We start from the raw sequence: 52,230 nt of genomic DNA, 5'->3' as shown, positions 1-52,230 counted from the left end.
CCCCCCCACTCCCACACCGCCTGCCCGCGTGGGTCGGCGGGGGGGGGGGGGTCCGCCGGGCCCCGTACACGGTGGGGGGGGGCGGGCCCCGTCCGTAGTACTCAGAGCGTGCTGCTCAGAGCGTGCTGCCGTTGGCTCCGGTACCGGTCGGCTTGGTGCGGGGGGTGGTGGACGTCGAAGTGGAGCTCGACGTGCCGGAACCCGACTTGCTGCCGGCCGTGGCCGGCGTACCGGCGAACGTGTCGTCGGCCGGGGTGAGCGATTCCTTGCCGTTGGAGTTCAACTTCTCGCCCAGCTTGGAGTTGCCGAGCTTGTCCTTGCCCTCGTGGTAGAGGCGGTTCGCCTGGGCCTGCGCGACCCCGGCCGCCTCCTGGACGGTCGGGTGGTCGAGCACCTTGCGGCCCCGGACCACCAGCTCCTCGTACTTTTCCCGGCCGGCACGGGCGCCCAGGACGAACCCTGCAGCCAGCCCGCCAAGGAACATGATCTTTCCGCGCATGGCGGCTCCTTTCGTACCTGACGCGCCGTCGTCCCGCTCCCGGAAGCCGGGTGGCGGGACCTACCGATTCGCGCCTGCGTCCTGTCGTCGGCAGCTAACTACCCATCCTGCTCTCCGCTCATACCTCCTTGTGCCAGGATGACGATTTGTCTGGTAAACGGCCACCGGCCGGCTCGGTGATGGCCGATGAACCCCCTGGACCAACACCCCCCGACGTCCTGTACTCTTGTGCCCGGCGCGCGGTGCGGAGCGATCCGTTCCGGGCGTTGTTGCGGTCCCCCGTAGCTCAATTGGCAGAGCAGCCGGCTGTTAACCGGCAGGTTTTTGGTTCGAGTCCAAACGGGGGAGCTCCACTTCTCACCAGGACGCCCACCGGCCCGATCCGGTGGGCGTCAGTCGTTCCGCCCGCCAGAGCGCGCCGACCGGGGTCGCGCCGGTTCTTCGCACGGCGGCACCAGGCCAACCGGTCTACGCTGGTACCCGATGTCCACTGACACCGACGTGGTGATCGTGGGCGGCGGTCTCGCCGGCCTCGCCGCGGCTCGCCGCCTGCACCGCGCCGGGGTGCCCTGGCAGTTGGTCGAGGCCACCGACCGGCTCGGTGGTCGGGTCGCCACCGATGCCGTCGACGGATTCCTGCTCGATCGTGGCTTCCAGGTCCTCAACACCGCCTACCCCCGGGTGGGTGCGCTGCTCGACGTGGACGCTCTCGACCTCGGCTACTTCGTCTCGGGAGTGCTGGTACGCAAGGGCGGTCAGCTGCTGCGGCTGGTCAACCCGTTGCGCGAGCCCGCCGGTGGTCCGGGCACCGCTCTGGCCCCCGTCGGTTCCCTGCCCGACCGGCTGCGCTTCGCCGCTCTCGCCGCGAGCTACGCCACGCTGTCCCCCGAACGTCTGCTCGCCCGGCCAGAGACCACCGCCGAGGCGGCCCTGCGTCGCGCGGGCCTCTCCCACGCGATCATCGAGGACCTGCTCCGTCCGTTCCTCTCCGGCGTGCTGCTCGACCGGGAACTGGCCACCTCCAGCCACGTCCTGGCGATGGTGCTGCGCTCGTTCGCCCGGGGCCGGGTCGGCCTGCCCGCCGAGGGCATGGCGGCGCTGCCCCGGGCCGTCGCCGCGCCGCTGCCGACCGGGCTGCTGGAGCTGAACACCGCCGTCGCCGAGGTGGCGCCGGGTCGCGTCCGGACCACCGCCGGCGAGCTGCGCTGCCGGGCCGTCATCGTCGCCGCCGACCCGCCCGCCGCCACCCGGCTGCTGGACCTGCCCCCGGTGCGCATGCACGCGTACACCACCTTCTACCACGCGGCCACCGAGCCACCGTTGGACGAGCCGATCCTGCTCCTCGACGGCGACCGCCGCGAGATGATCGCCAACACGGTCGTGGTCAGCCACGCCGTGCCCGGCTACGCGCCCACCGGCCGGCACCTGATCGCCACCTCCGTGGTCGGGCCGTCGGTACCGACCGAGCCGGCCGTGCGGCTGGAACTGACCCGGCTGTACGGGCGGCCCACCGCCGACTGGGCGCACCTGACCACGGTCACGATCCCCGCCGCGCTGCCCGCCGCGCCGCCGCCACAGGGCCGGCTACGTAAGCCGGTGGGGCTGGGAAACGGACTGTTCGTCGCCGGTGACCACCGCGACAGCCCGTCCATCCAGGGGGCACTCGCCAGCGGCTGGCGCACCGCCGGAGCCGCCCTGCGGCACCTGCGCCAGCACTGACAATTCGGGGTCACCGACCCGAAGATGATCACCTATGATCCTCGCCATGCCCGCACCCCTCCCGCCGCCGGTCTTCGACGCCGCGGCGGCGTACCCCCAGGTGGCCGCCGCCCGTGGCGCGCTGGCCGCCGGTGACTGGCCGGCGCTGAGCGCCCTCGTCGACGCCCAGGGCGCCCACGGTCGGACGGTCCTCGTCGGCGAGGTCGGTGACACACCGGACGCCGAGCCGCTGCTGCGGAAGGCACTCGCCGAGCGACCGGACGACCCGTTGGCCGCGGCCATGCTGGGGGCACACCTGATACACGCCGGATGGCGGATCCGGACGGCCAGCCGGGCACAGGACGTCAGCCGGGAACAGTTCGCCCAGTTCTTCGATCATCTGCGTCGGGCCGAGCAGATCCTCATCGAGGCCACCGCCCGCCACCCGCAGGACGCGGCAGCCTGGACCCAGCGGGTCACCAGCGCCCGCGGCCTGCAACTCGGCCAGGCCGAGGCCCGGCGCCGCTACGACCGGCTCGCCGCCGCGCACCCGCACCACCTGCCGGCACAGGGTTCCCTGTTGCAGCAGTTCTGTCCCAAGTGGAGCGGCACCTGGGACAGGACACACGCCTTCGCCCGGGAGTGCGCCGACGCCGCACCGGCCGGCGCGCCCAACGCCGTCCTCATCGTCGAGGCGCACCTGGAACAGGCTCTCGACCACGGCAACCTGTCCGCCGCCGGTGAGTTCCTCCGCGGCCAGCGGGTACGCGCCGAGATCCACGAAGCGGCCCAGCGCTCCGTCTGGCACCGCGATTTCCGCCACGGCTGGGGCTGGGTCCAGGTACGCAGCACCTTCGCCCTCGCCTTCTGCCTCATGCAGGAGTGGACACCGGCGGCGCAGCAGTTCGCCGCCCTCGGACACCTCGGTGACGAGTCGATGTTCGGCTACTTCGGCGACGCGGTGCGGCAGTTCCAGCGGTTCCGCGACAAGGCGTACGCGAAGGGCGGACGGCCGTGATCCAACACCTGGAAACCGACGGGGTGCCGACGCTGCTCGCCCCCACCGGCGGGTCGATGCGCGCCGGTCTGACCTTCCGGGTCGGCACCGCCGACGAGACGCTGGCCCGCCACGGCATCACCCACCTGCTCGAACACCTCGTCCTCGCGCCGCTGGGCAGCGCCGACTACCACTTCAACGGCGCCACCGGACCGGTCTTCACCACCTTCCACATGCAGGGCTCGGCGGCGGACATCGCCACCTTCCTGACCTCCGTCTGTGCCAACCTCACCGAACTGCCCACCGCCCGGCTGGAGGTGGAGAAGGACATCCTGCGCACCGAGTGGAGCAGCCGGGGAGGTTCGGCGATCGACGACATCCCGTTGTGGCGTCACGGTGCCCGCGACCACGGGCTCAGCAGCTACCCGGAATGGGGGCTGAGCGGGCTCACCGCCGAGGAACTGCGCCAGTGGGCCGCACGCTGGTTCACCCGGGAGAACGCGGTGCTCTGGATCGCCGGTGACCGGGTGCCCGAAGGGCTGCGGCTGGACCTGCCCACCGGCACCCGGCAGCCGGTACCGGCCGCCTCGTCGGCGCTGCCGACCACTCCGGCGTACTTCGTGCACGGCTCGCGGGCGGTGGTACTCGACGCCGTGGTGCGGCGTCGGGCCGCCGCCACCGTCTTCGCCGAGGTGCTGGAGCGCGAGCTGTTCCGGGCACTGCGCCAGGACGCCGGGCTCTCCTACACCATCAACACGGGGTACGAACCGCGCGGCGACGGGCACGCCCACCTGCGCGCCCTCGCCGACGCCCTCGCCGAGAAGCAGGACGCGGTCGTCGGCGGATTCATCGACGTGCTGGCCAAGCTGCGGGTCGGACGGATCGAGCAGAGCGACCTGGACGCCGCGGTGGCCAAGCGGGTCGACATGTACGCCACCGCGGAGTTCGACGCCGCGCGGCTGCCCGCGTACGCCTTCAACCTGCTCACCGGCGAACCGAACCACACGATCGACGAGCACCTCGCCGAACTCAAGGCGGTCACCGTCACGGACCTGCACGAGGTCGCCCAGGAGGCGCACGCTTCCGCACTGCTGATGGTGCCGGACGGAACCCGCGCCGACTGGGCGGGCTTCACCGCCGCGCCCACCTCGTCGGAGTCGGCCGTGTCAGGCACCACCTACCACGCCCGCGACGACGACGGTCGCCTGCTCGTCGGCACCGAGGGGGTCAGCCACGTCGGTGCCGGCGGCACCCTCACCGTCCGGTACGCCGACTGCGCCGCGATGCTCGCCTGGCCCGACGGCGCCCGGCAACTCATCGGCCACGACGCGATCGTGCTGCACATCGAGCCGACCCTGTTCGACACGCATCCGGCGGCGATGAACGTCATCGACAGCGGGGTGCCGGTCGACCGGCAGATCACCATGCCGCCCCGCGACCCGGAGAACATCCCGCAACCGCGTGCCCTCCGCGAGGCCCGTGAGTACCTGGCCCGGCCGAAGCGGGCCGGGTGGGAGATCCTGCTGATGGTGCTCAGCGGCCTCGCCACGCTTGTCGTGGGTGGGTTCACCCTGCTGCTCACCATCGGCATGTTCATCAGCCCCACCGCCGAGGAGGACGTCGCCGTACTGTGGGGTGCGGTCGTGATCGGCTGGCTGCTCACTGTTATCCTCGCGTTGCCCATCGTGCTGCTGAGGCGAAGGGGACGCCGGTGAGAGAAGGCCGTCGACGCTGAATCCCTTCCGAGCGGTCCGGTCCGTTCGGACCGCACCGCGATGTCGGGACGGTGCGTTGGCCGGTGATCGACCGGGCGGGATAAGATCCGCCCCGGTACCGGGGCGGTAGCTCAGCCGGTTAGAGCAGGGGACTCATAATCCCTCGGTCGCGGGTTCGAGTCCCGCCCGCCCCACCAGCCGTTTCCCCTGTTCAACGGCCAGCTTGGGGTCACGGAACAGGGGGTCAGGGTTCAGCCGGCGTCGACAGCCTTTGCGACGTTCGGATCGGGGTGCTTTGCTCAGCCGGTGAGATCTGATTTCGAGGACTGGGCGCGCCGGACGTTTTCAGGGTGGAACGCGGTCACCATTGCATCCACCATCCTCGGTCTTCTCCTGTTCGGCTTGGGGCTCATGCTCGGGACCAGGTAGGACTGCCGGTGACTGACGATTCATCAACATCAGGCCGTTCCCATCGCGAGCCAGATCATGAAGGATCAGCCTCAGAGCGCCGAGACGTGGAGAGATCGCCATGAACCCCGACGAAGCTGAGAAGGCCGCGAGAATGAGGTTCCTTCTCGCCGGCACCGCCTTTTTCCGCGCAGGGCAGGTGGCTGCGTGGGTCGGAGTGGTCTACGCCCTGGTGGCGTTGTTGCAGCGGGTCAGCGGCTAGTGCGGTGTCCATTAACGTTGGCCGGGTTGGTCGTGGTCGGGGAAATGTCGTACGGGTGGTGTTGACTGCGGTTCGTGCCTCGTCGTCGGGATCGTGTCGTGCCGGCAGTGGTGTATCGCACCGCTCGGATGGGGCTGCGGGTGACGGCGGGGCAGCGGCGGCGTTGTATTGGTCTGCTGCGTTCGGCGGGTGATGTGTGGGCCTGTGTTCTGGAGGTCAACGCCTGGCGTCGCCGCCGCCGCGACTTTCCCCTGGTGGGCTATCAGGAGTTGTGCCGTGAGTTGGCGGCGTCTGGTCCAGGGACGTTCGGTGATCTGGATTCGACGGGTGCCCGGTCGGTGTTGCGGCGGTTTTCGGATGCCTGGTTCGCGGCGGCGAAGCGCCGTAAGGCCGGTGACGCCACAGGGCGGTTTCCGCGTCGGCGGCGTGCTCTGGTGCCAGTGCGCTGGTATCACGGCACGTTCACCATCACCGGCCGGCGGGTGCGGATCCCGTGCGCGAAGGGCAGCCGTCCGTTGTGGGTGCGGCTGGCCCGCAACCTGCCCTACCCAGTCGAGCACATCCGATCGATCACGCTGGGATACGAGGGCGGCAGGCTCTTCCTCGACGTCACCGCCGAGATTCCGATGACCGTCTATCCACCTGGGGAGGAGCCGGATCCGGGCCGCGTCGCCGGTGTGGATCTGGGGACCATTCATCCGTACGCGGTGGCCGGGCCGGCCGGGCAGGAGTTGTTGGTGTCCGGCAGGGGCATCCGTGCCGAGCATCGGATGCACCTGACCGACACGAAAGCCCGCCGCCGGGCGGTGGCCCGGCGGGCACCGAGACCCGGGCAGAAGGGTTCGCGGCGGTGGCGGCACTACCGCCGTCGCGCGCGACTGGTGGAGGGCCGGCATCGGCGGCGGGTCCGGCAGGCCCAACACGAAGCCGCCAAAGCCGTCATCACCTGGGCCGTCCAGCAGCGGATCGGTGTCCTGCACGTCGGCGATCCCCGAGGCGTCCTCGACCTGCCAGCCGGGCGGCGGCACAACCTGCGGCTACGGCAGTGGCAGATCGGCCGGCTGATCCAGGTCCTCACCGACAAGGCCACCCTCGCCGGCATCACCCTGCGGCTGGTCGACGAACGTGGCACCTCCTCCACCTGCCACCGGCGGGTACCGAAACCACGAGGGCGGATCCCCACCTGCCCATACTGCCGATACACCGGGCACCGCGACCTGCGCGCGGCCGCCACCATCGCCACCCGGGCACCGGGCGGCGGACCCACCACCAGCCCAGCACACCTCGTGCTGCCGCAGGTGATCACGCACCGTCGAGCCGGCCGACACCTCCCCGGTGCAGGTCAGTCCCGACGTGACCCCCGCCGCCCACCCGGGCGGCACCACGGGATCGGTTGGCCAGCGGTGGCCCGCCCCACCCATCCGGGAGGGGAGTCGCTCGCCCACCAGGCGAGGATCCACAACACCCACCACAAACCCGGTGAACGTTAGTGGACACCGCACTAGGAGCAGGCGGGTGAGCGGTCCGCGTCTGGTCCGCAGGAGGTCGGCGGCAGCAGAACCCCTACCATGAGCCGATGATCGAGCAGAGTCAGCGACGCGTTCCTGTTCCTGTCGCCGTTGCCTCGATCATCGTGCTCGTGGCGGCCGCGCTCCCGGCGTCGACGATGTTTGCGGGTGGTGCATCCATGGTCTACGGGTTGATCGGGGTGCTTCTCCTTCTGGCGCTGGCTCACGGCCTGTGGCGTGGTAGCGGGCGGGCCCGGTTCTGGACAACCGTCTTCGCGACAGCGGTTGTTGTGTACGGCGTAGTCGCGATCACCACGGCAGGTGCGCTGGGGCTGCTGCAGATCGTTGGTGCGTCAGTCGTCGTCGGCCTGTTGCTGGTGCCCGTGTCGTCCCGGCGGTGGTTTCACGACTTGCCGGCGCGGGAGTAGCGCCGGCCGTCAGTTGGGAGCCGTCGGATCTCGTCGGACAACGCGTGGTCGCCGGCGGCGTGAGAGTGGTCCACGTGCGGCCACGCCGGCCTCGTAGCCCTTCTCGACCTCGATCAGGCCAGCCTCCTCCAGCACGCTCAGGTGCTTGGAGAGGTTGCCGGCGGTCAGTTCCAGTTGGGGTGCGGATGTTGTGCGTTGCCTCCGTGCCCGGTTGGCGGAGCTGCCGGAACGGCGGACCTTTCGCCCTTCTCCCGCGACTGGAACGGCAAGGTCCACATGGTGGTTCGGGTCCTCCACTACCGCTGATCTAGCTGCAATAATCTTCGATGAAGTGAGGCGGCGGTGTGGTCGCTGGCTCGATCGATTGCGCACTGGGCTCTGACCAGGAGGTCCGGCTTGATCGCAACGTCGTCTCCGTCGAGGCGCAGTCGACACTCACGCGGCAAGCCCATTCCTGTGCGGGCTTCGGGGGTCGGGTCCGAGGGAACACCTCGTGATGACGGCGGTCCACGCGCCGGGAGCGTCGGCGATCGTTCCGGCACTGTTGATCAACGTCTCGTCCCCGCCGCGGTAGGGCCACCCGACCGGCGCTACGTGGACTGCGGCGTCGGGTCTCACTGCCGCGAAATCCCTCGGTATTCAGCGTTGCTATCTACCGGTACCTAGTGTTACCGTCTACTGGTAGTCAGCGACGCTTGGTAGCGAGGGGGCGATGGTGTGGGCAACCAGATGACGGAGATGCTGAAGGGCACGCTCGAAGGCATCGTCCTGGCGATTCTGGCGCGGAAGTCCGCGTACGGCTACGAGATCACCGCGTGGCTGCGCGACCGCGGATTCTCGGACATCGCGGAAGGCACCATCTACGCGTTGCTCGTCCGCATCGAGCAGCGTGGGTTCGTGGACGTGGTGAAGGTCCCCTCCGAGAAGGGTCCCCCACGGAAGGTGTACTCGCTCAACGCGAAGGGGCGCGAGCAACTCACCGAGTTCTGGAGGACGTGGCGCGTCCTCGCGGACCGCATCGAGCAACTCCACCACAACGGCAACCAACACGACCAGGGGGCATGAGCATGGCCGCGAAGTGGATCGAGACACTCGTCGGGTCGCTCGATCAGAAGAAGCAGTACCGGGCCCTCATGGCCCGGATCGAGGCCCTGCCGGAGCCCTATCGCGGCGCGGCCAAGGCGCTGCACCGGTACTTCATGTACCACGGCGCGATCCTCGACGGCGACACGCTCACCACCATGTTCGGCGACTTCGTCGACCTCTGGGAGCGCGCCGTCGCCGACGGAACGCCGGTCCGCGCGATCGTCGGCGACGACCCGGTCGAGTTCGCCGAGACGTTCCTGCAGGCGTACGCCGGCAGGCAGTGGATTGACAGGGAGCGCGAGCGCCTGCGGCAGGCGATCGACGCTGCTGACCACAACAACGGTGAGGAGAAGAGCGAATGACCACCACGGCTCGCGAACCAGCGATCAGGGTGCAGGCCATCACCAAGTCCTTCAAGGACCTGCACGTGCTGCGGGGCGTCGACTTCGACGTGGCGGCGGGGAGCATCTTCGCGCTGCTCGGCTCGAACGGCGCCGGCAAGACCACGCTGGTGCGGATCCTGTCGACGTTGCTGAAGGCGGACAGCGGCACCGCCACCGTCCAGGGGTTCGACGTCTCCTCGGCGCCGGCCGAGGTACGCAAGTCGATCAGCCTGACCGGCCAGTTCGCCGCGGTCGACGAGGTGCTCACCGGCCGGGAGAATCTGATCCTGGTCGCGAAGCTCCGGCACCTGAAGGACCCGGGCGCGATCGCCGACGATCTGCTCGCCCGCTTCTCGCTCACCGATGCCGGGAACCGCAAGGCTGGCACGTACTCCGGCGGTATGCGCCGCCGGCTCGACATCGCGATGAGCCTGGTCGGCAACCCGCCGGTCGTCTTCCTCGACGAGCCGACCACCGGCCTCGACCCGCAGGCCCGCATCGAGGTCTGGCAGACGGTGAAGCAGCTCGCCGAAGGTGGCACGACAATCCTGCTGACCACGCAGTACCTCGACGAGGCCGAGCAACTCGCCGACCGGATCGCGATCCTGCACAAGGGAACGATCATCCAGAACGGCACCCTCACCGAGCTGAAGCAACTCCTCCCGGCCGCCAAGGTCGAGTACATCGAGAAGCAGCCGAGCCTCGAGGACGTCTTCCTCGCCCTCGTTGGCGAAACCAGTGACACCGCCGACCAGCCGGCCACGCCCGCAGGAGAGGAATCCCGATGACCGCCCACGCCCTCAGCGACACCGGAACCCTCACCGGCCGCTCCCTGCGTCACATCCTCCGCAGCCCGGACACCATCATCACCACCGCGATCACCCCGATCGCGCTGCTGCTGCTCTTCGTGTACGTGCTGGGCGGAGCCATCAACACCGGCACCGGTGAGTCGTACATCAACTACATGCTCCCCGGCATCCTGCTCATCACCATCGCGTCCGGCATCGCCTACACCGCGTACCGGCTGTTCCTGGACATGCAGGGCGGCATCTTCGAGCGCTTCCAGTCGATGCCGATCTCGCGTCCCTCGGTGCTCTGGGCGCACGTCCTGACCTCGCTCATCGCCAACCTGGCCTCGCTCGTGATCGTCATCGGCGTCGCGCTGATCATGGGCTTCCGCACCAGCGCGTCCGTGGTCGACTGGCTGGCCGCCGCCGGCATCCTGATCCTGTTCACCCTCGCCCTCAGCTGGATCGCCGTGATGCCGGGCCTGACCGCCAAGACCATCGACGGCGCGAGCGGCTTCAGCTACCCGCTGATCTTCCTGCCCTTCATCAGCTCGGCGTTCGTCCCCACCGACTCGATGCCCGGCCCGGTCGCGTGGTTCGCCGAGAACCAGCCCGTCACGTCCATCGTGAACACGCTCCGCGCACTGTTCGCCCAGGAACCCGTCGGCAACGACCTCTGGATCGCCCTCGGTTGGTGCGTCGGGCTGCTCGTGGTCGCGTACCTCGGTGCGACGGCGATCTACCGTAAGAAGATCAGCTGACCGATCGCAGGAAGGCGGCGTCGCATCCACAGTGGATGCGGGGCCGCCTTTTCGCGTGATCCGGCCGCTCGACGGGAGCGTTCGGCCGAACGGTCAGTGGTGGCCCGACCGTCGATCGTCGCCAGGGCGGCGGCCCTCGTCACGCAGGTCGCCCGGTCGACCGTGCAGGGCACGTTCGAAGACCAGGCGGTGCGCGCGTACGTACCTCGCGTCGTTGAGGTACTGGATGTGGTGTCCGTCCGCGAGATGACCGGCGAAGGCGGCGTTGCCGGCGGCTGCCTGGGCGTGCATGAATTCGACAAGTGCGTGCAGCCGGGCCACGGTGACGTCCACCAGGTCGGCTCGTGCGGTGTCGTCCAGCCCGTAACGATCGCAGAACGTGCGTAGCCGGGCGGCCTGTTCCTCGGTGGTTCCGAAGCCGTCGGTGTTCCCCGGTGCGGTCATCGGCACCCAGCGGTAGGCCGCGTAGGCGACGTCCCAGATCCGGGGCCCGGGCTGGGCATGGTCGAAGTCGATGATGCCCACGACGCGGTTGCCGTCGAGCACGCAGTTGTGCGGGGCGTAGTCGCCGTGACAGATGACCTCGACCGGCTCGGTCGCCGCCACCTGCCAGCCGTCGCGCGGTGCTCGCCGCGCGTACTCGGCCGTCGCGTCGTGGTAAGCCCTGAGCAGCACGGCGGCGCTCTCCAACGCCTCGATCGAGGCCGCCGCGGGGGACGGCGGATAGTTCGACACCTCGCCCGGCAGGAAGTCGAGTAGCTCGAACCCGGGCTCGCTCGTGTCGCGTACCCGGGGTGCCGCCGTGAAGCCCTGGGCGGCGAGCTGCCGCAGCAGGTCGTGAACCCGGGTGGACCAGGGGCCGGTGGGTCGACGCACCGTGTCGCCGATCCGAACGACCTCGTTGACGCCGCCGCCCGTCAGGATCTCCCGCTCGACCATCCGCCCTACTTCGTCGCGTCGACTCCTACGTCGTCCCGCTGCCCTGAGCGGCTGCCGGGGGACGTCCGGCCGGGCCACCGTACTCCGTCGCCGAGGTGCGACGCTGGTCGGTACCCGACGGCTCGACCAGCCGTCGGGACCGGCCGTGACCGACGACCGCGAAGGCGACCACTCGCCTGGTCCACGGGCGGACCCGGATGGTGACGACGTCCCCGTCGCGGCAGTCACCGGCCCACCGGCTGGGCAGGCCCCAGGCGGTGGTCCGGTCGCCGGTGCCGTCGTCCACAGCCAGGTAGTGCAGCCACGGTCGGGCCGGTCGGTCCTCACCCTGGTTCGTCGTGCGCCACACCTCCAGCCACAGCACCTCGCCGGTGACGGTCCGCTCCGTGACGAGATCCGTGACACCACGCACCAGCGTGTGGCCACCGAGCCCCAGCAGTACCAGGCCCACGACGACGAGGCCGGCGGTCACGACCGTGACGATCCGCTGCGGCTGACCGTCCGGTGTGGGCGTGAGATCGAGGTCGGTGCCGAACACCTTCAGCAGGAAGCCGCCCACCGCGAGGCTGATCGCCGCGCGCAGCAGCAGCTTCGGCACCGTCTGACCGTAACGGAGGGAGAAGCGCGGGTACCGTACCCGGACCCGGTGCCACCTGCCACCGAGCGAGGACCAGACCAGTTTCCGGTCGCCCATCCCGAGGTCGAGCAGGGCGCTGGTCCGGCGGGTGGCGCCGACGGCCGCACCGTAACCCAGGTAGCGGTCCCAGATCGCCACCGACGCCGGTGGTAGTTCGTCGAACTGCTCGTGTCCGCGTAGCCAGTCCCGGACACCGAGCCAGTGTGCGGCCACCTGGCGGCCGAGGGGTGTGTCGCGCTCACCCGGTGACAGTCCCGCGATGGCGGTGAGGACGGCGAAGACGACGACTCCGGCTCCGACAGCCGGGTTTCCGTCGGTACTGTGCAAGCTCCCGTAGCGCCACAGCATCACCGTGACGACCACCGCGACGACCCCGGCGGCGGCGGTCAACAGGCTGGTCACGGCGGGGCCGAAGCGCCGCCGTGACAGCCCGGCGGCCCGGGCGTCCGCGACGACCTGCGCTCGCAGCCGTCTGTTCCACGCCTGCGCCTGCGCCCGGTCGCGGAAGGTCAGCGCGGTCAGCGGTACGACGCCGTCGACCGCCAGCCCGCGTACCCGGTCGAGCACCCGCCGCTCGTACGGCCGCAGTTTCCCGTCGTCGGGCGGGCTGGACGGCAGGTGCAGGGTGGTCCGCGTCGGATCGTCGTCGGGCTGGCGCAACTCGAGGTAGCCACGGGCGGCAAGATCGAGCAGAGTCGACTCGGCCGCGTCCTCGGTCACCGACCACCGGTTGACCAACAGGCTGACCACGGCGGGTGGTTCGTTCCCGAGTTCCATGGTGGCCGGCGCGGGCGTCGGACCGGCCGGTCGGGTGACGGCGCGGACCAGGCCGTACGCGCCGAACCAGGCCCCGACTGCGACCGCGCTCGCGGCCAGGTCGAGAAGCAGTCGGAGATCCACCGGGCCAACTCCCGTCAGGAGCGCACCCGGACGGCGGCGCGTTCTCCGTCGAGGGCCTCGAAGTAGTCCGTCGATCGGAAACCGCCCAAGCCGGCGATGACGTTGATCGGAACGGACTGCACGCTTGTGTTGTATGTCTGAACAGCGCTGTTGTAGAACTGCCGGGCGTAGGCGATCTTGTCCTCGGTCCGGGTCAGTTCACTGTGCAGGGCCGCGAAGTTCTGGTTCGCCTTGAGGTTCGGGTACGCCTCGGCCAGCGCGAGGAGCCGGCCGAGCGTCCGGGTCAGTACCTCCTCGGCGCCCGCGCGAACGGCCACCCCGGGCGTGACGGCGGCGGCCATCGCGCCGGAACGGGCGGCCAGCACCGCCTCCAGCGTGCCGCGTTCGTGCGCCGCGTAGCCCTTGACCGTCTCGACCAGGTTGGGCACGAGGTCGTACCGACGCTTGAGTTGGACGTCGATCTGCGCCCACGACGCCTGCACCTGGTTGCGTTGGCGGACCAGACGGTTGTAGGCGTTCAGCGCCCAGCCGATCACCAGCACCGCCGCCAGGCAGAACAGCCCTGTGGCCCCGATGATGGAAACGGTCTCCACCCGAACTCCCCGCATCCCGTCGTGGACCACCTCGACGATCCGTCGACGACATCCCCGACTGGCCCGAGCATGGGCACAACGGCAGCCGGCCGCAATCGGGCGAACGGCTGGCACCCTGCCGGCCGGCGGCAGGAAACGTGGACATCGCCCGGATTCTGAAGGAACGATCGTGAAGAAGGCGTTGCTCGCGGTGGCCCACCGCGGTGGACGCACCACCTACCGGCGCAGCAGCGCGTTGAGCCGGGCGGCCTGCCGAGTGAGGTGTTCGATCTCGGGAAGGCTGGGCGCCGATCGGGCGGCTTCGGCGTAGAGCCGTGCCGAGGTGACCAGGTCACCGTCACGCTCGTGCAGGTACGCGGCGACAGCGGCGTACCGGGGCAGGGTGGGGTCGAGGTCCGCCAGGGCGGCCAGGCCGGCTCGTGCCCCGTCGGCCTCCCCGACCGCGACCGCCCGGTTGAGGCGGGCCACCGGGCTGTCGGTGAGGCGAACCAGTTCGTCGTACCACTCGACGATCTGCACCCAGTCGGTCTCCTCGGCGGTGCGGGCGTCGGCGTGCAGCGCGGCGATGGCGGCCTGCGCCTGGAACTCGCCCAGGCGGTCGCGGGCCAGGGCGTTCTGAAGTATCTGCACGCCCTCGGCGATGAGCCGGGTGTCCCAGCGGCCCCGGTCCTGCTCGGCCAGCGGCACCAGGCGGCCGTCGGCGGTGGTTCGCGCCGGCCGGCGGGCGTGGTGCAGCAGCATGAGCGCGAGCAGACCCGCCACCTCCGCGTGTCGGATCCTGGCCGCCAACTGGCGGGTGAGTCGGATCGCCTCCGCGGCGAGGTCGACATCGCCGGAGTAGCCCTCGTTGAAGACCAGGTAGAGCACGCGCAGCACGGTCCCGACGTCCCCGGGCTGGTTGAACCGGACGCCACTGACGGTCCGCTTGGCCCGGCTGATCCGCTGCGCCATTGTCGGCTCCGGCACCAGGTAGGCCCGGGCGATCTGCCGGGTGGTCAGGCCGCCGACCGCCCGCAGTGTCAGCGCCACCGCCGAGGCCGGGGTCAACGACGGATGCGCGCACAGGAAGTAGAGCGCGAGCGTGTCGTCGACCGGCTCGCCCGGTCCGGGCGCGGGCTCCACCTCCATCAGGGCCTCGCGCCGTCGCCGCGCGGTGTCCGCGCGGGCCACGTCGAGGAACTTCCGCCAGGACACGGCGACCAGCCAGCCCTTGGGGTCGCGCGGCGGGTCCGTCGGCCATGCCCGGACGGCCTCAACCAGCGCGTCCTGCACGGCATCCTCGGCCGTCGCGAAGTCGACTCCGCGACGGACGAGGATGCCGATCACGGCCGGAGTAAGGGTCCGTAGGACGGCCTCATCCACCGTGCGTCACTCCGAGATGGTCGGCGGCTCGGTGAGGAACGGCCGCACCTCGAGCCACTCGTGCAGCGGCTTCCCGCCGGCGCCCGGCGCCGCCGACAACTCGCCGGCCAGCTCCAACGCCCGGTCGTAGCTGTCGACGTCGATCACCATCCAGCCGGCGATCAGATCCTTGGTCTCCGCGAACGGGCCGTCGGTGACCGGCGGTCGTCCCTCCCCGTCGTAGCGGACGAACGTGCCCTCCGGGGAGAGCGCCTGTCCCTCGACGAACTCGCCGGTGTCTTCGAGCCGGGCCGCGAAGTCGCGCATGTACTGCACGTGGGCCGAGACCTCCTCGGGCGTCCACTGGTCCATCGGCACGTCGTGCAGCGGGGTCGGGCCGCCACGGTAGTGCTTGAGCAACAGGTACTTGGCCATCGGATGCTCCTTGTCAACTACGGGCCATTCTGGCCGCGTTCATGGCAGGGACGGAGCCCGGCCCGGCTTCTCGACATGCCGCCGGGGATTTTTTCGCTGAGTTTGTCAGCGGCCCTCACGCCGGTTCGTCCGATGCCCCGGCCAGGCAGGTCAGCGCCCGGGCGGTGGCCGCCGAGGTGGCGGGCAGCAGCGGAGGGCGGACGAGCGGTGTCGGGATCCGGCCCTGGGCGTGCAGCACCGCCTTGACCACGGCGGGGTTGGGTTCGGCGAACAGCGCGGCCGAGAGGGTGGCGAGCCGGTGGCCGAGCGGGCGGGCCCGGGCGACGTCGCCGGAGCGCCAGGCCGCGATCAGGTGGGCGTAGTCGCCGGTGGCGAGATGCGCGGAGGCGAGGATCCCGCCGGCCGCGCCGAGGGCGAGCAGCGGCGAGACGTACGCGTCCTCGCCGCAGAGCACCGCGAAGTCGGACGGCGGGTCGGCGAGCAGGGCGATCGTGTCGGCGTCGATGCCGCCGACCGCCTGCTTGACGCCCACCAGGCCGGGCAGCCCGGCGAGGCGGCGCAGCGTGTCGGCGCCCAACTGCTGCCCGGTGCGGTACGGAACGTGGTACGCGACAAGCGGCACCGGTGAGTCCTCGGTCAACCGGGCGTAGTGCGCGACCACCGCCTCCTCGCCGGGGCGCAGGAACGGCGGGACCAGGCAGAGCGCGGCGGTGACCTCGGGCCGCCCGGCGAGTGCCCGCAGCTCCGGTGCGGTGTGCGCGCCGACCAGGAGACCGGCCCGGTGTTCCCGACAGATCGCGGCGATCGTGTCGACCACCAGCTGCTGCTCGGTGGCGTCGAGGGCGTGCGGCTCGGCGGTGGTGCCGAGGGCGACCAGACCGGTCGCGCCGGCGGTCAGTATCTCCCGGGCGAGTGCGCGCAGTGCGTCGAGTGCGATCGCGCCGTGCTCGTCGAACGGGGTGATCATGGGTACGTAGAGACCGGCTGGTGTCATGCCTTCAGCCTCCGACCGAAGAAGGTGAAGCACCAGTTCCGATTACTCACCGGATACGTAAGCTGAACTGATGCTTGACGTCCGTCGCCTGCGCCTGCTGCGGGATCTGTCCCACCTCGGCACCATCGCCGCCGTGGCCGAGGCGCACACCTACACGCCGTCCGCCGTCTCCCAGCAACTCGCCGCGCTGCAACGGGAGGCCGGTGTGACGCTGCTGGAGCGGGCCGGTCGGCGGGTCGCCCTGACTCCCACCGGGGTGGCGCTGGTCCGGCACGCCGAGGTCGTCCTCGCCGCGCTGGAGGCGGTCGACGCGACTCTCGCCGCCGCGCGGGGCGGGCTCCGTGGCACGGTACGCATCGGCGCGTACCCCAGTGCGGTGCGTACCCTGCTGCTGCCCGCCCTGGTCGCGCTCGGCCGTGACCATCCGGCGCTCGACCTGATGGTCACCGAGCTGGACCCGGTCGCGGTGCCCGACGCGCTGCGCGACCGCCGCCTCGACGTGGCGCTCGTGCACGACTACGACATCGTGCCCGTCGAGCCGGGCCCGGCCCTGGACTCGGTGCCGCTGCTTGAGGAGACGGTCTACCTGGCCGTCGGGGCGGACCGGGACCTCACCGGCGACCCGATGCGCTCGGTACGCGACGCGGACTGGATCGTGGGCAGCCCGGGTACGCTCTGCCACTCGGTGACCCTGCACGCGGGTGAGTTGGCCGGCTTCCGCCCGACCGTGCGTCACCACGCGGACGATTTCACCGCCGTGCTGGCCCTGGTCGCCGCCGGTCAGGGCGTCGGTCTGGTGCCGCAACTGGCTGTCGGGCGGCCGCCGACCGGGGTGGCCCTGGTCCCGCTCACCATCCGACGGCGTACCCGGATCGCCTACCGGCAGGGCGCGGGTGACCATCCCGCGGTGGCCGCGAGCGTCGCCGCGCTGCAGGTCGCCGCCGCGGACCTGCCCGGCGGGCGCCCGGCCGGGTCCTGAGCCGCCGCCGCGGCGCACCCGCCGTCGGTCCCCGCCCAGGGCTGCCCCGGGCGGGGACCGACGGGCTCAGACGCTCGACGAGAAGGTCGAGCTGAACTCGCTGTCCTGCGGCCGGCCGGCGTTGCTGAAGCAGGAGACCGGCACCGCCGCGTCGCTGCCGAACTGCGCCCATCGGGACTGGATGGTGCAGTACGAGGGGTCGTCACCGATCGCGGTCACCTGCGCCGTGGTGCTCTTCTCGTGCAGGGCCGGGAACTTGACCGTGTAGGTGCCGACACCCGTGGGACCGAAGCCGTTGGCGCCCACACCGAGCGGGTGGGAGTAGTTCGTCGGACCGACGAAGGGCGTCGCGAGGTACCCGAAGTACTTCGGCGGGCCGAACGACGCGTAGACCGAGCGCTCCCGATGGAACGAGGCGGTGAAGTCGCTGTTGATCAAAGCACCGGTGGCCGGATCGTGGCAGGCGACGTAGACCAGCACGTCCGGGCCGGTCGCGCCCCAGCGAAGGATCTTGCAGCGGCGTGCTTGGGCGTTCGGCTGCTGGGCGGTCACCTGCACGTTTCCGGAGAGCGCGCCGGCCGTGCCGACCGCCAGGAAGCGCAGCGCGTAGATGCCCACGCCGACGTTGGCGGCGGTGACGGGTGCGCCGGCCGAGTTGTACGACTGGGCGAGGACGTTCGACAGCACCTGCGCCGAGGCGTACGCCCCGACGCCGGCCGGCAGGATGCCGGAGCTGACCGTCCACAGCACGGTGAACGGGGTGTCGGCCGGGATCCCGCCGGGTCGGAAGCACTGCACGTCGACGATTTCGTCGGCGCCCGAACTGCCCCACCGCACGAGCTGGCAGAACCGGCCGTCCCGGGCCACGGCGGTGACGTGTGCGTTGCCTCGGGAACCCAGGGCGATGTTCGGGAACCGCACCAGGAACCGGCCGGGGGCGACCTTGCCGCCGGTGGCCACCGGGCCGGCGGCCCAGCTGCCGAACTGGTACGCCGCGGGCAGCGGTGTCCAGACCGGCACGGTGGGATCGGCGACGTACGCGAAGCCGAAGCGGTCGGCGGTGGCGGCGGTGGCCGGTGCGCCGGGGATCGCCAGCGTTGCGGCCAGCACCACGGCCAGGGCGGCACAGAGGTGACGGAGTCGGAGAGACATGGGCCACTCCAATCGGTGGTAGTCGATGCTCCTTGCCACTGTTCCGGGTACCGGTCAAGGTCACAGTCGGCTTGCCTACAACCGACGGGACGGGTGCCCGGCACCAGTTCGACCGGGTGGCCCGCGCCCCGGTGCCCGGAGAATTGGGTGGCCCACCCGAGCGCCCGGCGGGAGGATCCCGGTGTGCCGCTGCACCAGGGTGAGATTCCGGTCGACGAGGATGTGGTCAGTTCGTTGGTGACGCAGCAGTGTCCACAGTGGGGGCATCTGCCGTTGTCCCGGGCGGGCGCGGGCACCGACAACACGATGTACCGTCTCGGCGCCGACCTGCTCGTACGGCTGCCGCGCACCGCCGAGAAGGCGCCGTCGCTGCGCAAGGAACAGCGCTGGCTGCCCCGGCTGGCCCCCCGGCTCGGCTTCCGGATCCCGGAACCGGTGCACACCGGCGTACCCACCGGCGCCTTTCCGCTGCCCTGGGCGGTCTACCGATGGATCGACGGCGACGAGGCCGGACCGCAGACCGTCTCGGACTGGGCGGCCTTCGGCGCCGACCTGGCGGGGGTGGTACGGGAGCTGCACGGGACGGACCTGATGGGGGCGACCCGCGCGGGCGACCTCAGCTGGTACCGCGGCGGCGAACTGCGGCCCTGCGCCGAGTGGATCAGCGGCGCTCTCGCCGACTGCCGGACCATCGTCGGCACCGAGATCGACGTCGACACCCTGGAACGGATGTGGCAGGCGGCGCTGGCCCGGCCCGAACCGTCCGGGCCGCAGGTGTGGCTGCACGGCGATCTCCGGCCCACCAACCTCCTGGTCCGACACGGCAGACTGCACGCGGTCATCGACTTCGGCGGCCTGTCGGTCGGCCTGCCGGACGCCGAGCACGCCCCGGTGTGGGACCTGCCGCCCGAGGCCCGCCACGCCTACCGCGACGCCGCCGACGTGGACGACTCCACCTGGCTACGCGCCCGCGCCTGGGCGATCGCCGTGGCCGCCAGCGGCATCTCGTACTACCAGCACAGCTACCCGGCGTTCGTGGCCGAATGTCGGGCCCGCCTCCAGGCGATCCTCGCCGAATAGCACCCGTCGTGGGGGTGGACAGCCGCACATATGGTGTGGTCGATGCGGCGTTGGTCGAGAACGTCCCGGATCCTGCCCGCCGTCCTGGTGGGGCTGGTGGTCGCGACCCTCCTCGTCGGCGATCGGGGCAGGGGCGGCGCGCCGCGCCTGCGGCTGGACGTGACGCCGGCCGTGGCGCTCGTCGACCAGCCGCTGCGGGTACGGGTCAGTGGTCTGGCCGCGAGGGAACGGGCGGAGATCGCCGCCGAGGCCCGGGATCACGCGGGGCGTCGGTGGCGCGCGGCGGCGACGTTCGTGGCCGACGTCGACGGTGTGGTGGACGTGTCGCGGGACGCACCGGTGCACGGCTCCTACTCGGGTGTCGACCCGATGGGTCTGTTCTGGTCGATGGATCCGCTGAACGGCGGGGCCTCCTACTTCGCGCCGGTCTGGCCGCACGTACGGCGTGACTTCCCGGTCCGGCTGTCGGCCGTGAGCGGTGGCCGTGAGCCGGCCGTCGTCACCGTGCGGCGAGACTGGACGGCGGGCGAGGTTTCCTTCACCGAGCTGACCCGGGCGGCCGACGGGGTTCACGGGTTGCTCGTCCTGCCGCCGCCGGATGTGCCGCGACGGCGCGGGGTGTTGTGGTTCGGTGGCTCGGAGGGCGGCGTCGGCGGGCTGTACGACGCGCCGCTGCTCGCCTCTCGCGGGCACCCGGTGCTGTGCCTGGGCTACTTCGGCGCACCGGGGCTGCCGGACAGCCTGCACGACATCCCGTTGGAGTACTTCGTCGCCGCCGCCGAACTGCTCGCCCCGCACTCCGATGGTGAGGTGGCGGTGCTGAGCTACTCGCGCGGCACCGAGGCCGCGTTGCTGCTGGCGCAACAGCGCCCGGACCTGGTCGGCGCCGTCGTCGCCTACGCCCCGAGCAGCGTCGTCCACCTCGGCTACCCGTACACGGGAGCGCCCGCCTGGACCTACCGTGGCCGGCCGGTGCCGAGCGGCCCGTTACCCGTCGACCGGATCGACGGACCGGTACTGGCCATCGCCGGGGCGGACGACCTGCTCTGGGACGCGCCGACCTACGCCGCCGAGCTGGTGCTGGCCCTCGGTGGCCCACCCCACCGGGTGCTGCTCTACCCGGACGCCGGTCACGGCGTGGGCACCTTCCCGTACCTGCCGTCGAAGACGGTGCACCAGGGGCGCACCGGTGCGCACGACCACGGCGGCTCCCGGGCCGGCGACGCCGTCGCCCGCCGGGACGGGTGGTCCGAGGTGCTCAGCTTCCTCGCCACCCACTGACGGCGCCGCCGGCCGACGGCACGGCCTACGGGGTGCCGGTGCCGCGTCCGCGATCGTCTAGGACCAGCGGGGCGCGACCGCGCACCGCGTACCGGACGTGGGTGACGTGCCCGCTGGCGAGCACCCGCTCGGGGGTCAGCTCGATCGCCTCGAAGGCGTCGAGATCCAGGTCGTCGAAGAGGCGTAGCCCGGCACCGAGGACGACCGGCACCACGTGCAACTCCAACTCGTCGAGCAGCCCCGCCCGCAGCACCTGCCGGACCAGGCTGCCCCCGCCGGCCACCGCGACGTTCCGGCCGCCGGCTGCGGCCCGGGCCTGGGCCACCGCGCTGGCCAGCCCGTCGGTGACGTAGGTGAAGCTGGTGCCACCCTGACGGTGCAGCGTCGGGCGGGGCCGGTGGGTCACCACGAAGACCGGAGCGCGGAACGGCGGTTCGTCGCCCCACGGCACCTCACCGCCGTCGGCCATCCGGCGGCCCATCACGTACGCGCCGGCCGCGGCGAACGACTCGGCGATGATCTCGGAGTCGGCGTCGTGCCGGCCGCCGGCGAAACCCTGCCGTTCGCGCCACGCCATCGCCTCGGTGGCCCACCGGGTCACCCGGAAGAAGCCGTGGCTCTCCGCCGACCGCAGCCAGTCGCCCACGCCGTCGTGTCGCGGGCCGGCGTAGCAGCCGTCCAGCGACACCGACAGTTGGGCGGTCACCTTCGTCATGTGCTGTTCCTCCCGGGTGCGACGGCACCCACCGTGGGTGCCGATCCACCTGTGGATCGGAGCCGGACGGCACGCCTCTACGGGATTCGACGGTGACCTGGCTCACATGGGGGAAGGCCCGGGTCGCTCGCGGTGGCGGCTCGGCGCAGCAGGTACCGCCGTTCGGGATCGCTGCCGGCGTGCTGCGCCGCCGCCCGCCACTGCGCGGCGGCGGCGGGCCGGTCGTCGGCGAGTTCCAGCAGGTGGGCGCGGACGGCGTGCAGCCGGTGGTGCCCGGCCAACGGCCCCGACTCCACCTCGCAGAGCAGGGCCAGCCCGGCGACGGGCCCGTGCACCATGCCCACCGCCACCGCCCGGTTCAGCGTGACCACCGGGTTGGGCGCGAGGTGCTCCAGCACCTCGTACAGGGCGAGCACCTGGGGCCAGTCGGTGGCCTCGGCGCTCGGCGCCTCGGCGTGCACCGCCGCGATGGCGGCCTGGACCCGGTACGGCCCCGGTGGCGTGGCGGCCAGACTCCGTTCGACAAGTGCGCAACCCTCGGCGATCGCCAGCCGGTCCCACAACTGGCGGTCCTGCTCCGCCAGCGGCACCAGCTCGCCGTGCCGGTCGACCCTGGCCGCCGCTCGGGCCTCGGTGAGCAGCATCAGCGCGAGCAGGCCGGTCGTCTCGGCGTCGTCGGGCAGTTGCTCGTGCAGCCGGCGCGTCAACCGCAGCGCCTGCCCGGTCAGGTCGGCGCGGCGCAGTTGAGGGCCGCTGCTGGCGGTGTACCCCTCGTTGAACATCAGGTACAGCACCTGGCGTACGACGGCCAGCCGGGCCTTGCGTTCCGCCGTCGGTGGCGGTGCGAACCGGGCACCCGCCGCCCGCAGGCGCAGTTTCGCCCGCGAGATCCGTTGCCCCATGGTCGGCTCCGACACCAGGAAGGCGGCGGCGACCTCGGCGGTGGTGAGCCCACCCACCGCACGCAGGGTCAGTGCCAGTTGGGCGGGCGCGGGCAGCGCCGGGTGACAGCAGAGCAGAAACAGCTCCAGCAGGTCGTCCCGGGGTGGCACGGTGTCGGGCGCGGGGACGACGAGCGCGTCGCGGGGGGTGAGGTCCAGCGCCGTACGTTCGCGGCGGGTGCGGGCGACCTCGGTGCGCACCAGGTCGACGTAGCGGCGGGCGGCGACGGTGTGCAGCCAGCCCGACGGTTGCTCGGGTACGCCGTCGAGCGGCCACCTCTCCACGGCGGCGACGAGCGCCTCCTGCACGGCGTCCTCGGCCCGACCGAAGTCGCCGTACCGGCGCACCAACGTGGCCAGCACCTGCGGTGCGAGCCGGCGCAGCAGGTCGACGGTGGCCGCGTCGAGACTCAGCGGTCCGCTCCGTCGCCGGCCATCAGCGGCCAGATCTCGATGCCGCCGCCGGAGGTGCCGAACCGCAGACCCGGGTAGGCCCGGGCGATCTCCAACGCCCGCTGCTCGTCATCGACGTCGACCACGAAGTACGACCCGACGTACTCCTTGGCCTCCAGGTACGGCCCGTCCGTCACCACCGGCAGGTCGGCGGTGATCCGCACCGACCGGGGCCGGGACACCAACCCCTGCACGTCGACCAACTCACCGGAGGCCCGCAACGCCTCGTTGAAGGTGTCGACCTGACCGATCAGAGTGGCCAGGTCGCCGTCCGGCAGGCTGCCCCAGATCTCCTCGTTGCCGTAGATCAGCATCAGGTACTTCACTTCTCGCCTCCATAATGGTCGATATGTCCGTAACCGGACAGGACGGCGTGACCTGCCCCGACGCATTGTTGTAGCAGGTAGCGAGGCTGCGGATGGCGGGCCACATCCGATCCTCGGGCCGGGTCGGGAGCGTGACGTCCCGCCGGCCGCCAGTACGGATCCCGCCGGGGCGCGCCGCCGCGCCGCCCGGCTCCGGCCCGCCGTCGCCGACCAGCCGCACCGACGGTGCTGCACCGCTGGTCGCGACGTCCAAGCCAGGAAGGAGCTGCCATGGCCGCTCCCACCGCCAACGCCTCGATGAACCCCACCATCTACTCACCCGGCGAGCAGATGTTGCTGACCGTCAACTACGGCGACGCGGACCACCAGCGGCTCACCGTGACGGTCACGGTGGCCGACGCGCAGGGCAACCGCAGCGCACCCGTCTCGGTGACCGCCGTGATCGACCCGCTCACCGTCACCGTCGCCGACGACTCGGGGCGTACCTGGTCCCGGGTCTCCGACGACGGCGCGGTGGCCGTCTTCCGGGCGGTGGCGTGATGCCACGGGTGACCGTCACCGTGCGCGACTCCCTCAATCGGACCGCCACCGCCAGCGTCGCCTACACCGTGCTGCCGCCGGTGCTGGGCGGCTACTACCTCTCCGGCGGTGCGGATCCGACGGCCGACATGGCCGGCGGCAACTTCCGGTCGCTGACCCAGTACCGCAGCTTCGCCGACGCCTACATCTTCCCCGGCTACCAGCGGCCCTGGTTGATCACGCTGGGGCGGTCCGGGGTGCAGCTCAACATGGTGCTCGAACTGAAGCACTACGGCGCGCCCGACACCGGGCCGCAGACCTTCACCGTGGACGGGGTGCGGTACACCGTGCCCGCTCCGGCGATGACCATCCAGCAGCGTCCCGGCGCGGTCTGGCCGAAGGCGTACGGCTACGGCCAGGTCATCGCCGGGCAGTGCGACGGGTTGTTCGCCCGGGCGCTGTCGCAGTACCGGACGATGGGCTTCGGGGTGAACATCCAGCTCGCCTCCGAGCTGGACACCGATCACGAGTTCGGCACCACCGAGGCCGGCAAGGCGTACACCTGGGCCGAGTCGGACGCCCGGGCGGTGCAGGCGGTGACGTACATCGTCAACTGGTTCCGGGCCAAGGGGCTGCCGCAGGGCAGCACCTTCTCGGTCGGGGTCGGTGGCTTCAACCGGGACTGCTTCCGGCGCACCCATCCGGAGGCGCTGATGACCCGGCTGGACTACCTGCAGTGGAACGTCTACGCCACACATGCCAGCCACACCGCGCTGGAACGGTTCCGGCGCACCAAGGACTGGGCGGTGGCCGATCTCGGTCCGGTCGCGTTGTCCCGTCCGGTGCTCATCGCCGAGTGGGGCGTACGGGTCATCGAGATTCCCGACCAGGCGGCCTGGATCGCCACCGTGCCGCCGGCCATCGCCCGGCTCAACGCCGAGCGTGGCCCCCTGATCGCCCGGACGAACTACTTCAACTCCGGCTGGGGCACCCTCAGTCCGAAGTCGACCGGGCTGGCCGCGCTGCGGGCCGCGTACGCCCGGCCACCGTACGGGTGAGTTCCGGTACGCCGGCCCGGTCCGGTGTGGCTGCCGGACCGGGCCGGCGTGTGCGGCGGGCCGACCCCCGTCAGGTCCGACCCGGGTCGCACCGGCTCACCGCGACGGCGGCTGGCCGAGCAGGTCGGTCATGACGTCCAACAGTTCTGGGGTGAGCACCTGGTTGTTGACGCTGCGGCACGGCTCGTGCCGGATCCAGAACTCGGCCGTCTCTCCGGTGACATCGGCCACGGTGAGCGTGTCGAACACGGTGGGTTCCTGGTAGTCCGGCTTGTCGCCGCAGTCGCTGCTCTTCGAGGACCTGCCGAAGGCACCGTTGAGCGGGTCTCGCACCTCGTCCGCGTCCGCGCGCCGCCGCTGCTGCCCGACCAACTCCCCGGTCTCGCCCCGGGTGACGTATCGGCAGGCGGTGAACTCGACGAGTGGGTCCGGCAGGGACCGGTACGGATCGGTGTTGTTGAACCTGATCCAGTTCGGCGGGTGGTGCCCGGAGTTCTTCCGCATGCGCTCGACCGGGAAGGTGGCCGGGCAGGCCGGGCTGGTGACGGAGGCGGGATCGGTGGTCGCCGCCAGCTGCGCCCGGTACCGGTCGAGGAATGTTATGGCGACCTGGATATCCGTCCCCCGGCCGTGGGTGGCGGTGACCGTTACCCGGCAGTTGTAGTCCGTCCAGACCGTGACCGGGTCCCGGTCCGGGTAGCGCAACACCAGCACCGTCTCGTCGGTGCTGGCCTTCAGGGTGCACCGCAACTCCTGACCGTCCGGCAGCGGCCTACCTTGTCCGTCCTGCTGGGTCGGTGGCTGGGAGTTGAGCAGCCGGACGATCTCGTCGACTCCGGTGGTGAGGGTGCGGGGGCCGAGCCGGTACGCCGGGTCGGGACCGCTGCCGACCGGCACCTGGCAGCTGGTGACCTCCACCGCTCCCGTGGGGACCAGCGGCTCGTCGTCGCCGTAGCGCACGGACGCCAGTTCCGGGCGGTCGTCGAGGCTGGTCGGGCAGGCGGCGTCACCCTGCGGGCTGGGGGTGGTCACCGGCGCGACCCGCTCGCCGTCCGGACCGGCCACCAGGTTCGGCAGACCGACGCCCAGGCCGACGGTCAGCGCGACCGCCGCCGCGCCGCCGGCCATCCGGCGACGGTGCCGGCGTACCCGGATGCCGACCTCGGCGACCCGGTCCGGCGGTGCGGCCAGCGGTGGTACGGCCCCGGCGAGCAGCCCTCGGATGTCCTCGTCGTCGCGGGTCACGGCACGACCTCCCGGTTGGTGAACAGGCTCAGGTCCGGATCGGTACGCAGGCTGCGCAGGGCACGCGACGACTGCACCTTCACCGTGTTCGGCGAGCAGCCCAGCACCTGGGCGGTCCGGTCCACGGAGAGGTCCTCGACGTAGCGCAGCACCACGATCGCCCGCTGCTGGCGACTGAGCCGGGCCAGCGCCCGGCGGACCGCGTCCCGGTCGGCCGACTCCCGGGCCAGGTCACCGGATCCGGTGTCCTCCGGCGGCGTGGCGGCCGGCAACTCGGCCCGCCACCGGCGCCGCCACCAGGAGACGTAGGTGGTGAACAGCGCCCGCCGCAGGTACGCCTCGGGATGCTCGGCCGCGACCACGGTCGACCAGCGTCGCCAGGCGGCGGCCAGCACGGTCTGGAGCAGGTCCTCGGCGCGGCCGGCGTCCCCGGTGAGCAGCCAGGCGGAGCGCAGCAGCGCGGCGGACCGGGCCGCCACGAAGTCGGCGAAGCCCTCGGGTGGCGCCGGGTACCTGTCGGTCATGCGTACCTCCCGACAGGTAGACGCGCCGGTCGGGCCGGAAGGTTAACGCCGCCGTCGATCCCTTGACAGCACCGCCGCTCAGGTTGCATGGTTAGCTACATGAGTAATGAACCAGCCAACCAGTGTGGCGACTGGGGACGGTGGACGTGATGGAGGACGGCCGGCCGATCTTCCTCCAGATCGCGGAGCTGCTGGAGAACTCGATCCTGGACGGGACGCTCGCCGAGGAGAGCCAGGTGCCGTCGACGAACGAGCTGGCCGCCTTCCACCGGATCAACCCCGCGACCGCCGCCAAGGGGGTCAACAAGCTGGTCGACGACGGAACTCTCCACAAGAAGCGAGGAATCGGCATGTTCGTCTCTCCCGGCGCCCGGGCGAAGCTCCGCGGCCGGCGCCGCGACGAGTTCGCCCGACAGTACGTCCGGCCGCTGCTGACCGAGGCGCGCAAGCTCGGCATCGAACCGGCCGAACTCAAGAGCATGATCGACACCTGGGAGGAGGGTCGATGAGCGCGGTCGTCACCGTCACCGAGCTGACCAAGCGGTACCAGGGAGTCACCGCCCTGGACGGGGTCAGCTTCTCCCTTGCCGAGCATCGGATCCACGGCCTGCTGGGGCGCAACGGTGCTGGCAAGACCACCCTGATGCAGATCCTCACCGCGCAGAACTTCGCCAGCAGCGGTGAGGTAAGCGTCTTCGGGCAGCACCCGTACGAGAACGAACAGGTGCTCTCCCGGATCTCCTTCATCAAGGAGAGCCAGACCTACCCGTCGCACCTGCGGGTCGCGCACGTCCTGCGGGCGGCCCGCCTGGTGCATCCGCGCTGGGACGAGGCGCTCGCCCAACGACTTGTCGACGTGTTCCAGTTGCCGCGCGGGCGCAACGTCCGCAAGCTCTCCCGGGGCATGCTCTCCGCGCTCGGCATCGTCGTCGGGCTCGCCTCGCGCGCCCCGCTGACCTTCTTCGACGAGCCCTACCTGGGCCTGGACGCCGTCTCCCGGCAGCTCTTCTACGACCACCTGCTGGCCGACTACACCGAGCATCCCCGCACCATCGTGCTGTCGACCCACCTCATCGACGAGGTCAGCGACCTGATCGAGCACGTCCTGCTGATCGACCGGGGTCGGCTCCTGCTCGACGTCGAGGCGGAGGCGCTGCGCGGCCAGGTGGTCACCGTCTCCGGTCCGGTCACGGCGGTGGACGAGTTCACCCGTACCGGCACCGAACTGCACCGGGCCTCGCTCGGCGGCACGGCCCGGGCCACCGTACGCGGCGACTTCGGCCCGGCCGCGCACGACCGCGCCCGGTCGCTGGGCCTCGACCTCGAAGCGTCCTCGTTGCAGGACATCGTCGTACGCCTGACCACCTCGACCGACGGGCACGCGGCCGGTAGCGCCGTCGTGGCAGACAAGGAGGCCGTCCGATGAACCGCGCCCTGACCGTGGCCCGCCTCCAGTTCGTCGGATGGCGCAGTGTGGTCGGCTGGCCCTGGGGGATCCTCGCGCTCAGTTTTTCCATCAACCTGGCGCTGTTCAGTGCGATGAACGAGAACGACGACTTCGAGCCGACCACAGGTGGGCTGATGAGCATCTACGTCGTGATGTTCATCGCCAGCATCAACGCGATCACCCAGGACTTCCCGTTCGCCATCGGGCTGGGCGTCTCCCGCCGCAGCTTCTACCTCGGCAACGTGCTCAACTACCTCGGGCAGGCGATCAGCTACGCGGCGGTGCTCTACCTGCTGGCCGTGATCGAGGAGGCCACCGACGGGTGGGGCGTCAACCTGCGCTTCTTCGGCGTGCCCTTCGCCATGGTCGAGCACCCGGTGCTGCGGTTCCTCGGCTTCGCGATCCCGTTCCTGCTGCTCGGCTTCATCGGCATCGCGATCGCGCTGGTCTTCAAACGCTGGGGCGTCAACGGCCTGCTGATGCTGAGCACCGTCGCGTTGGCCGGGATCGGTGGGCTCGTCGTGCTCGCCACCTGGCGGGGCTGGTGGTCGGCGATCGGCGGCTGGTTCGCCGACCAGCCCGGGTGGACGCTGCTGGTCGGCTGGCCGGCGCTGCTCACCGTGCTGCTCGCCGGCCTCAGCTACCTGACCATCCGACGCGCGACCCCCTGACCGTCGACCGGCCGGCGTCCGAGGCGGGGCGGACGCCGGCCGTCGACGCACCATGGCACGAGGCAAAGCGGCACACCTGCCGTTTACCTATGCTCGGACCATGGAACTGCGGATCTTCACCGAACCCCAGCAGGGTGCCAGCTACGACGACCTGCTCGCCGTGGCCCGACGCGCCGAGGAGACCGGCTTCGGCGCCTTCTTCCGGTCGGACCACTACCTGAAGATGGGGTCGGTCAGCGGCGAGCCCGGCCCTACCGACGCCTGGACGACGCTGGCCGGGCTGGCCCGGGACACCCGGTCCATCCGGCTCGGCACGCTGATGAGCGCCGCGACGTTCCGGCTGCCCGGCCCGCTCGCGATCACCGTCGCGCAGGTCGACCAGATGAGCGGCGGGCGGGTCGAGCTGGGCATCGGCACCGGCTGGTACGACGCCGAGCACCAGGCGTACGGGATCCCGTTCCCGCCGCTGGGGGAGCGGTTCGACCGGCTGGACGAGCAGCTCGCGGTGATCACCGGTCTGTGGCGTACCCCGTCGGGCGAGACGTTCGACTTCACCGGCCGCCACTACCAGGTGGTCGACTCGCCGGCGTTGCCCAAGCCGGTGCAGCGCCCACACCCGCCGATCCTGCTCGGTGGCAAGGGCGCGAAGCGTACCCCGCAGCTCGCCGCCCGCTACGCCGACGAGTTCAACCTGCCGTTCGTCTCGATCGACGAGACGGTGGCGCAGTTCGCGCGGGTCCGCGCCGCCTGCGCCGACATCGGCCGCGACCCGGCGCAGCTGACCTGGTCCAACGCGTTGGTGCTCTGCTGCGGCAAGGACGACGCCGAGGTGGCGCGGCGGGCCGCCGCGATCGGCCGGGAACCGGACGAGTTGCGCGCCAACGGCCTCGCCGGCACGCCCGCCGAGGTCATCGACACCATCGGCCGGTACGCGGAAATCGGCAGCCAGCGCCTCTACCTCCAGGTCCTCGACCTGACCGACCTGGACCACCTGGACCTGGTCGCGGCCGAGGTGATGCGCCAGCTCTGACCGTGCCGACCCGGGCGGCCCCGCCGCGTCGAGGGGCGCGAGGCGGCTCCGTGTGTCGCGGGGCGGCTCGGTGTGTCGCGGGGCGGCTCGGTGTGTCGCGGGGCGGCTCCGATTGCGGCAAGCCGGGGTGTCAGCGGCCCCGGAGACACCGGCATGCCGCAATCGGAGTCGATCTCGCCCAGCTGCCGCCCGCCGGACCCCGGGCAGCCGGGCCGGTCGAGCCGAGCTGGGCAAGGCGGGCCGGTCGAGCCGGGCTGGGCAAGGCGGGCCGGTCGAGCCGGGCTGGGCAAGGCGGGCCGGTCGAGCCGGGCCGGTCGAGCCGGGCCGGTCGAGCCGGGCCGGGCAGGCCGGTCGAGCCGGACGAGCCGGGCAAGGCGGGCGGGGCCGGACGGCGCGTCAGACCCGGTGCTCCTCGCGTAGCACGGTGTCGAGCTGGCCGTCCCGGTCGCGGTCGAGGTAGGTGACGTCCGGCAGCCCGTCACCGTCGAGGTCGAACTGCACCTGGTCGGCCACGCCGTCGCCGTCGAAGTCGGTGACCACCTGGACCGAACCGTCCATGTGCCGGGTCACGATCGACCGGGCGCCGGCGTCGACCCGGGGCGGCGGTCCGGGGGCGGGCGGCGGCTCCGGCACCGGCTCCGGGGTGGGGCTGGGCTGCGGGTCCGGCTGGCTCGCCCACGGCCCGGCGTCGGACCAGGTGACCGTGGAGCCGTCGACGGTGCCGGCCGGCCCGGTGGCGGGCTCCACGCCGCTGCCGGCCGGATCGATCTCCTCCTCGGAGGGGTACACGTCGCCACGAGGGGCGGGATCACGGTAGCTGCTCATCGGCGTAGGGTTCCCCGACGGAGCCGGCGGTAACCGCCGGCGGGCAGAGGGGGGCGGAAGTGTCGACGCACCGCAACTGGGCCGGCAACGTCGAGTACGCGGCCCGCGCGTTCCATCGGCCATCGTCGATGGATGAGCTGCGGGAACTGGTCGCCGGCAGCGACCGGCTCCGGGCGGTGGGCAGCGGACACTCCTTCAACCGGCTCGGCGACACCACCGGAGACCTGGTCACGCTGGCCGGACTGCCGGCCACCCCGCACCTGGACGAACAGCGGCGGGTGGTGCACGTGCCGGCCGCGCTGCGCTACGGCGACCTGGCCACCTGGCTGCACGAGCGGGGGTACGCGCTGGCCAACCTCGCCTCGCTGCCGCACATCTCGGTGGCCGGCGCGGTCGCCACCGGCACCCACGGCTCCGGCGAGACCGTCGGCAACCTGGCCACCGCGGTCGCCGGGCTGGAACTGGTCACCGCCGCCGGTGACCTGCTCACCGTGGACCGCACCGACCCCGACTTCACCGGCATGGTGGTCTCCCTCGGCGCGCTGGGCATCGTCACCCGGCTCACCCTGGACGTGGTGCCCACCTTCGAGATACGCCAGTACGTCCGCCTCGACCTGCCCCGCGAGGCGCTGGACGAGGCGCTCGCCTCGGCGTACAGCGTCAGTGTCTTCACCGACTGGCGCTCCACCCGCGGCACCCAGGTCTGGTGCAAGCAGCTCGCGGACCAGCCGGAACCTCCGGCGGACTGGCTCGGCACCACGGCGGCCGACCGGCCCTGGCATCCGGTGCCCGGCATGCCGGTGGTCAACTGCACCGAGCAGCTCGGCGTGCCCGGCCCCTGGCACGAGCGGCTGCCGCACTTCCGGCTCGGCTTCACGCCGAGCAACGGCGACGAGTTGCAGTCCGAGTACCACCTGCCCCGCGCGGTGGCCGCCGACGCGCTCGCCGCGCTGGACCAGGTGGCGCACCTGATCGCCCCGGTCGCGCAGACCAGCGAGCTGCGCACCATCGCCGCCGACGAGCTGTGGCTCAGCCCGCAGTACGACCGCGACAGCCTCGCGGTGCACTTCACCTGGATCGCCGACGCCGCGGCGGTGCTGCCGGTCCTCGCCGAGGTCGAGCGGGCGCTGGCCCCGTTCGCGCCCCGGCCGCACTGGGGCAAGGTCTTCACCATGCCGACCGGGACGATCGCCGAGACCTATCCCCGCTGGACCGACTTCGCCGCGCTGGTGGCCCGCCTCGACCCCGAGGGCAGGTTCCGCACCGAGGAACTCGACCAGCTGCTGCCCCGCTGACGAGGACCGACGCGGCGCGGCCCGGTGGACGTGCCCGGACATCGAACTAGGATGGGTCCATGAGCGCTGAGGCTGTCGGCATGCACATGCCCGCCGTCGTGACGCTCGACGACGTGGCGGCGATGAACGCCGCCGACGCGAACGGTCATCGTTACGAGACCAGCCCCGAGGGGGTCCTGTCGGTCATGCCGCCGCCCGACTCGGAGCACGCGACGATCGCGAGCCGACTGTTCGCCTGGCTGATCATGGCGGGCTGGCCTGCGGAACAGGTGCTCCAGGCGGTCGGTGTACGCATCCCCGGGCCGGACGGCAACGGTGGCCGGATTCCGGACCTCAGCGTCTGGCGCAAACCTCCCCGGCGCGGCGTGTGGTCGGCGGTGGCGGACGTCGCGCTCGTGATCGAGATCGTGTCGCCCGGCTCCGAGGCGATGGACTCGGTGACGAAGGTGCGCGAGTACGCCCGGGCCGGCATCCCCCGGTACTGGGTCGTGGACCGGGACGGCGCGCAGACGGTCACGTTGCACGAACTCGGCGGCGACGGGCGGTACGTCGAGCAGGCCCGCATGCCGCTGGCCTGGTTGTTGCAGACCGCGCCGGCCGACCATCTCGACTGAGCCAGCGGCAGCCGGCGGTCAGCGGCCGGTGGTGAGCTGGTCGCGCATGCTGCTGCGCTGCACGGCGCGGCTGATGTCGCTGGGGGAGACGATGCCGACCAGGCGGCCGTCGGTGACCACCAGCGCCCGGCCGTCGGCGCACTCGCTGAGCCGGGGCAGCAGGTCGGTGAGCGGCTCGTCGGGGGAGGCGAGCACCAGGTCGTCGGCGCGGCACGCCACCGCCGCCAGGGTGGTGCTGCCCCGCTCGCCGGACGGCACGCCGCGTACCCGGTCGAGGGTGACCAGCCCGACCGGCCGGCCGTCCTCGATCAGCGGCAGCGCCGTGTGCCGGTACGCGAAGAGGTAGTTGTCCACGAAGTCGGCCACCGTCAGCTCGCCCGACGCGGTCTGCGGCTGCGGGGTCATCACGTCGGCGACCCGGATGCCACGCAGCGCGTCGCCCACCCGGGCCTGCCGCTCCTCCATGGTGGCCGCGCCGATCAGGAACCAGCCGATCAAGGCCAGCCACAACCCGCCGACACCGGTGCCGGTGAGGAACCGCCACAGCCCGAACCCGATGAGCGCCAGACCGAGGATCCAACCGGCCCGGGCCGCCACCACCGTGGCGCGGGTCCGGTCGCCGGTGGCCTTCCACACCGCTGCCCGCAGCAGCCGCCCGCCGTCCAGCGGTGCCGCCGGCAGGATGTTGAACACGGCCAGCAGCAGGTTGATGCCGCCGAGCCAGGCCATCACGCCCAGCAGCAACCCCTGCACCCCGGCCAGCGCGAGCAGCGTCGCGACGGCACCGAAGAAGACGCCGATGATCAGACTGACCAGCGGTCCGATTCCGGAGATGCGCAGCTCGGCACCGGGAGATCGGGCCTCGCCGCGCAACTCGGCGACCCCGCCGAACAGCCACAGGGTGATCCCCTGCACGCCCAGGCCGTTGCGTTTGGCCACCACCGCGTGGGACACCTCGTGGGCGAGCAGGCCGAGGAAGAAGACCACCGCGGCGGTCAGCCCGGCCAACAGGTACGCGACCACGGACCGGTCCGGGTACGACTCGGGGAACAGGTTGGCCGACAGCCCCCACCAGATCAGCGCGAAGATGACCAGGACACTCCAGTTGACCCCGACCGGTACACCCGCGATCCGGCCGAGCCGGAAACTCGCCCTCATGTCTCGGTCATACCCCGGCAGCCCGTGCCCATGCCAGGGCCGGACGTCACCGATTCGCTGCATCGTCCATTTTCCGTGCCGTGAGCGGGTGGCTGCCTCGGCAGGCGGCTGGGTCGATCAGTCTGCGGTGCCGGGCGGCACGACCCAGGTGGTGGGCTGGCCGGTGATACCTGGCCGGGGAAGCTCGGGAAGCTCAGCGCGTGGCAGCGGGCGACACCGCCATGGGAGTCGCCATGTCGACAGCAGCCGAGTCCGGTGCCGAAAGGTACGTCGGCGATAGTTCGAGGGTGGCGATCTCGACCGACGACAGTGACGACCCGTACCTCTGGTTGGAGGACCTGGACGGCCGGGAGGCCGCGACATGGATCCGGGACCGCAACGCCGAGACCGTCGCGGCGTTGACCGGCGGCCCGGCGTTCGCCGCCCGGCAGGCCGAGATCCGGCAGGTGCTCGACGCGGACGACCGCATCCCTTATCCGGCCTGGCGCGGCGACGGCTACTACTACGACCTCTGGCGCGACGCCGCCCATCCACGCGGGCTGTGGCGACGTACCACGCTCGACCAGTACCGCCGGGTCGAGCCGGACTGGGACGTCCTGCTCGACCTGGACGCGCTTGCCGACCGGGAGGGCGAGAACTGGGTCTGGGGTGGTGCGCGGACGCTGCCGCCGCAGCACCGGCGCTGCCTGGTCAGTCTGTCCCGGGGTGGCGCGGACGCGGTGGTGGTGCGCGAGTACGACCTGGTCGACCGGGCGTTCGTGGACGGTGGGTTCACCATCGACGAGGCCAAGACCGACGTGAGCTGGATCGACGCGGACCAGATCTTCGTCGGCACCGACCTCGGGCCGGGCTCGTTGACCGACTCCGGCTATCCCCGCACCATCCGGCGGTGGCGGCGCGGCACCCCACTGGCCGAGGCCGAGCTGGTCTACCAGGCGGCCACCGAGGACGTCGGCGCGCACGGCTGGCATGACCCGACGCCCGGTTTCGAGCGGGACTTCGTGGGTCGCAGCCTCGACTTCTACCGGGCGGAGAGCTACCTGCTGACCGGGTCGGGGGAGCGGGTCCGGATCCCGGTCCCCGAGGACGCCGGCTGGGATGTACACCGGGAATGGTTGCTGGTCTGGCCGCGCACGCCGTGGACGCTGGGTCAGTCGACCCACCCGCCGGGTACCCTGCTGGCGATCCGCTTCGACGCGTTCCTTGCCGGCAGCCGGCAGCTGACGGTGCTGTTCCGACCCGACGAGCACACCTCACTCGGCGGCTTCGCCTGGACCCGTGACCACCTGATCCTGACCACGCTCACCGACGTACACAGTCGGCTGGAGATCCTCACCCCCGGCGAGGACGGCTGGCGGCGCGAACCGCTGCCGGGAGTGCCGCCGGACGAGGAGGGCTGCCTTGTCGAGACCGACCCCGAGTCGGGCAACGCCTACCTGGTCGCCTCGGAGGCCTTCCTCCAACCGGCCACGCTGCGCCTCGGGCAGGTCGGTGGCAGCGTCGAGACGCTGAAGCGGGCGCCGGCGTTCTTCGACACCGACGGCTTGGCGGTACGCCAGTTCTTCGCCACCTCCGCCGACGCCACCCGGGTGCCGTACTTCGTGGTCGGGGACCCGGCCACGCCCGCCGGGCCGACGCTGCTGCACGGGTACGGCGGGTTCGAGGTGTCCCTGACCCCCGGCTACGACGGCGTCGTCGGGCGGGGTTGGCTGGCTCGCGGCGGCACCTACGTGGTGGCGAACATTCGCGGGGGCGGGGAGTACGGCCCGCGGTGGCACCGGGCCGCGCTGCGAGCCGACCGGCCCCGCGCCTTCGAGGACTTCGCGGCCGTGGCCACCGACCTGGTGAGCCGGGGCATCACGACGCCGGCCATGCTGGGGGTCGAGGGCGGCAGCAACGGTGGTCTGCTGATGGGGGCGATGCTGACCCGATACCCGTCGCTCGTCGGGGCCGTGGTCGCGAACGTTCCACTGCTGGACATGCGGCGCTATCACCGGTTGCTGGCCGGCGCTTCGTGGATCGCCGAGTACGGCGACCCGGACGTTCCGGAGGACTGGGCCTACCTGCGGGAGTACTCGCCCTACCACAACGTGCGACGCGAGGTGCGGTACCCGCCGGTCCTGTTCATCACCTCCACCCGAGACGACCGGGTGCATCCCGGACACGCCCGGAAGATGACCGCCCGGCTGCGTGAGCACGGTCACGACGTGGCCTACTACGAGAACGTCGAGGGCGGGCACGGCGCGGCGGCGAACAACGAGCAGCGCGCGTTCATCGAGGCGTTGTCATTGGAGTTCCTCTGGCGACGGTTGGTCCCGTCAACCGGCGGGTTGCCGCGTCAACCGCCGCGACCGCACGACCGGACGTCGGTTGCCGGCTACTGACTCTGGTGCGGCGGTGCTCGTGGACCTCGCCGGAGCGCCGACCAGGTCGGCTCAGGCGGTGGCGGGTGGGGCGGGCAGTTCGTCGACGACCACCACCGGCGTGCCCGGACGCACCTTCTCCAGCAGCAGGCGCTGGCCGCTGGCGGTCAACCGGATGCAGCCGTTCGTGGTCTGCCGGCCCAGCTCACCGTCGTGGTACCAGGTGTGGATGCCGATGTGCGCGCCGCGCAGCCCGGCCGGCACCGAGTCCAGGTCGTCGGGGATCGAGCCGAGAGCGTAGATGTCCACGCCGCCGTAGACCGACTCCGGTGGTGGGGTGCGGCCCAGCACGAAGGTCCGGCCGAGCGGGGTTTCCTGGCCGCGTTGGCCGAGGCTGACCGGCCAGGATCGTTGCGCGGTGCCGTCGCGGTACCAGGTCAGCCGGAACGGGGTCCGTTCCACCACGATCTGGTCGCGCAGCGCGACGGTACGGAAGCCGCCGGGTGGTAGCCAGGCAAGTTTGCGGTTGGCCGAGGGCAGCAGCACCGCTGTCCAGCCGGACTCGCGGCGGGCGATCGGCACGGTGAGTTCCACCTCGCTGATCGTCGGCATCAGGAACGCCAGCGGCCGCCCACCGGGCGCGTCGTACGCGGCGAGCTTGCGGGTCGGGTGCAGGCCCCGGGTCAGCGGTGTGGCGTCGAGGGCGTCCGGGTCGTCGGGGAAACCGGCGGGGGCCGGGTCGTAGTCGATCTCCGGCAGCCCGTCCGGAGCCGGTGCGGCGGGCGGCACCCGCTCGGCGTCGGCGGACGGCGGCACCTCCGCGGTCGGCAGCACCGCCCCGGCGGTGGGCCCGGCGACCGGCGCCGCCCCGGGCGTCGGCGTCAGCGCCCACCCGGTGTACGCGGCCCCACCCATCAGCACCGCCACGCCCACCCCGACAGCGACCCCCCGCCGCCCCCGCGACCCCAAAACCCCCAAAACTCCCAAAACTCCCAAAACTCCCACCATCTCACCCTACCCTCCAAAGCCCCCAAACAACCCCAAAACCCCAACCCCGCCACCACCCCACCCGCCGGCTGTGGGCCTGTTGATCAAGAAGTTCGCGTCTGGATCCGCGGGCGGGGCGACCAAAACTTCTTGATCAACGCGGCGGGTCCCGGCGGTCGCGGCGGGTCGCGGCGGGTCGCGGCGGGTCGCGGCGGGGAGGGCGGCGGCGGGGAGGGCGGCGGCGGGGGAGGGGTGGGGAGGGGGTGCTGGTTAGGGGAGGCGGGCGTTGAGGTGGAGGGCTATGGCGTCGTGGGCGGGGATGTTGGCGGCGAACCAGCCGTTGGCGTCGACGGTGATGACCGGGCCGGAGCAGGTGCCGTTGGTGAAGGTGCCGTGGATGATGTCGCAGTAGCGGCCGGCGGGCAGCCCGGTGTAGTAGGAGCGGCCGTTGATCGCGGAGCCCTCGTCGTTGATGGTGAGGTAGCCCCGGCCGGTGCGGCTGAAGGCGATGTGATTGTTGCCGTTGTCGTACCAGTTGCTGACCCCGGTGCCCTCGGTGGCGTTGCGGAAGCCGACCATGTTCGCGATCACCGGCCAGCGGTGCTCACACTCCCAGCCGGAGTAGCAGACCGTGTTGAGCGTCTTGTTGCTGCCGTCCGAGGGCGGGCCGGCGTCTCGGCTGCTGAAGGTGTAGCTCGACATCACCGTCGGGGAGCCGTACGGCCAGGCCAGCATGAAGGCGTTCGCGAGGGCGTAGATCCCCCGGTCGCGGTAGGTGAGCACACCACCGTCGTCGCGCTGGGTGTCGTGGTTGTCCACGAAGACCGAGGAGACGCCGCTGGGCAGGTGTCCCCAGCCCTCGCCGAAGTTGCGCAGGTACGCCAGCCGCTCGGAGCGGAACACCCGGGCCAGGTCCTTGCCGTAGCGGAACTCGTGCACGTCACCGTTGCCGGTGTACTCGTTCGGCGTGATCGGCTCGCCCGCGCCGTAGATGACCTCCTGCACGATGTACGCCGACCGGTTGAGCCGGCTACGGATGTTGGCGATGTCGGCCGCCGGCATGTGCTTGCTGGCGTCCAGCCGGAATCCGTCCACTCCGAGCGACAGCAGGTCGTTGAGGTACGCGGCCAGCCGGGAGCGGACGTAGTCGGACTCCGTCTTCAGGTCGGAGAGGTTGACCAGCTCGCAGTTCTGCACTTCGTAGCGGTCGTTGTAGTTGACGATGTCGTTGTTGCCGTTGCGCCCGCAGTAGTGGAAGTCCTGCGACTGGTAGATGCCGGGGTAGACGTGGTGCTGGTAGGTCGAGCCGGCCCAGCCGGTGCCGCCGTTCGTCTGGCCGGACATGTGGTTGACGACCGCGTCGACGATCACCTTCACGCCGGCCGCATGGCAGGCGTCGACCATGGACTTGAACTGCGCGCGGGTGCCCTTGCGGGATTCGATCCGGTAGCTGACCGGCTGGTAGGCCACCCACCACTGGTTGCCGCGTACGTGCTCCTGCGGTGGTGAGACCTGGACGAAGCCGTAGCCCTTCGGGCCGAGGGTGCTGGCGCACTCGCTGGCGACGGAGGGCCAGTTCCACTCGAAGAGGTTGGCGATGACCTTCTTGCCTCCGCTCGGGGCGGCGACGGCCGGGGGTGCGGTCACCACGCCGGGGGCGAGGAGGCCGGCGATCAGGGCGAGGGCGACGATCGCCGGGCGGAGTCGACGTCGATGCATCGGGTGCTCCAGGGGTGCCGGGGGACGGGGGAGGTGGTGCGGGTTGCCCGGACCTTGCAACCGGGACTGAAAATTTCAGAAAGGTTACAAGTCGATTTCAATGCCTGTCAATGCGCTGGTGTGGACGGTCGACGGCGGGGCCGTTATACGCGCCGGGCGGCGGGGCGGTTCGACAACTCGACGAGATTTTTTCTTACGACACTGATCCGACCGGAGCCGCGCTGCGTACTGGAGTGGGGAACAGGTCGGCCGGCGGTGTGCCGCCGCGAGACGATCGAGGAGCAGATGGTCCGGGCTACGCAGAACGAGAAGGCAGCTGCCGTACGTACCAGCAGCAGCAGTCGAGGGATCCGCGTCCGGTCCCGCGGCCAGATCATGGCGCTCTCCGCGTCCGGGCTCGCCGCGCTGTGGGCGTTGACGATGCTCACCGGCGCGGGCCAGAAGATGTACGCGATGGGCTTCTTCTTCACCGAGTTCTTCGCCGGCGTGATCGCGCTTGTCGCGCTGAGCCTCACGGTGATGATGGGGCTGCTCGCCACCGACCGGCTGGTGCTGCTCATCCGGCACCGGGTGCTGTTGCAGTCCGCGCACCGGGCGACCGGCATCCTCGGCGTGGCCGGGCTGGCCTTCCACGTCATCACGAAGATCGCCAGCGGCCGGGCGGGGATGACCGACGCCGCGGTGCCGTTCGTCGGTGGCCGGGGCCTCTATGTCGGACTGGGTACCATCGCCGCGCTGCTCATGGTGGGTGTGCTCTGGACCGGCATCATCCGGGCCCGGTTCGCCGATGTCGGCCCGAAGTGGGTGTGGCGTGCCCTGCACTCCATGGCGTACGTGTCCTGGCCGTTCGCCATCTTCCACGGCCTGCTCGCCGGCCGTCCGCCGGCCACCTGGGTGGGCCTGAGCTACTTCGCCTGCGTACTGCTGGTGGTGATCGCCCTGATGGTCCGCCTTTCGGTCACCCTGCAACGGCGCAGCCGTGAGCAACAGCAGGCCGCGGTGCTGAACGAGGTGATGAGCGGGGCCAAGTCCACCGAGGAGACCCGGGGCAAGTCCCTGCTGGGCACCCTGACCGGCCGGCGCGAGGAAGCCGACGACGGCCGGGAGAAGCGGGTCCGTCGCGACACCAGCTGGGCCGACAGCACCTCCGGCACCTGGGCCAGCCCCACCATCCGGCGTAACGACCCGGAACGGTTCACCGTGCCGGTGGTCCCCGAGCCGGGCACCTTGCGGGAGCCGGTCCGGTCCGGCCGGGACCGTCGCGACGAGGAGTTCGAGCCGGTCGTCCGGCGCGCCTCGCGCCGCGAGGAGGAGGAACTGGAGCGGGTCGTGCGCCGCGAGACCGAGGTGCTGGAACCGGTGGCACGTCGGCGCCGCGATGCCGAGCCGACCGGCCGGCGTTCCGCCCGCCGTGACGAGGATCTGGAGACCACCGGGCGGCGAGCGGCGCGGGTGGAGGAGGACCTGGAGCCGGTGGTCCGCCGGTCCCGGCGCGACGAGGAACCGACCGGCCGCCGGTCGCGGCGCGAGGTGGAGCGCGAGCCGGTGGGCCGTCGTGCGGCCCGCCGCGACGAGGACCTGGTGGAGTACGAGTACGAGGAGCCGGTGCGCCGCCGCCGCGACTCCGACGACGAGGAGGAGTACGGCCGTTCACGCCGGTCCCGGACCGACAGCCGGTACTCGGCCCCGCCGCAGCGCATGGTCGACGAGCCGGAGGAGCCGTGGGACAGCCCTCGGCGGTGGGAGTCGAGCAACCCGATCTCGGCCGGCCCGATCTCCGGTGCACCCATCTCCGGCTCGCCGATCTCCGCCGAGCCGCGCAGCGGCGGTGGGCGGCACAGCGCCGAGGACGACCTGCCGGAGGCGGAGACCGACTACTGGCGTCCGCCGGCCCGGTACGCCCCGGACGACGTGGCCGACGACGACACCCCGACCCTGGTCGACCTCGCCTCCCGGCGGGCCCGCCGAGCCTCCTCGGCGGAGAGTCGGCGGCGCCGGCGGGCGGATCCGGACTCGGTGGACGGCGCGTACTGGGCCGGGCTGCGGGGCGAGGCCAAGTGACGACGCGGACCACCGTTCCCCCGGTGGCCGCCGTCGGTGAGCCCCGGCTCACCGCGGGGTTCGCCGAGTTCGGCCGGCTCGACCTGCGCGCCCACGAGATGGTGCACGGCCCGATCAGCCCGATGGAGCCGTCCAACCTGCTGCGGCTGGCCGAGGGCATCCAGCTCAAGGGCAAGGGCGGGGCCGGCTTCCCGTTCGCGCGCAAGCTGCGGGCGGTGTTGGAGTCCTGTGAACGCCAGGATCTGCCGCCCGTGGTGGTGGTCAACGCCACCGAGGGCGAGCCGGCCAGTTGGAAGGACAAGGTCCTGCTCACCCGGGCGCCGCACCTGATCCTCGACGGTGCCGCGCTCGCCGCGTTCGCGCTCGACGCGGAGGAGATCGTGCTCTGTGTGGCCGACGACATGGTCGGCCGGGAGTCCCTGATGGAGGCTCTGGACGAGCGCCGGATGCCGGTGCCGACGAGCGTCGTGACGGTGCCGCACCGGTTCATCAGCGGTGAGGGCGGCGCGCTGGTGAACGGGATCAACGGGCTGCCGCACATCCCGCCCGGCACCAAGAAGCGGGCCAGCGAATCCGGTGTCGGCGGGCTGCCGACCCTGCTGTCGAACGCCGAGACGTACGCCCAGGTGGCGATCGCCGCCCGACTCGGCCCGTACGAGTACGCGGCGCTCGGCACCGACGACGAACCCGGCACCGTGCTGCTCAGCGTCACCGGCGCGGCGAACCGCCACGCGGTGGTGGAGTGCGCGGCCGGCACCCCGCTGGCCGAGATCCTCGAACTGTGCGAGGTGCCGGACGGCCCCGGCATCCTGATGGGCGGCTACCACGGCAAGTGGATCACCAGGGAGGCGGCCGAGCGGGCCGAGGTCTCCCGCAAGGGCCTCGCCGCGGTCGGTGGCACGCTCGGCGCCGGCATCATCGTCCCGCTCAGCGACGACACCTGCCCACTGGGCGAGGCGGCGCAGGTGGTGCGTTACCTCGCCGGGGAGTCCGCCGGGCAGTGCGGCCCGTGCAAGCGCGGGCTGCCCGACCTGGCCCGCGCCGTCGACCTGGCGGTTTCCGGCAGCGCGCCGGTGGAGGTCGTCCGGGCCGCCGCCGGCGACGTCAAGGGCCGTGGCGCGTGCAGCCACCCCGACGGTACGTCCCGGTTCGCGCTCTCGGCGATGGAGGTCTTCGCCGACGACCTGAAGAAGCACACCACCGGCGAGGGCTGCGGTCGGCGGGTCAAGGGCATGATGGGCCTGCCCGGCGCTCCGGACCCCGACCCGCAGAAGCTGGTCCTGGACTGGTCCCGCTGTGACGGGCACGGCCTTTGCGCCCACGTGGTGCCGGACTTCATCCGGCTCGACCAGAACGGATACCCCGCGTTCCCGCCCACCCCCGTACCGACCTGGTTGCGGGAGGGTGCGGTGAAGGCGGTGAAGGTCTGCCCGGCGCTGGCCCTGCGGCTGACCGATGCCTGAGCGCACCGACCGTCGCGGCTCCGCTGCCGGCTGACGGGTGAGCGGATCGAAGGAGACGCCGATGGGGTCGCTTCCACCGACGGGACGGTTCACCGGGGCGGTCACCGCCGCCCTGCTCGCCGCCGTGCTGGCCACCGCCGGATGTGGTGCCGGTCCGGGCGCCGAGGCGGCCCCGCCGGCCGGTGGCCCGCCGCCCACCGCCGTCGACACCGCGTCCCCGACGACCGGGCCGACCGTGCCGGTGCCGGACACCCTGCGGTTCACCGGCACCACCCTGGACGGCGCGGCCTTCGACGCCGCCACCCTGGCCGGCCGACCGGTGGTGCTCTGGTTCTGGGCACCCTGGTGTGCCACCTGCGCCAGCCAGGCGTGGACGATCGCCGAGATCGAGCCCGGTTTCCGGGAGACCGTGCCGATCATCGGTGTCGCGGGGCTCGGCGAACGCAAGGCGATGACCGACTTCGTCACCGAGTTCGAACTGGGCCCGATGCCACAGATCGAGGACCGTGCGGGAGCGATCTGGCGCCGCTTCGAGGTCGTCGAGCAGAGCACCTTCGTCATCATCGACCGCGACGGCCGGATCATCCACCAGGGCTGGCTGGACGGCGAGGACCTGACCCGCCGCGTAACCGCCCTAGCCACCCCCTGACAGCACCCCATCCCGCCCCACCCACCGCCTCGTTGATCATGAGGTTAGCGGCACTGTTGATCTCCAGGGCTGCCGCTAACCTCATGATCAACACGAGTGGGTGGGTGAGCGGGTGGGGTGGGGTGGGGTGGGGTGGGGTGGGGTCAGCGGGGGGTCAGGTGGTCGGTGTTGAGGCGGGGGCGGAGGACTTCGGGGACCAGGACCGAGCCGTCGGGCTGCTGGAACTGTTCCAGGATGGCCGGGAGGAGGCGGCTGGTGGCCAGGGCCGAGCCGTTGAGGGTGTGCACGAAGCGGGTCTGCTTGCCCCCCGGCTCGCGGTAGCGGATCGCCGCCCGGCGGGCCTGGTAGTCACCGCCCCAGGAGACCGACGAGACCTCCTTGTACTTACCGGTGCTCGGCATCCACACCTCGATGTCCAGCGTCTTGCGCATCGAGGCGCTGGAATCGCCGGCCGCGAGCAGGCTGCGCTGGTAGTGCAGGCCCAGCCCTTCGACCAGGCTCTCCGCGTGGCTGACCATCTGCTCCAGCGCCGCGTCGGCCTGCTCGGGCAGGGTGAACTGGAAGATCTCCACCTTGTTGAACTGGTGGCCCCGTACGGTGCCCCGCTCGTCGGAGTGCGAGCCGGCCGCCTCGCGCCGGTAGCACGGGGTGTACGCGAACACCTTCAGCGGCAGCTTCGCGGTCTCCAGGATCTCGTCCTGGTACGCACCGAGGATCGCCGTCTCCGCCGTCGGCAGCAGGAACTGCCCGCGCGGCGCGGACTGCTTGTCCAGGTGGTAGACGTCGTCGTAGAACTTGGGGAACTGGCCGGCGGCGAAACCGGCGCTGTCCAACAGCAGGTGCGGTGGCAGGAGGAACTCGTACCCGGCCTCGATGTTCCGCTCGATCAGCCAGTTGATCAGCGCCCACTCCAGCCGGGCACCCAGCCCGGTGTACATCCAGAAGCCGGAGCCGCCGAGCTTGACCCCGCGTTCGTGGTCGACCAGACCCAGCATCCGGCTCAACTCGACATGGTCACGGACCTTCTCGATGGCCGGTGGCGCACCGAAGGTCTTCACCACCCGGTTGGCCTCCTTGCCGCCGGGCACCACGTCCTCAGCGGGCAGGTTGGGCAGCTCGCTCATGGTGGTGCGCAGCCGCGCCTGCACCTCGTCGAGTTCCGCCTCGAGTTCGGCGACCTGCTTCCGACCGGCCTCCGAGGTGACCTGCGGCTCGACACCGGCCCGTTTCGCCTGCGCGTACGCCCGGGCCTCGGCCTTGCGGCGCTGGCGTTCCCCGTCGATCTCCGTGATCAGCCGGCGGCGCTCCCGGTCGAGCTGCTGGATGTCGTCCAGCGCCCGGTCGACCTCGGCGGCGTCCAGCCGCTTCGCCAGCGCGGCCGCCACCGCGTCGCGATCCTTCCGGATCAACTCCATGTCGAGCATGCTGCTCCGTACGCCTCCGTCCGGGCTCGGGTGGACCAACAGATGCTACCGTCGCGCCCGAATCGCCCCGCCTCCCGCACCCGCCACCCCGGTTCCGGCGGTCAGAGCCGGATCGGCATCAGGACGGAGAAGGCGGCCGGATCGTCGGGGCGGCGGATGGCCAGCGGGGTGACCGGGCCGTCCAGTTCCAGCACCAGGCGCGGGCCACCCGCCGCGTGCAGGGCGTCGAGCAGGTACTCCCCGTTGACGCCGACCCGCAGCTCGACCTCGGCCCGACCGGTCCCGCTGTCGGCCAGTTCGTCCGGGCCGAGCAGGCGTAGCGGGTCCCGGCCACCCAGCCCCAGCACGGTCACCGGCAGCGGACCGCCCGCGTGTTCACGGGTCACCGTGGGGGCGCCGGAGCGTAGCGCGGCGACCAGCCACGGCGCGTCGACCGGCACCCGGCGGGCCGGCGCACCCGTCGTCCCCGGCAGCAGGGCGTGGTAGTCGGGAAAGTCGTACGGCAGGGTCGTCACCCGCAACCGACGCCTGGCGACGTCGGCGACGACCTGCCGGCCGACCAGCGTCAGCCGTACCTCGCCGGTGGCCGCCTCGCCGGACAGCCGGCGCAACCGGTCGACGGCGGCCACCGGCAGCAGCGCCCGCACCGCCGGACCGCGCACCGCCGCACCGGCCGTCGCCACCGCCATCCGGTGCCGGTCGGTCGCCACCAGCCGGACACCCTCGTCGGTCACGTCGAGCAGCACACCGGCCAGCCCCGGCAGCGCCGGGTCGGTGCCGACCGCGAACCGGACGGCGTCCACGGCGGCGGACAGCTCCGGCCCGGCCAGGACGAGCCGGGTGACCGGCGGGGCGTCGGCGGCGAGCAGGCGACGGATCCGGGCGGCCTCGGCACGCGCCTCGGCCAGCCCGTCCGCCAGCCGCCCGAGGTGCGAATCGAGCAGGCGGTGCACCACCGGAGGTTCCGCGCGTACCGCCCGGGCGATCTCGGCGACCGGCAGGCCGATCCGACGCAGCCCAGCCACCAGTCGGGCCGGTGCCACCTGGGCGTCGGCGTACCAGCGGTACCCGGTGACCGGATCGACCCGGGCCGGAACCAGCACCCCGGCGGCGTCGTAGAACCGCAGTGCGCTCACCGTCAGCCCGCTGGCCCGGGCCAGCTCTCCGATGCTGCGCAGGTCACTGTCCACGACCCGATCCTGCCCCCTCGACCTGGTCGAGGGTCAAGCCCGACCGGCGGGAGGTCAGGAAGGCGCCGTTCCTTGCGCCAACGTCCGGAAGGTGATGCCGGCGGCGGTGAGTCGGTGCAGCAGCGCGTCGCCCATCGCGGTGACCGGCGTGACCTGACCGGCGGTGGCCGGCAGGTCGTCGCCGGCCAGGCAGAGCGCCGACTCGGCGAGCATCTTCGCCGTCTCGTCGTAGCCGGGGTCACCGCCGGTCACCTCCGTCACCACGCGTCGGCCGCCGCCGACGCCGACGAACCGCACCGTGAACCACGACCTCGCCCGCTGCTCGGCGCTCGGACCCTGCCCGGAGGCGAGCCGACCGAGCAGCCAGCGTCGGGTCGGCGGCAGCTTCACCAGCCCGACCACGGCACCGAGCCCCGCGCCGGCGGCCAGCACCGTCGGCAGCCGCCGCACCGCGGCGAAGTGCCGGTAGCGAAAATCCGGACCGTACTCGGGGCGGGCCGCCGCCGAGCGGCGGACCACCTGCGGGTCGATCGTCGGCAGCGGCACCGCCCAGACCGGTAGGTCCCGCGAACGGGCCAGCCGCCCCGGCACGGCCCGGACCCGGCGGTCGGTGGGGCGAGGCTCGGCCGCGCGGCGTTCGCGGGCCGCCCGCGACGCCTCGGCGGTACGGGAGAAGGCGGTCAGCGCCGAGTGGTACGTACCGGCGGAGAACCGCCCGCCGGCACGTACGTACCCGTCCACGGTGATCGCGGCGTCGGCGGGGAGCTGCTTGACGGTGAACCAGACACCGAGGTCGTGCGGGATCGAGTCGAAGCCGCAGGCGTGCACCAGCCGAGCGCCGGTGCGTACCGCCTCGGCGTGGTGGCGCAGGTACATCCGGTCGACGAACTCCGGTTCGCCGGTGATGTCGAGGTAGTCGGTGCCGGCGGCGGCGCAGGCGGCCACCAGCGGTTCACCGTGCTGGACGTACGGGCCGACGGTGCTGGCCACCACCCGGGCGTCGGTGGCCACGGCACGCAGCGAGGCGGGGTCGGTGACGTCGGCGGTGAGCAGCGGCAACCCGGCCAGCGACGGATCGATCGTGGCCAGCTGGTCCCGGACCGCGGCCAGCTTGCCGGGGTTGCGCCCGGCGATCGCCCAGCGCAATCCCGGCGGCGCGTGCCGGGCCAGGTAGCGTGCGGTGAGCCCGCCGGTGAACCCGGTCGCCCCGAACAGCACCACGTCGTACGACCGTTGGGCAGCCATCCCGCGATCATGCCATCGTCGGCGTCGGTCCGCCCGTCGCCGGTCAGTGCGGGGTGAACACCGCGCGCACGCACTCCTGCGGCCGGTCCCGGAACAGGGCGTATCCCTCGGCGGCCCGGTCCAGCGGGAAATGGTGCGTGGCCAGGTACTCGGTACGCAGCTCGTCGCGGGCCATCCGGTCCAGCAGCATCGGGATGTGCCGCTGGCCGTGCTGGCGTCCGCCACGCACGGCCAGCGCCTTGCGCACCACGGTGCCGGCCGGGAACGCGTCGACGTGGCGGACGCCACCGTTGAGCACGACGACCCGGCCACCCTTGCGGCAGGCGTGCACCGCCTCCCGGACCGCTTCCGGCAGCCGGGCGCGGCCGGTGAACCGGTCGGCGAGCGACCGGTGTTCCCCCGCGGGACCGCCGACCGCCTCGACGCACACGTCCGGCCCGCGGCCACCGCTGAGCTCCCGCAGCTGTGCCGTGACATCGGCGTTGCGCCGGTCGATGGTCTCGGCGTCGACATGCTGCCGCGCCATCAGCAGCCGCGCGGGGTGCCGGTCCACGACGACCACCCGCTCGGCGCCCAGCAGCCAGGCTGCCCGGGCGGCGAGCTGACCGACCGCGCCCGCTCCCCACACCGCCACCACGTCACCGGGCCGCACCTCGCCCGCCTCGGCGCCCAACCAGCCGGCCGGTGCGGAGTCCGAGGCGAACAGGGCCCGGTCGTCACCGACGGACTCCGGCACCGGGAACGCTCCGACATCGGCGTAGGGCACCCGTACGTACTCGGCATGGCTGCCGGCGAAGCCACCCGCGGCGCGGGGCTGGCCGAAACAGCCCGCCACCGGATGACCCCACTCCGCCTCGCTCGTGCTCGGATCGGTGCTGCCGTTGTCGCAGCAGGACGGCAGCCCTTGCCGGCAGTACCAGCAGGCACCACAGGCCACCGACGCGCAGACCACCACCCGGTCGCCGATCCGGTGCCGGCGTACCGCGGCACCCACCTCGACCACGTCGCCGAGGAACTCGTGGCCGAGCACGTCGCCGGCGGCCAGACCGGGCGCCTGGCCGGTGAGCAGCGGCAGGTCGGCGCCACAGGTGGCGCTGCGCCGCACCCGGACGATCACGTCGTGGTCGTTGCGCAACTCCGGATCAGGGACCTGGCGTACGGCCAACCCGCTGTCGGTGGTCCAGCACAGCGCTCTCACCGTGACCGCCCGTCCGTCGGCGGTGGAAAGGCGCCGACCGGCACCACGGGCCCGCGCTCGCCGGGCATCCGGTCGGGACGCAGCACCTCACCGGTCTCGGCGAGCTGCTTGACCTGCCACAACATCCGCCGTACCAGCAGGCCGGGATCGTCGCCCACCAGGTGCGCGGCGAGCCCGGGCCAGGCGGCGTGCGGCCGTGGTCGAGCCGCCAGTTCGGTGCCCCGGCCGCCCGGCGCCCGCCGCACCGCGACCTCCACGGCACCGTCGAGGCGGCGCAGCGGCTCCGGCCAGACCGCGGCGGGCAGCACCTGCTCCGGTGGCCGGTCGATCGTCACCACCTGCCAGCCTGCCGAGTGCCGGGCGGGCCGGACCCGCTGCCGGGTGACGGCGGTACGCGCGGCCCGGGCCGCCGCCACGCCGAGAGCGCCGGCCACCGCGACAACTGTCCCCACCCGTCCCACTCGTACCTCCGACTCCCGCCTGCGGCCGTGCCGTGCCGTCGCGCCGGGCGGCGTCGGCGGTTGATCCGGTGGGATCCGCGGCGCGTCCGCCCAGCTCATCGCCAGTGTCGCCACGTCCCGGGTGAACCCGGTTCCCCCGGAAGGGGTGAACCGACGCCTGTCGGGTAACCGCCCGCCGCAGGACCGGGGGAGGAAACACGCGTCCGTGGGGGTGGGCCGGATGCCGGATGACCGCAGCACCGTCCGGGTCGACACGGCGGTCCGAGCACCGGGCGGCCCACCCCTGCTGGCCTCCCGGCTGGCACCCGCCGTGCCGGGAGAACCGATGGTCCTGCGACCCCGGCTGGCCCGGTTGCTCGACGACGCGGTGAGCCGCCCGGTCACCCTGCTCCGGGCACCCGCCGGCTGGGGCAAGACCACGCTGCTGGCCACCTGGCGGCGGACCCGGCAGGAGGCTGACCCGGGCGCCCCGATGCCGGCCTGGGTGTCGGTCGAGGCGGGTGACGACCCGGACCGCCTCTGGTCGTACCTCGGTGCCGCGCTGCGTTCCGTCGTGGATCCGGCGGAAACGCCGCTGCCGGACCGGACGCCGCGCCCGGACGAGTTGGAGATCCTCGCCGCCGCCCTGGCCGCCCGGGACCGGTCGGTGGTGCTGATCGTGGACGATCTGCACCGGATCACCGAACCGGCGGCGCTGGCCGGTCTGGAGTTCCTGCTGCGCCACAGTGCGCAGCGGCTGCGGCTGGTGGCGGCCGGGCGGAGCGGTCCGCCGCTGGCGGTGCACCGGTTGCGGCTGGCCGGGGAACTGACCGAGATCGGTCCGGACGACCTGGCTTTCACCGGCGAGGAGATCGCCGACCTGCTCACCGCGCACGGGGTGGCGGTACCGGCCGCCGCCGTGGCCCGGCTGCGGCAGCGGACCGGGGGCTGGGCGGCCGTGCTGCGGATCGCCGCACTCGCCCTGCGCGAGCGACCGGACCCGGAGCGGTGGATCAGTGAACTCGGCGCCGACCAGCCGGAGATCGCGGGATATCTGCGGGCGGAGCCGTTGGCCGGGTTGGCGCCGGGGGACCGGGAGTTGCTGCGCCGAGCGGCGATCGTCGACGCCGTCTGCGCGGATCTGGCCGCCGCGCTCAGCGGTGCCACGGACGCCGAGGAACGCCTGAGCACGCTGGCCGCCGACAGCGGGCTGCTGCACCATGACGGCGGCCGGCCGGTCTGGTACCGGTGTCATCCGCTCCTGGCCGACCTGCTGCACCGCGAACTGGCCCGGTTGCCCATGGACGAGCTGCGCGACCTGCACCTGCGGGCGGCCGGCTGGTACGCCGGCAACGGCCGGCCCGTCGCCGCGTTGCGCCACGCGCTCGCCGCCGGTGACTGGACGGCAGCCACCGACCTGTTCGTGATCCAGTGGCCGGAACTGATGCCCTACGAGCCACCGGCCGGCGTGGGACCGGCGCCCTCGCCACCCCCGCCGGAAGCGATGGAGCGCGACCCCGAACTCGCGCTGGCCTGCGCCGCCGAACGCGCCCTCGACGGCGACGTCGCAGCGGCCGTGGCATACCTGCGGCAGGCCGGCGGACACACCCGACGGTTGCCACAGCCGCGTCGGGCCCGGTTCGGTCGGCTGGTCGCCGCGGTGGAACTCACCCTGGCCCGGTTGGCCGGCGACCCGCAGCCCGTACGCGCCGCCGCCGCCCGCCTGCTCGCCCCGGACGGCGCACATCCGACCGGCGACCGGCAGGTCGGTGGGGCCGTGGCCGGCTCCGACGCGCCGCCGGCCGGCAGCGGTGTCGCCGGGATGCGGGGCCACGCCGGTGAGGAGGCCGACGCGCGGGCCGTCAGCGGTGCCGCGTTGGCCCTGCTGGCGCTGGACGACGGCGACCTGACGGGCGCGGCGAGCGGTTTCGCCGAAGCTCTGCTGGCCGCCCGTGCGGCGGGACGTCCACGCACCGAGCTGGTCTGCGCCAGCCGATGGTCGCTGGTCGCGGCGTTGCGTGGGCACCTGCGCGCCGCGGAGGAGGCGGCCCGGGCGGCGCTCGCCCTGCCGTCCGGTCAGGGCTGGGCGGCGTTGCGGGACTGCGGGTACGCGCAGCTGGCGCTGGCGGTAGTGGCGCTGCACCGCGACCAGCCGGTGGAGGCCGAGGCCCACCTGGGGCTGGCCGCACCTGCCGATGGCGATCCGGTGCCCGGCGCGGTCGCCGGTTGGTGCCGCGCCTGGCTGCGCCACGACGAGGGTGAGCTGAGCGTCGGCCACCGGCTGCTGGTGGAGGCCCGCCACGGGTGGGGAGTGCGCGGTGGCGAGCTGGGCGCGTGGTTGCGCGCGGCCGAGCTGGACATGCACAGCGCGCGGGGCGATGTGCGGACCGCCCGCGAGCTGGCCGACGACCCGACGTCCGAACCGGCGACCGGCGCGTCGGCGGCGCTGGCCGTCGCCGCGGCCCGGACCGAGCTGCGGGCCGGTGACCCACGGGCCGCCGACCGGCTGCTGCCGGACTGGACCGCCGCACCGGCGGCCGACTGGCCGCTGCCGGTACGTCTCGACGCCGCCCTGCTGGCCACGGTGCTGGCCGTCCGGGCCGGTGACGACCGTCGGGCGGGCCGGCTGTTGGAGCAGGCGCTGGACCTGGCCGCACCGGAGGATCACCGTCGCCCATTCCTGCGGGCCGAGCCGGGAGTGCGGGAGCTGCTCGCCGCCCATCTCGACTCCGGCACCGCCCACTGGTCGCTGGTGAGCGACCTGGTACGCGCCGTCGACACACCGGCCGCGCCGACGGGCGGCACCGGCACCGCCGACGACGTGGTGGCACCGCTGGACGAGCCGCTCACCGAGCGGGAACTGACGATCCTGCGTTACCTGCAGAGCATCCTCTCCAACGTGGAGATCGCGGCGGAGCTGTCGGTCTCGGTCAACACCGTCAAGACCCACGTCCGCAACATCTACCGCAAACTCGACGCGACCCGCCGCCGCGACGCCGTCCGCCGCGCCCGCCAACTCCGGCTCATCTGACCGCCCCGCCCCACCCCGCGACCGTCTCGTCGATCATGAGGTTGTTGTCCCGCCGTTCGGCTGGCGCGACAACAACCTCATGATCAACCTGGGTCAGGGGGTTGCGGCGTCGACGGCGGCGAGGAGGGTGGCCGGGGCGAAGTCGGCGTCGTGGCGGATGTCGTTGACGAAGAGGGTGGGGGTGGCGTCCACTCCGCTGCGAACGGCGCCGACGAAGTCGTGCCGGATCCGGTCGCCGTGCGCGTGGCGTCCGATCTCCGCCTCCACCTCGTCGACAGGCAGGCCGAGCTGCTCGACGCCGAGCGTCAGGTGCACCGGATCCAACTGGTCCTGGTGGTCGTAGAGCCAGTCGTGCATCTCCCAGAACCGGCCGCGCCGCCCGGCGGCCTCGGCGGCCTCGGCGGCCCGCTCGGCGTACGGGTGCACGTTGGTGATCGGGAAGTGGCGGTAGACGTGCCGGACGGTGTCGGCGCGTTGCCGCAGCACCTCCGTCAGGTTGGCGTGGAGCAGGCCGCAGAAGGGGCACTGGAAGTCGCCGTACTCGACGATCGTCACCGGTGCTCTGCGCGGACCACGGATGTGGTCGTGCTCCGTGACGGGGGTGCGCAGTCGCGCGGTGACCTGCAGGGGCGTGGTCAGCTGGTCGGTCATATCCCCCAGCCTCGGGTCCGGTCGGGTGAGCGCGGCTCACCCCACCCCGGTGGTTCCGCCACGGCTCAGCGCAGCACCGGGGCGACCGCGATGTGGTTCTGCACCACACGGATGCCCGGAGCGG

48 protein-coding genes and 2 tRNA genes are annotated in these 52,230 nt (G+C 72.1%); 27 read left to right on the top strand and 23 right to left on the bottom strand.

Annotated features, from left to right (window positions below):
• Positions 1 to 115: 115 nt before the first annotated feature.
• The gene (locus tag V5O40_RS18765; RefSeq protein WP_332906659.1) at positions 116 to 499 is read right to left on the bottom strand and encodes a hypothetical protein; all 384 of its coding nucleotides are present in this window, start codon (positions 497 to 499) and stop codon (positions 116 to 118) included.
• A gap of 275 nt (positions 500 to 774) precedes the next feature.
• Here V5O40_RS18765 and V5O40_RS18760 point away from each other — a divergent pair.
• The 11 genes from V5O40_RS18760 to V5O40_RS18705 all read left to right on the top strand — a co-directional run bounded on the left by V5O40_RS18760 (position 775) and on the right by V5O40_RS18705 (position 10,533).
• Positions 775 to 847 (top strand) — tRNA-Asn (locus V5O40_RS18760).
• Between the two features lie 135 nt (positions 848 to 982).
• Positions 983 to 2,218, top strand: a complete 1,236-nt coding sequence (locus tag V5O40_RS18755; protein WP_332906658.1) for an NAD(P)/FAD-dependent oxidoreductase — start codon at positions 983 to 985, stop codon at positions 2,216 to 2,218.
• 46 nt (positions 2,219 to 2,264) lie between these two features.
• A complete protein-coding gene (locus V5O40_RS18750) occupies positions 2,265 to 3,215 on the top strand; it encodes a tetratricopeptide repeat protein (protein WP_332906657.1) in 951 nt (316 codons plus the stop codon).
• Entirely contained in the window at positions 3,212 to 4,909 is a 1,698-nt protein-coding gene (locus tag V5O40_RS18745) for an insulinase family protein (RefSeq protein ID WP_332906656.1), read from the top strand. Before V5O40_RS18750 ends, V5O40_RS18745 begins: the two co-directional genes overlap by 4 nt.
• Positions 4,910 to 5,029: 120 nt before the next feature.
• Positions 5,030 to 5,106: transfer RNA gene (locus V5O40_RS18740), tRNA-Ile, on the top strand.
• A gap of 601 nt (positions 5,107 to 5,707) precedes the next feature.
• The gene (locus V5O40_RS18735; protein WP_332906665.1) at positions 5,708 to 7,069 is read left to right on the top strand and encodes an RNA-guided endonuclease InsQ/TnpB family protein; all 1,362 of its coding nucleotides are present in this window, start codon (positions 5,708 to 5,710) and stop codon (positions 7,067 to 7,069) included.
• Positions 7,070 to 7,155: 86 nt separating this feature from the next.
• Positions 7,156 to 7,515: a hypothetical protein gene (locus V5O40_RS18730; protein ID WP_332906655.1), complete on the top strand. Its 360-nt coding sequence runs from the start codon at positions 7,156 to 7,158 to the stop codon at positions 7,513 to 7,515.
• Between the two features lie 729 nt (positions 7,516 to 8,244).
• On the top strand, positions 8,245 to 8,580 hold the full coding sequence (locus tag V5O40_RS18720; protein ID WP_456299392.1) for a PadR family transcriptional regulator: 336 nt from the start codon (positions 8,245 to 8,247) through the stop codon (positions 8,578 to 8,580).
• Complete coding sequence (locus tag V5O40_RS18715) at positions 8,577 to 8,963, top strand: DUF1048 domain-containing protein (RefSeq protein WP_332906653.1); 387 nt, start codon at positions 8,577 to 8,579, stop codon at positions 8,961 to 8,963. The genes V5O40_RS18720 and V5O40_RS18715 overlap by 4 nt, the downstream gene beginning before the upstream one ends.
• On the top strand, positions 8,960 to 9,772 hold the full coding sequence (locus tag V5O40_RS18710) for an ABC transporter ATP-binding protein (protein ID WP_332906652.1): 813 nt from the start codon (positions 8,960 to 8,962) through the stop codon (positions 9,770 to 9,772). Before V5O40_RS18715 ends, V5O40_RS18710 begins: the two co-directional genes overlap by 4 nt.
• Positions 9,769 to 10,533, top strand: coding sequence for an ABC transporter permease (locus V5O40_RS18705; protein ID WP_269737703.1), 765 nt, complete (start codon positions 9,769 to 9,771; stop codon positions 10,531 to 10,533). Before V5O40_RS18710 ends, V5O40_RS18705 begins: the two co-directional genes overlap by 4 nt.
• Before the next feature lie 93 nt (positions 10,534 to 10,626).
• Here V5O40_RS18705 and V5O40_RS18700 read toward each other — a convergent pair whose 3' ends face one another.
• The 6 genes from V5O40_RS18700 to V5O40_RS18675 all read right to left on the bottom strand — a co-directional run bounded on the left by V5O40_RS18700 (position 10,627) and on the right by V5O40_RS18675 (position 16,372).
• Positions 10,627 to 11,472, bottom strand: coding sequence for an aminoglycoside phosphotransferase family protein (locus tag V5O40_RS18700; RefSeq protein WP_332906651.1), 846 nt, complete (start codon positions 11,470 to 11,472; stop codon positions 10,627 to 10,629).
• Between the two features lie 25 nt (positions 11,473 to 11,497).
• Positions 11,498 to 13,009, bottom strand: a complete 1,512-nt coding sequence (locus V5O40_RS18695) for a DUF2207 family protein (RefSeq protein WP_332906650.1) — start codon at positions 13,007 to 13,009, stop codon at positions 11,498 to 11,500.
• A 14-nt stretch (positions 13,010 to 13,023) separates the two neighbouring features.
• Entirely contained in the window at positions 13,024 to 13,602 is a 579-nt protein-coding gene (locus V5O40_RS18690) for a LemA family protein (protein WP_332906649.1), read from the bottom strand.
• Positions 13,603 to 13,818: 216 nt separating this feature from the next.
• The gene (locus V5O40_RS18685) at positions 13,819 to 14,964 is read right to left on the bottom strand and encodes an RNA polymerase sigma factor (RefSeq protein ID WP_332906648.1); all 1,146 of its coding nucleotides are present in this window, start codon (positions 14,962 to 14,964) and stop codon (positions 13,819 to 13,821) included.
• A gap of 6 nt (positions 14,965 to 14,970) precedes the next feature.
• A complete protein-coding gene (locus V5O40_RS18680) occupies positions 14,971 to 15,378 on the bottom strand; it encodes a YciI family protein (RefSeq protein WP_332906647.1) in 408 nt (135 codons plus the stop codon).
• A 115-nt stretch (positions 15,379 to 15,493) separates the two neighbouring features.
• The gene (locus V5O40_RS18675; protein WP_332906646.1) at positions 15,494 to 16,372 is read right to left on the bottom strand and encodes a dihydrodipicolinate synthase family protein; all 879 of its coding nucleotides are present in this window, start codon (positions 16,370 to 16,372) and stop codon (positions 15,494 to 15,496) included.
• Between the two features lie 70 nt (positions 16,373 to 16,442).
• Here V5O40_RS18675 and V5O40_RS18670 point away from each other — a divergent pair, with 70 nt between their 5' ends.
• Positions 16,443 to 17,351 (top strand): LysR family transcriptional regulator, encoded by a 909-nt coding sequence (locus V5O40_RS18670; protein ID WP_332906645.1) that lies wholly within the window; start codon positions 16,443 to 16,445, stop codon positions 17,349 to 17,351.
• A 66-nt stretch (positions 17,352 to 17,417) separates the two neighbouring features.
• On the opposite strand, the gene V5O40_RS18665 is transcribed toward V5O40_RS18670, so the two are convergent.
• On the bottom strand, positions 17,418 to 18,503 hold the full coding sequence (locus tag V5O40_RS18665) for a hypothetical protein (RefSeq protein ID WP_332906644.1): 1,086 nt from the start codon (positions 18,501 to 18,503) through the stop codon (positions 17,418 to 17,420).
• 183 nt (positions 18,504 to 18,686) lie between these two features.
• Here V5O40_RS18665 and V5O40_RS18660 point away from each other — a divergent pair, with 183 nt between their 5' ends.
• Together V5O40_RS18660 and V5O40_RS18655 are read left to right on the top strand one after the other, a co-directional pair.
• On the top strand, positions 18,687 to 19,583 hold the full coding sequence (locus V5O40_RS18660; protein WP_332906664.1) for an aminoglycoside phosphotransferase family protein: 897 nt from the start codon (positions 18,687 to 18,689) through the stop codon (positions 19,581 to 19,583).
• A gap of 42 nt (positions 19,584 to 19,625) precedes the next feature.
• The gene (locus V5O40_RS18655) at positions 19,626 to 20,864 is read left to right on the top strand and encodes an acyl-CoA thioesterase/bile acid-CoA:amino acid N-acyltransferase family protein (RefSeq protein WP_332906643.1); all 1,239 of its coding nucleotides are present in this window, start codon (positions 19,626 to 19,628) and stop codon (positions 20,862 to 20,864) included.
• A 25-nt stretch (positions 20,865 to 20,889) separates the two neighbouring features.
• On the opposite strand, the gene V5O40_RS18650 is transcribed toward V5O40_RS18655, so the two are convergent.
• The 3 genes from V5O40_RS18650 to V5O40_RS18640 all read right to left on the bottom strand — a co-directional run bounded on the left by V5O40_RS18650 (position 20,890) and on the right by V5O40_RS18640 (position 23,299).
• Positions 20,890 to 21,579 (bottom strand): dihydrofolate reductase family protein, encoded by a 690-nt coding sequence (locus tag V5O40_RS18650; protein WP_332906642.1) that lies wholly within the window; start codon positions 21,577 to 21,579, stop codon positions 20,890 to 20,892.
• Positions 21,580 to 21,656: 77 nt separating this feature from the next.
• Positions 21,657 to 22,934: an RNA polymerase sigma factor gene (locus tag V5O40_RS18645; RefSeq protein WP_332906663.1), complete on the bottom strand. Its 1,278-nt coding sequence runs from the start codon at positions 22,932 to 22,934 to the stop codon at positions 21,657 to 21,659.
• Positions 22,931 to 23,299 carry a YciI family protein gene (locus V5O40_RS18640; protein WP_332906641.1) on the bottom strand — a complete coding sequence of 123 codons (369 nt, stop codon included), beginning with the start codon at positions 23,297 to 23,299 and terminating at the stop codon, positions 22,931 to 22,933. Before V5O40_RS18640 ends, V5O40_RS18645 begins: the two co-directional genes overlap by 4 nt.
• Positions 23,300 to 23,569: 270 nt before the next feature.
• On the opposite strand from V5O40_RS18640, the gene V5O40_RS18635 reads away from it, so the two are divergent.
• Both V5O40_RS18635 and V5O40_RS18630 read left to right on the top strand, forming a co-directional pair.
• Positions 23,570 to 23,839, top strand: coding sequence for a hypothetical protein (locus V5O40_RS18635; RefSeq protein ID WP_332906640.1), 270 nt, complete (start codon positions 23,570 to 23,572; stop codon positions 23,837 to 23,839).
• Complete coding sequence (locus V5O40_RS18630) at positions 23,839 to 24,876, top strand: hypothetical protein (RefSeq protein WP_332906639.1); 1,038 nt, start codon at positions 23,839 to 23,841, stop codon at positions 24,874 to 24,876. Before V5O40_RS18635 ends, V5O40_RS18630 begins: the two co-directional genes overlap by 1 nt.
• Before the next feature lie 96 nt (positions 24,877 to 24,972).
• Here V5O40_RS18630 and V5O40_RS18625 read toward each other — a convergent pair whose 3' ends face one another.
• Together V5O40_RS18625 and V5O40_RS18620 are read right to left on the bottom strand one after the other, a co-directional pair.
• Complete coding sequence (locus V5O40_RS18625) at positions 24,973 to 26,121, bottom strand: hypothetical protein (RefSeq protein ID WP_332906638.1); 1,149 nt, start codon at positions 26,119 to 26,121, stop codon at positions 24,973 to 24,975.
• On the bottom strand, positions 26,118 to 26,645 hold the full coding sequence (locus tag V5O40_RS18620) for a SigE family RNA polymerase sigma factor (protein ID WP_332906637.1): 528 nt from the start codon (positions 26,643 to 26,645) through the stop codon (positions 26,118 to 26,120). Before V5O40_RS18620 ends, V5O40_RS18625 begins: the two co-directional genes overlap by 4 nt.
• Positions 26,646 to 26,794: 149 nt before the next feature.
• Here V5O40_RS18620 and V5O40_RS18615 point away from each other — a divergent pair, with 149 nt between their 5' ends.
• The 4 genes from V5O40_RS18615 to V5O40_RS18600 all read left to right on the top strand — a co-directional run bounded on the left by V5O40_RS18615 (position 26,795) and on the right by V5O40_RS18600 (position 29,793).
• Positions 26,795 to 27,154, top strand: a complete 360-nt coding sequence (locus V5O40_RS18615) for a GntR family transcriptional regulator (RefSeq protein ID WP_332906636.1) — start codon at positions 26,795 to 26,797, stop codon at positions 27,152 to 27,154.
• Positions 27,151 to 28,071 (top strand): ABC transporter ATP-binding protein, encoded by a 921-nt coding sequence (locus V5O40_RS18610; RefSeq protein ID WP_332906635.1) that lies wholly within the window; start codon positions 27,151 to 27,153, stop codon positions 28,069 to 28,071. The genes V5O40_RS18615 and V5O40_RS18610 overlap by 4 nt, the downstream gene beginning before the upstream one ends.
• Complete coding sequence (locus V5O40_RS18605) at positions 28,068 to 28,763, top strand: ABC transporter permease (protein ID WP_332906634.1); 696 nt, start codon at positions 28,068 to 28,070, stop codon at positions 28,761 to 28,763. The genes V5O40_RS18610 and V5O40_RS18605 overlap by 4 nt, the downstream gene beginning before the upstream one ends.
• Positions 28,764 to 28,863: 100 nt before the next feature.
• Positions 28,864 to 29,793: an LLM class F420-dependent oxidoreductase gene (locus V5O40_RS18600; protein ID WP_332906633.1), complete on the top strand. Its 930-nt coding sequence runs from the start codon at positions 28,864 to 28,866 to the stop codon at positions 29,791 to 29,793.
• Positions 29,794 to 30,189: 396 nt separating this feature from the next.
• Here the strand turns inward: V5O40_RS18600 and V5O40_RS18595 are convergent, their stop codons facing one another.
• Positions 30,190 to 30,618, bottom strand: a complete 429-nt coding sequence (locus tag V5O40_RS18595; protein ID WP_332906632.1) for a hypothetical protein — start codon at positions 30,616 to 30,618, stop codon at positions 30,190 to 30,192.
• A gap of 59 nt (positions 30,619 to 30,677) precedes the next feature.
• Between V5O40_RS18595 and V5O40_RS18590 the strand changes: the two genes are divergently transcribed.
• Together V5O40_RS18590 and V5O40_RS18585 are read left to right on the top strand one after the other, a co-directional pair.
• Positions 30,678 to 31,913 carry a D-arabinono-1,4-lactone oxidase gene (locus V5O40_RS18590; protein WP_332906631.1) on the top strand — a complete coding sequence of 412 codons (1,236 nt, stop codon included), beginning with the start codon at positions 30,678 to 30,680 and terminating at the stop codon, positions 31,911 to 31,913.
• Positions 31,914 to 31,972: 59 nt separating this feature from the next.
• Positions 31,973 to 32,527 (top strand): Uma2 family endonuclease, encoded by a 555-nt coding sequence (locus V5O40_RS18585; protein ID WP_332906630.1) that lies wholly within the window; start codon positions 31,973 to 31,975, stop codon positions 32,525 to 32,527.
• An 18-nt stretch (positions 32,528 to 32,545) separates the two neighbouring features.
• On the opposite strand, the gene V5O40_RS18580 is transcribed toward V5O40_RS18585, so the two are convergent.
• Positions 32,546 to 33,685, bottom strand: coding sequence for a site-2 protease family protein (locus V5O40_RS18580; RefSeq protein ID WP_332906629.1), 1,140 nt, complete (start codon positions 33,683 to 33,685; stop codon positions 32,546 to 32,548).
• A gap of 287 nt (positions 33,686 to 33,972) precedes the next feature.
• On the opposite strand from V5O40_RS18580, the gene V5O40_RS18575 reads away from it, so the two are divergent.
• On the top strand, positions 33,973 to 36,069 hold the full coding sequence (locus V5O40_RS18575) for a prolyl oligopeptidase family serine peptidase (protein ID WP_332906628.1): 2,097 nt from the start codon (positions 33,973 to 33,975) through the stop codon (positions 36,067 to 36,069).
• A gap of 51 nt (positions 36,070 to 36,120) precedes the next feature.
• Here the strand turns inward: V5O40_RS18575 and V5O40_RS18570 are convergent, their stop codons facing one another.
• Together V5O40_RS18570 and V5O40_RS18565 are read right to left on the bottom strand one after the other, a co-directional pair.
• Entirely contained in the window at positions 36,121 to 36,975 is an 855-nt protein-coding gene (locus V5O40_RS18570; RefSeq protein ID WP_332906627.1) for a L,D-transpeptidase family protein, read from the bottom strand.
• Positions 36,976 to 37,305: 330 nt separating this feature from the next.
• On the bottom strand, positions 37,306 to 38,754 hold the full coding sequence (locus V5O40_RS18565) for an alpha-amylase (RefSeq protein ID WP_332906626.1): 1,449 nt from the start codon (positions 38,752 to 38,754) through the stop codon (positions 37,306 to 37,308).
• 285 nt (positions 38,755 to 39,039) lie between these two features.
• On the opposite strand from V5O40_RS18565, the gene V5O40_RS18560 reads away from it, so the two are divergent.
• From V5O40_RS18560 to V5O40_RS18550, 3 genes are all read left to right on the top strand, one after another.
• A complete protein-coding gene (locus V5O40_RS18560; RefSeq protein ID WP_332906625.1) occupies positions 39,040 to 40,815 on the top strand; it encodes a ferric reductase-like transmembrane domain-containing protein in 1,776 nt (591 codons plus the stop codon).
• A complete protein-coding gene (locus V5O40_RS18555) occupies positions 40,812 to 42,278 on the top strand; it encodes an NADH-ubiquinone oxidoreductase-F iron-sulfur binding region domain-containing protein (RefSeq protein WP_332906624.1) in 1,467 nt (488 codons plus the stop codon). Before V5O40_RS18560 ends, V5O40_RS18555 begins: the two co-directional genes overlap by 4 nt.
• Positions 42,279 to 42,339: 61 nt before the next feature.
• On the top strand, positions 42,340 to 42,927 hold the full coding sequence (locus V5O40_RS18550) for a TlpA family protein disulfide reductase (RefSeq protein ID WP_332906623.1): 588 nt from the start codon (positions 42,340 to 42,342) through the stop codon (positions 42,925 to 42,927).
• 143 nt (positions 42,928 to 43,070) lie between these two features.
• Here V5O40_RS18550 and serS read toward each other — a convergent pair whose 3' ends face one another.
• From serS to V5O40_RS18525, 5 genes are all read right to left on the bottom strand, one after another.
• Entirely contained in the window at positions 43,071 to 44,351 is a 1,281-nt protein-coding gene (serS, locus tag V5O40_RS18545) for a serine--tRNA ligase (protein ID WP_332906622.1), read from the bottom strand.
• 101 nt (positions 44,352 to 44,452) lie between these two features.
• A complete protein-coding gene (locus V5O40_RS18540) occupies positions 44,453 to 45,541 on the bottom strand; it encodes a DNA polymerase III subunit beta family protein (protein WP_408631907.1) in 1,089 nt (362 codons plus the stop codon).
• A gap of 54 nt (positions 45,542 to 45,595) precedes the next feature.
• Positions 45,596 to 46,786, bottom strand: coding sequence for a saccharopine dehydrogenase family protein (locus tag V5O40_RS18535; protein WP_332906621.1), 1,191 nt, complete (start codon positions 46,784 to 46,786; stop codon positions 45,596 to 45,598).
• Positions 46,787 to 46,829: 43 nt separating this feature from the next.
• Positions 46,830 to 47,984: an alcohol dehydrogenase catalytic domain-containing protein gene (locus V5O40_RS18530; protein ID WP_332906620.1), complete on the bottom strand. Its 1,155-nt coding sequence runs from the start codon at positions 47,982 to 47,984 to the stop codon at positions 46,830 to 46,832.
• Positions 47,981 to 48,436, bottom strand: coding sequence for a hypothetical protein (locus V5O40_RS18525; protein WP_408631906.1), 456 nt, complete (start codon positions 48,434 to 48,436; stop codon positions 47,981 to 47,983). Before V5O40_RS18525 ends, V5O40_RS18530 begins: the two co-directional genes overlap by 4 nt.
• 229 nt (positions 48,437 to 48,665) lie before the next feature.
• On the opposite strand from V5O40_RS18525, the gene V5O40_RS18520 reads away from it, so the two are divergent.
• Complete coding sequence (locus tag V5O40_RS18520; protein WP_332906619.1) at positions 48,666 to 51,455, top strand: LuxR C-terminal-related transcriptional regulator; 2,790 nt, start codon at positions 48,666 to 48,668, stop codon at positions 51,453 to 51,455.
• A 93-nt stretch (positions 51,456 to 51,548) separates the two neighbouring features.
• On the opposite strand, the gene V5O40_RS18515 is transcribed toward V5O40_RS18520, so the two are convergent.
• Positions 51,549 to 52,094 (bottom strand): DsbA family protein, encoded by a 546-nt coding sequence (locus tag V5O40_RS18515; protein ID WP_332906660.1) that lies wholly within the window; start codon positions 52,092 to 52,094, stop codon positions 51,549 to 51,551.
• Between the last annotated feature and the right edge of the window lie 136 nt (positions 52,095 to 52,230).

Origin of the sequence: Micromonospora palythoicola (assembly GCF_036689795.1) — a bacterium.
Lineage (GTDB): Bacteria > Actinomycetota > Actinomycetes > Mycobacteriales > Micromonosporaceae > Micromonospora > Micromonospora palythoicola.
The sequence above is the reverse complement of the archived record's forward strand: the minus strand, read 5'-3'. Positions and strand labels throughout refer to the sequence as shown.

Excerpts from the sequence above, each read along its gene's own strand:
- V5O40_RS18765 (WP_332906659.1), bottom strand. The coding sequence starts at position 499 with ATGCGCGGAAAGATCATGTTCCTTGGCGGGCTGGCTGCAGGGTTCGTC.
- V5O40_RS18755 (WP_332906658.1), top strand. The coding sequence starts at position 983 with ATGTCCACTGACACCGACGTGGTGATCGTGGGCGGCGGTCTCGCCGGC.
- V5O40_RS18750 (WP_332906657.1), top strand. The coding sequence starts at position 2,265 with ATGCCCGCACCCCTCCCGCCGCCGGTCTTCGACGCCGCGGCGGCGTAC.
- V5O40_RS18735 (WP_332906665.1), top strand. The coding sequence starts at position 5,708 with ATGGGGCTGCGGGTGACGGCGGGGCAGCGGCGGCGTTGTATTGGTCTG.
- V5O40_RS18730 (WP_332906655.1), top strand. The coding sequence starts at position 7,156 with ATGATCGAGCAGAGTCAGCGACGCGTTCCTGTTCCTGTCGCCGTTGCC.
- V5O40_RS18720 (WP_456299392.1), top strand. The coding sequence starts at position 8,245 with ATGACGGAGATGCTGAAGGGCACGCTCGAAGGCATCGTCCTGGCGATT.
- V5O40_RS18715 (WP_332906653.1), top strand. The coding sequence starts at position 8,577 with ATGAGCATGGCCGCGAAGTGGATCGAGACACTCGTCGGGTCGCTCGAT.
- V5O40_RS18710 (WP_332906652.1), top strand. The coding sequence starts at position 8,960 with ATGACCACCACGGCTCGCGAACCAGCGATCAGGGTGCAGGCCATCACC.
- V5O40_RS18705 (WP_269737703.1), top strand. The coding sequence starts at position 9,769 with ATGACCGCCCACGCCCTCAGCGACACCGGAACCCTCACCGGCCGCTCC.
- V5O40_RS18700 (WP_332906651.1), bottom strand. The coding sequence starts at position 11,472 with ATGGTCGAGCGGGAGATCCTGACGGGCGGCGGCGTCAACGAGGTCGTT.
- V5O40_RS18680 (WP_332906647.1), bottom strand. The coding sequence starts at position 15,378 with ATGGCCAAGTACCTGTTGCTCAAGCACTACCGTGGCGGCCCGACCCCG.
- V5O40_RS18675 (WP_332906646.1), bottom strand. The coding sequence starts at position 16,372 with ATGACACCAGCCGGTCTCTACGTACCCATGATCACCCCGTTCGACGAG.
- V5O40_RS18670 (WP_332906645.1), top strand. The coding sequence starts at position 16,443 with ATGCTTGACGTCCGTCGCCTGCGCCTGCTGCGGGATCTGTCCCACCTC.
- V5O40_RS18665 (WP_332906644.1), bottom strand. The coding sequence starts at position 18,503 with ATGTCTCTCCGACTCCGTCACCTCTGTGCCGCCCTGGCCGTGGTGCTG.
- V5O40_RS18655 (WP_332906643.1), top strand. The coding sequence starts at position 19,626 with ATGCGGCGTTGGTCGAGAACGTCCCGGATCCTGCCCGCCGTCCTGGTG.
- V5O40_RS18650 (WP_332906642.1), bottom strand. The coding sequence starts at position 21,579 with ATGACGAAGGTGACCGCCCAACTGTCGGTGTCGCTGGACGGCTGCTAC.
- V5O40_RS18635 (WP_332906640.1), top strand. The coding sequence starts at position 23,570 with ATGGCCGCTCCCACCGCCAACGCCTCGATGAACCCCACCATCTACTCA.
- V5O40_RS18630 (WP_332906639.1), top strand. The coding sequence starts at position 23,839 with ATGCCACGGGTGACCGTCACCGTGCGCGACTCCCTCAATCGGACCGCC.
- V5O40_RS18620 (WP_332906637.1), bottom strand. The coding sequence starts at position 26,645 with ATGACCGACAGGTACCCGGCGCCACCCGAGGGCTTCGCCGACTTCGTG.
- V5O40_RS18615 (WP_332906636.1), top strand. The coding sequence starts at position 26,795 with ATGGAGGACGGCCGGCCGATCTTCCTCCAGATCGCGGAGCTGCTGGAG.
- V5O40_RS18610 (WP_332906635.1), top strand. The coding sequence starts at position 27,151 with ATGAGCGCGGTCGTCACCGTCACCGAGCTGACCAAGCGGTACCAGGGA.
- V5O40_RS18605 (WP_332906634.1), top strand. The coding sequence starts at position 28,068 with ATGAACCGCGCCCTGACCGTGGCCCGCCTCCAGTTCGTCGGATGGCGC.
- V5O40_RS18600 (WP_332906633.1), top strand. The coding sequence starts at position 28,864 with ATGGAACTGCGGATCTTCACCGAACCCCAGCAGGGTGCCAGCTACGAC.
- V5O40_RS18595 (WP_332906632.1), bottom strand. The coding sequence starts at position 30,618 with ATGAGCAGCTACCGTGATCCCGCCCCTCGTGGCGACGTGTACCCCTCC.
- V5O40_RS18585 (WP_332906630.1), top strand. The coding sequence starts at position 31,973 with ATGAGCGCTGAGGCTGTCGGCATGCACATGCCCGCCGTCGTGACGCTC.
- V5O40_RS18580 (WP_332906629.1), bottom strand. The coding sequence starts at position 33,685 with ATGAGGGCGAGTTTCCGGCTCGGCCGGATCGCGGGTGTACCGGTCGGG.
- V5O40_RS18565 (WP_332906626.1), bottom strand. The coding sequence starts at position 38,754 with ATGCATCGACGTCGACTCCGCCCGGCGATCGTCGCCCTCGCCCTGATC.
- V5O40_RS18560 (WP_332906625.1), top strand. The coding sequence starts at position 39,040 with ATGGTCCGGGCTACGCAGAACGAGAAGGCAGCTGCCGTACGTACCAGC.
- V5O40_RS18550 (WP_332906623.1), top strand. The coding sequence starts at position 42,340 with ATGGGGTCGCTTCCACCGACGGGACGGTTCACCGGGGCGGTCACCGCC.
- serS (WP_332906622.1), bottom strand. The coding sequence starts at position 44,351 with ATGCTCGACATGGAGTTGATCCGGAAGGATCGCGACGCGGTGGCGGCC.
- V5O40_RS18535 (WP_332906621.1), bottom strand. The coding sequence starts at position 46,786 with ATGGCTGCCCAACGGTCGTACGACGTGGTGCTGTTCGGGGCGACCGGG.
- V5O40_RS18520 (WP_332906619.1), top strand. The coding sequence starts at position 48,666 with ATGCCGGATGACCGCAGCACCGTCCGGGTCGACACGGCGGTCCGAGCA.